Annotated in this window: 57 protein-coding genes and 4 tRNA genes (2 of these 61 cut by a window edge); 20 read left to right on the forward strand and 41 right to left on the reverse strand. The window is 67.5% G+C overall.

The annotated features are described in order from the left end of the window. The 17 genes from rplA to trpE form a co-directional block, all read right to left on the reverse strand. On the reverse strand, nucleotides 1–120 hold the beginning of the coding sequence (gene rplA / locus F3K02_RS01395) for a 50S ribosomal protein L1 (RefSeq protein ID WP_177132498.1). Its footprint begins 576 nt before the window's first position; 120 of the gene's 696 nt are visible here — the first part of the coding sequence; the start codon lies at nucleotides 118–120; the stop codon falls past the left edge of the window. After that, a complete protein-coding gene (gene rplK / locus F3K02_RS01400; protein WP_077333067.1) occupies nucleotides 121–552 on the reverse strand; it encodes a 50S ribosomal protein L11 in 432 nt (143 codons plus the stop codon). 115 nt (nucleotides 553–667) lie between these two features. After that, the gene (gene nusG / locus F3K02_RS01405) at nucleotides 668–1,243 is read right to left on the reverse strand and encodes a transcription termination/antitermination protein NusG (protein WP_177132500.1); all 576 of its coding nucleotides are present in this window, start codon (nucleotides 1,241–1,243) and stop codon (nucleotides 668–670) included. Then, nucleotides 1,243–1,626, reverse strand: a complete 384-nt coding sequence (gene secE, locus F3K02_RS01410) for a preprotein translocase subunit SecE (protein WP_177132502.1) — start codon at nucleotides 1,624–1,626, stop codon at nucleotides 1,243–1,245. Before secE ends, nusG begins: the two co-directional genes overlap by 1 nt. Before the next feature lie 147 nt (nucleotides 1,627–1,773). Beyond that, nucleotides 1,774–1,849 (reverse strand) — tRNA-Trp (locus F3K02_RS01415). Nucleotides 1,850–1,877: 28 nt separating this feature from the next. Next, on the reverse strand, nucleotides 1,878–3,068 hold the full coding sequence (gene tuf / locus F3K02_RS01420; protein ID WP_177132504.1) for an elongation factor Tu: 1,191 nt from the start codon (nucleotides 3,066–3,068) through the stop codon (nucleotides 1,878–1,880). Between the two features lie 44 nt (nucleotides 3,069–3,112). Beyond that, nucleotides 3,113–3,187, reverse strand: a tRNA-Thr gene (locus F3K02_RS01425). Between the two features lie 62 nt (nucleotides 3,188–3,249). Beyond that, nucleotides 3,250–3,323, reverse strand: a tRNA-Gly gene (locus F3K02_RS01430). Nucleotides 3,324–3,405: 82 nt separating this feature from the next. Further along, nucleotides 3,406–3,491, reverse strand: a tRNA-Tyr gene (locus F3K02_RS01435). A 58-nt stretch (nucleotides 3,492–3,549) separates the two neighbouring features. Next, nucleotides 3,550–4,266 (reverse strand): uracil-DNA glycosylase, encoded by a 717-nt coding sequence (locus tag F3K02_RS01440; RefSeq protein ID WP_343066939.1) that lies wholly within the window; start codon nucleotides 4,264–4,266, stop codon nucleotides 3,550–3,552. A gap of 37 nt (nucleotides 4,267–4,303) precedes the next feature. After that, nucleotides 4,304–5,104 carry an indole-3-glycerol phosphate synthase TrpC gene (gene trpC / locus F3K02_RS01445; protein ID WP_177132508.1) on the reverse strand — a complete coding sequence of 267 codons (801 nt, stop codon included), beginning with the start codon at nucleotides 5,102–5,104 and terminating at the stop codon, nucleotides 4,304–4,306. Next, nucleotides 5,097–5,246: a hypothetical protein gene (locus tag F3K02_RS01450; protein WP_177132510.1), complete on the reverse strand. Its 150-nt coding sequence runs from the start codon at nucleotides 5,244–5,246 to the stop codon at nucleotides 5,097–5,099. Before F3K02_RS01450 ends, trpC begins: the two co-directional genes overlap by 8 nt. An 8-nt stretch (nucleotides 5,247–5,254) precedes the next feature. Next, nucleotides 5,255–6,322 (reverse strand): anthranilate phosphoribosyltransferase, encoded by a 1,068-nt coding sequence (gene trpD / locus F3K02_RS01455; RefSeq protein ID WP_177132513.1) that lies wholly within the window; start codon nucleotides 6,320–6,322, stop codon nucleotides 5,255–5,257. A 15-nt stretch (nucleotides 6,323–6,337) separates the two neighbouring features. After that, on the reverse strand, nucleotides 6,338–6,991 hold the full coding sequence (locus tag F3K02_RS01460) for a LysE family translocator (protein ID WP_177132515.1): 654 nt from the start codon (nucleotides 6,989–6,991) through the stop codon (nucleotides 6,338–6,340). Between the two features lie 20 nt (nucleotides 6,992–7,011). Further along, complete coding sequence (ltaE, locus tag F3K02_RS01465; RefSeq protein WP_177132517.1) at nucleotides 7,012–8,085, reverse strand: low-specificity L-threonine aldolase; 1,074 nt, start codon at nucleotides 8,083–8,085, stop codon at nucleotides 7,012–7,014. Then, nucleotides 8,082–8,684, reverse strand: coding sequence for an anthranilate synthase component II (locus F3K02_RS01470; RefSeq protein ID WP_177132519.1), 603 nt, complete (start codon nucleotides 8,682–8,684; stop codon nucleotides 8,082–8,084). The genes ltaE and F3K02_RS01470 overlap by 4 nt, the downstream gene beginning before the upstream one ends. Before the next feature lie 5 nt (nucleotides 8,685–8,689). Beyond that, nucleotides 8,690–10,189, reverse strand: a complete 1,500-nt coding sequence (trpE, locus tag F3K02_RS01475) for an anthranilate synthase component I (RefSeq protein ID WP_177132521.1) — start codon at nucleotides 10,187–10,189, stop codon at nucleotides 8,690–8,692. A gap of 424 nt (nucleotides 10,190–10,613) precedes the next feature. Here trpE and F3K02_RS01480 point away from each other — a divergent pair, with 424 nt between their 5' ends. Continuing rightward, nucleotides 10,614–11,222, forward strand: coding sequence for a chalcone isomerase family protein (locus F3K02_RS01480; RefSeq protein ID WP_177132781.1), 609 nt, complete (start codon nucleotides 10,614–10,616; stop codon nucleotides 11,220–11,222). Between the two features lie 95 nt (nucleotides 11,223–11,317). Here F3K02_RS01480 and gph read toward each other — a convergent pair whose 3' ends face one another. Together gph and rpe are read right to left on the reverse strand one after the other, a co-directional pair. Continuing rightward, complete coding sequence (gene gph / locus F3K02_RS01485) at nucleotides 11,318–12,013, reverse strand: phosphoglycolate phosphatase (RefSeq protein WP_177132523.1); 696 nt, start codon at nucleotides 12,011–12,013, stop codon at nucleotides 11,318–11,320. Then, complete coding sequence (rpe, locus tag F3K02_RS01490) at nucleotides 12,013–12,690, reverse strand: ribulose-phosphate 3-epimerase (protein WP_177132525.1); 678 nt, start codon at nucleotides 12,688–12,690, stop codon at nucleotides 12,013–12,015. Before rpe ends, gph begins: the two co-directional genes overlap by 1 nt. An 85-nt stretch (nucleotides 12,691–12,775) precedes the next feature. On the opposite strand from rpe, the gene apaG reads away from it, so the two are divergent. The 5 genes from apaG (at nucleotide 12,776) to F3K02_RS01515 (ending at nucleotide 17,597) form a co-directional block, all read left to right on the forward strand. Beyond that, nucleotides 12,776–13,177 (forward strand): Co2+/Mg2+ efflux protein ApaG, encoded by a 402-nt coding sequence (apaG, locus tag F3K02_RS01495; protein ID WP_177132530.1) that lies wholly within the window; start codon nucleotides 12,776–12,778, stop codon nucleotides 13,175–13,177. 49 nt (nucleotides 13,178–13,226) lie between these two features. Beyond that, entirely contained in the window at nucleotides 13,227–15,452 is a 2,226-nt protein-coding gene (locus F3K02_RS01500) for a site-specific recombinase (RefSeq protein ID WP_177132532.1), read from the forward strand. Then, nucleotides 15,449–16,459, forward strand: coding sequence for a thiamine-phosphate kinase (thiL, locus tag F3K02_RS01505; RefSeq protein ID WP_177132534.1), 1,011 nt, complete (start codon nucleotides 15,449–15,451; stop codon nucleotides 16,457–16,459). The genes F3K02_RS01500 and thiL overlap by 4 nt, the downstream gene beginning before the upstream one ends. 112 nt (nucleotides 16,460–16,571) lie before the next feature. Next, nucleotides 16,572–17,063, forward strand: a complete 492-nt coding sequence (locus F3K02_RS01510; protein WP_177132783.1) for a phosphatidylglycerophosphatase A family protein — start codon at nucleotides 16,572–16,574, stop codon at nucleotides 17,061–17,063. Between the two features lie 48 nt (nucleotides 17,064–17,111). After that, nucleotides 17,112–17,597, forward strand: a complete 486-nt coding sequence (locus F3K02_RS01515; RefSeq protein WP_177132536.1) for a CinA family protein — start codon at nucleotides 17,112–17,114, stop codon at nucleotides 17,595–17,597. A gap of 5 nt (nucleotides 17,598–17,602) precedes the next feature. On the opposite strand, the gene F3K02_RS01520 is transcribed toward F3K02_RS01515, so the two are convergent. Beyond that, nucleotides 17,603–18,766, reverse strand: coding sequence for an Acg family FMN-binding oxidoreductase (locus tag F3K02_RS01520; RefSeq protein ID WP_177132538.1), 1,164 nt, complete (start codon nucleotides 18,764–18,766; stop codon nucleotides 17,603–17,605). Between the two features lie 118 nt (nucleotides 18,767–18,884). Here F3K02_RS01520 and F3K02_RS01525 point away from each other — a divergent pair, with 118 nt between their 5' ends. From F3K02_RS01525 to F3K02_RS01535, 3 genes are all read left to right on the forward strand, one after another. Next, entirely contained in the window at nucleotides 18,885–19,775 is an 891-nt protein-coding gene (locus F3K02_RS01525) for a LysR family transcriptional regulator (protein WP_177132540.1), read from the forward strand. 11 nt (nucleotides 19,776–19,786) lie between these two features. Next, the gene (locus F3K02_RS01530; RefSeq protein ID WP_177132542.1) at nucleotides 19,787–20,932 is read left to right on the forward strand and encodes a DNA alkylation repair protein; all 1,146 of its coding nucleotides are present in this window, start codon (nucleotides 19,787–19,789) and stop codon (nucleotides 20,930–20,932) included. 207 nt (nucleotides 20,933–21,139) lie between these two features. Continuing rightward, nucleotides 21,140–21,607: a CZB domain-containing protein gene (locus F3K02_RS01535; RefSeq protein WP_177132544.1), complete on the forward strand. Its 468-nt coding sequence runs from the start codon at nucleotides 21,140–21,142 to the stop codon at nucleotides 21,605–21,607. Between the two features lie 151 nt (nucleotides 21,608–21,758). Here F3K02_RS01535 and F3K02_RS01540 read toward each other — a convergent pair whose 3' ends face one another. Continuing rightward, on the reverse strand, nucleotides 21,759–22,565 hold the full coding sequence (locus tag F3K02_RS01540) for a YecA/YgfB family protein (RefSeq protein WP_177132785.1): 807 nt from the start codon (nucleotides 22,563–22,565) through the stop codon (nucleotides 21,759–21,761). 391 nt (nucleotides 22,566–22,956) lie between these two features. Beyond that, nucleotides 22,957–23,811, reverse strand: coding sequence for an SDR family oxidoreductase (locus tag F3K02_RS01545; protein ID WP_177132546.1), 855 nt, complete (start codon nucleotides 23,809–23,811; stop codon nucleotides 22,957–22,959). A gap of 88 nt (nucleotides 23,812–23,899) precedes the next feature. Between F3K02_RS01545 and F3K02_RS01550 the strand changes: the two genes are divergently transcribed. Beyond that, nucleotides 23,900–24,361: a winged helix-turn-helix transcriptional regulator gene (locus tag F3K02_RS01550; RefSeq protein ID WP_177132548.1), complete on the forward strand. Its 462-nt coding sequence runs from the start codon at nucleotides 23,900–23,902 to the stop codon at nucleotides 24,359–24,361. Further along, nucleotides 24,358–24,603, forward strand: coding sequence for a hypothetical protein (locus F3K02_RS01555; protein WP_177132549.1), 246 nt, complete (start codon nucleotides 24,358–24,360; stop codon nucleotides 24,601–24,603). The genes F3K02_RS01550 and F3K02_RS01555 overlap by 4 nt, the downstream gene beginning before the upstream one ends. 9 nt (nucleotides 24,604–24,612) lie before the next feature. Here the strand turns inward: F3K02_RS01555 and F3K02_RS01560 are convergent, their stop codons facing one another. From F3K02_RS01560 to F3K02_RS01605, 10 genes are all read right to left on the reverse strand, one after another. Beyond that, on the reverse strand, nucleotides 24,613–25,005 hold the full coding sequence (locus tag F3K02_RS01560) for a glutaredoxin family protein (RefSeq protein ID WP_177132551.1): 393 nt from the start codon (nucleotides 25,003–25,005) through the stop codon (nucleotides 24,613–24,615). After that, on the reverse strand, nucleotides 25,002–25,457 hold the full coding sequence (locus F3K02_RS01565) for a putative toxin-antitoxin system toxin component, PIN family (protein WP_177132553.1): 456 nt from the start codon (nucleotides 25,455–25,457) through the stop codon (nucleotides 25,002–25,004). Before F3K02_RS01565 ends, F3K02_RS01560 begins: the two co-directional genes overlap by 4 nt. Next, nucleotides 25,454–26,785 carry a THUMP domain-containing protein gene (locus tag F3K02_RS01570; RefSeq protein ID WP_177132555.1) on the reverse strand — a complete coding sequence of 444 codons (1,332 nt, stop codon included), beginning with the start codon at nucleotides 26,783–26,785 and terminating at the stop codon, nucleotides 25,454–25,456. Before F3K02_RS01570 ends, F3K02_RS01565 begins: the two co-directional genes overlap by 4 nt. A gap of 147 nt (nucleotides 26,786–26,932) precedes the next feature. Further along, nucleotides 26,933–28,585 (reverse strand): RNA polymerase factor sigma-54, encoded by a 1,653-nt coding sequence (rpoN, locus tag F3K02_RS01575; RefSeq protein WP_177132558.1) that lies wholly within the window; start codon nucleotides 28,583–28,585, stop codon nucleotides 26,933–26,935. Nucleotides 28,586–28,631: 46 nt separating this feature from the next. Further along, nucleotides 28,632–29,408 (reverse strand): LPS export ABC transporter ATP-binding protein, encoded by a 777-nt coding sequence (gene lptB / locus F3K02_RS01580; protein ID WP_177132789.1) that lies wholly within the window; start codon nucleotides 29,406–29,408, stop codon nucleotides 28,632–28,634. Between the two features lie 5 nt (nucleotides 29,409–29,413). After that, entirely contained in the window at nucleotides 29,414–30,049 is a 636-nt protein-coding gene (lptA, locus tag F3K02_RS01585) for a lipopolysaccharide transport periplasmic protein LptA (protein ID WP_246309056.1), read from the reverse strand. 139 nt (nucleotides 30,050–30,188) lie between these two features. Continuing rightward, nucleotides 30,189–30,827 (reverse strand): thiol:disulfide interchange protein DsbA/DsbL, encoded by a 639-nt coding sequence (locus F3K02_RS01590; RefSeq protein ID WP_177132560.1) that lies wholly within the window; start codon nucleotides 30,825–30,827, stop codon nucleotides 30,189–30,191. 72 nt (nucleotides 30,828–30,899) lie between these two features. After that, nucleotides 30,900–31,571: an SPOR domain-containing protein gene (locus F3K02_RS01595; protein ID WP_177132562.1), complete on the reverse strand. Its 672-nt coding sequence runs from the start codon at nucleotides 31,569–31,571 to the stop codon at nucleotides 30,900–30,902. A gap of 14 nt (nucleotides 31,572–31,585) precedes the next feature. After that, the gene (argS, locus tag F3K02_RS01600) at nucleotides 31,586–33,259 is read right to left on the reverse strand and encodes an arginine--tRNA ligase (RefSeq protein WP_177132564.1); all 1,674 of its coding nucleotides are present in this window, start codon (nucleotides 33,257–33,259) and stop codon (nucleotides 31,586–31,588) included. 38 nt (nucleotides 33,260–33,297) lie between these two features. Beyond that, a complete protein-coding gene (locus F3K02_RS01605; protein ID WP_246309058.1) occupies nucleotides 33,298–34,224 on the reverse strand; it encodes a LysR family transcriptional regulator in 927 nt (308 codons plus the stop codon). A 115-nt stretch (nucleotides 34,225–34,339) separates the two neighbouring features. Here F3K02_RS01605 and F3K02_RS01610 point away from each other — a divergent pair, with 115 nt between their 5' ends. Further along, nucleotides 34,340–34,549, forward strand: a complete 210-nt coding sequence (locus tag F3K02_RS01610) for a hypothetical protein (RefSeq protein ID WP_177132568.1) — start codon at nucleotides 34,340–34,342, stop codon at nucleotides 34,547–34,549. A gap of 132 nt (nucleotides 34,550–34,681) precedes the next feature. Continuing rightward, the gene (locus F3K02_RS27935) at nucleotides 34,682–35,143 is read left to right on the forward strand and encodes a PsiF family protein (protein WP_177132570.1); all 462 of its coding nucleotides are present in this window, start codon (nucleotides 34,682–34,684) and stop codon (nucleotides 35,141–35,143) included. Nucleotides 35,144–35,274: 131 nt separating this feature from the next. Here the strand turns inward: F3K02_RS27935 and F3K02_RS01620 are convergent, their stop codons facing one another. The 4 genes from F3K02_RS01620 to eat are packed head-to-tail and all read right to left on the reverse strand — an operon-like array spanning nucleotide 35,275 to nucleotide 39,899. Next, nucleotides 35,275–36,186, reverse strand: a complete 912-nt coding sequence (locus F3K02_RS01620) for an HTH-type transcriptional regulator ArgP (RefSeq protein WP_177132572.1) — start codon at nucleotides 36,184–36,186, stop codon at nucleotides 35,275–35,277. 43 nt (nucleotides 36,187–36,229) lie between these two features. Next, nucleotides 36,230–37,072, reverse strand: a complete 843-nt coding sequence (eutC, locus tag F3K02_RS01625; protein WP_177132574.1) for an ethanolamine ammonia-lyase subunit EutC — start codon at nucleotides 37,070–37,072, stop codon at nucleotides 36,230–36,232. Next, nucleotides 37,069–38,463, reverse strand: coding sequence for an ethanolamine ammonia-lyase subunit EutB (locus tag F3K02_RS01630; RefSeq protein ID WP_177132576.1), 1,395 nt, complete (start codon nucleotides 38,461–38,463; stop codon nucleotides 37,069–37,071). Before F3K02_RS01630 ends, eutC begins: the two co-directional genes overlap by 4 nt. A gap of 41 nt (nucleotides 38,464–38,504) precedes the next feature. Then, nucleotides 38,505–39,899 (reverse strand): ethanolamine permease, encoded by a 1,395-nt coding sequence (gene eat / locus F3K02_RS01635; RefSeq protein ID WP_177132578.1) that lies wholly within the window; start codon nucleotides 39,897–39,899, stop codon nucleotides 38,505–38,507. 235 nt (nucleotides 39,900–40,134) lie between these two features. Between eat and F3K02_RS01640 the strand changes: the two genes are divergently transcribed. From F3K02_RS01640 to F3K02_RS01655, 4 genes are all read left to right on the forward strand, one after another. Continuing rightward, nucleotides 40,135–41,109 (forward strand): helix-turn-helix domain-containing protein, encoded by a 975-nt coding sequence (locus F3K02_RS01640; RefSeq protein ID WP_177132580.1) that lies wholly within the window; start codon nucleotides 40,135–40,137, stop codon nucleotides 41,107–41,109. A 147-nt stretch (nucleotides 41,110–41,256) separates the two neighbouring features. Further along, on the forward strand, nucleotides 41,257–41,898 hold the full coding sequence (locus F3K02_RS01645; protein ID WP_177132582.1) for a LysE/ArgO family amino acid transporter: 642 nt from the start codon (nucleotides 41,257–41,259) through the stop codon (nucleotides 41,896–41,898). 10 nt (nucleotides 41,899–41,908) lie between these two features. Then, nucleotides 41,909–43,582 (forward strand): flavin monoamine oxidase family protein, encoded by a 1,674-nt coding sequence (locus F3K02_RS01650; protein WP_177132584.1) that lies wholly within the window; start codon nucleotides 41,909–41,911, stop codon nucleotides 43,580–43,582. A 20-nt stretch (nucleotides 43,583–43,602) separates the two neighbouring features. Then, on the forward strand, nucleotides 43,603–44,409 hold the full coding sequence (locus F3K02_RS01655) for a carbon-nitrogen hydrolase family protein (protein ID WP_177132586.1): 807 nt from the start codon (nucleotides 43,603–43,605) through the stop codon (nucleotides 44,407–44,409). Nucleotides 44,410–44,443: 34 nt separating this feature from the next. Here F3K02_RS01655 and F3K02_RS01660 read toward each other — a convergent pair whose 3' ends face one another. The 5 genes from F3K02_RS01660 to F3K02_RS01680 form a co-directional block, all read right to left on the reverse strand. Further along, complete coding sequence (locus F3K02_RS01660; protein WP_177132588.1) at nucleotides 44,444–45,226, reverse strand: S1 family peptidase; 783 nt, start codon at nucleotides 45,224–45,226, stop codon at nucleotides 44,444–44,446. Between the two features lie 63 nt (nucleotides 45,227–45,289). Next, nucleotides 45,290–46,222: a LysR family transcriptional regulator gene (locus tag F3K02_RS01665; RefSeq protein ID WP_177132590.1), complete on the reverse strand. Its 933-nt coding sequence runs from the start codon at nucleotides 46,220–46,222 to the stop codon at nucleotides 45,290–45,292. A 144-nt stretch (nucleotides 46,223–46,366) separates the two neighbouring features. Further along, entirely contained in the window at nucleotides 46,367–46,750 is a 384-nt protein-coding gene (locus F3K02_RS01670) for a DUF4189 domain-containing protein (protein WP_177132592.1), read from the reverse strand. A gap of 136 nt (nucleotides 46,751–46,886) precedes the next feature. Beyond that, nucleotides 46,887–47,819 carry a hydroxymethylglutaryl-CoA lyase gene (locus F3K02_RS01675; RefSeq protein WP_177132594.1) on the reverse strand — a complete coding sequence of 311 codons (933 nt, stop codon included), beginning with the start codon at nucleotides 47,817–47,819 and terminating at the stop codon, nucleotides 46,887–46,889. 17 nt (nucleotides 47,820–47,836) lie between these two features. Then, nucleotides 47,837–49,072, reverse strand: a complete 1,236-nt coding sequence (locus tag F3K02_RS01680; protein WP_246309060.1) for a CaiB/BaiF CoA transferase family protein — start codon at nucleotides 49,070–49,072, stop codon at nucleotides 47,837–47,839. Between the two features lie 366 nt (nucleotides 49,073–49,438). Here F3K02_RS01680 and F3K02_RS01685 point away from each other — a divergent pair, with 366 nt between their 5' ends. From F3K02_RS01685 to F3K02_RS01695, 3 genes are all read left to right on the forward strand, one after another. After that, nucleotides 49,439–50,836, forward strand: a complete 1,398-nt coding sequence (locus F3K02_RS01685; protein WP_177132597.1) for a sensor histidine kinase — start codon at nucleotides 49,439–49,441, stop codon at nucleotides 50,834–50,836. A 24-nt stretch (nucleotides 50,837–50,860) separates the two neighbouring features. Beyond that, nucleotides 50,861–52,237, forward strand: a complete 1,377-nt coding sequence (locus tag F3K02_RS01690; protein ID WP_177132599.1) for a sigma-54-dependent transcriptional regulator — start codon at nucleotides 50,861–50,863, stop codon at nucleotides 52,235–52,237. 226 nt (nucleotides 52,238–52,463) lie between these two features. Beyond that, nucleotides 52,464–54,036, forward strand: partial view of a malate synthase G gene (locus F3K02_RS01695; protein WP_177132601.1) — the 5' portion only. Its footprint extends 647 nt past the window's final position; the window shows 1,573 of its 2,220 coding nt (coding positions 1–1,573); its start codon is at nucleotides 52,464–52,466; its stop codon lies beyond the right edge, outside the window.

A 54,036-nucleotide genomic window follows, 5' to 3' on the forward strand; every position in this document is an offset into this window, starting at 1 on the left:
TTCGTCAAACTTGGCGTTGGCACATTCTTTGATGATGGCCAGGGCGTCGGTCAGCGCGTAGAGCTTGTTAGCATCCACTTTGCCGGCGAAAGCTTTTTGCTTTTTGGTCAGCTTGGACATTTACACGCCCTCCACAATCACGCCCATCGAGCGGGCCGAACCGGCGATGGTGCGCACAGCGGCGTCCACATCAGCGGCGGTCATGTCTTTCATCTTGGTCTTCACGATCTCTTCGAGCTGAGCGCGCGTGATCTTGCCGACCTTTTGCTTGTTGGGCACCGGAGAACCCTTGTCGAGCTTGATGGCCTTCTTGATCATGTAGGTCGCCGGGGGCGTACCCATCTTGAAGGTGAAGCTCTTGTCCGCAAACGCGGTGATGGTCACCGGGATCGGCATGCCGGGCTCAAGACCCTGGGTCTGGGCGTTGAACGCCTTGCAGAACTCCATGATGTTGAGGCCGCGCTGGCCCAAGGCCGGGCCGATCGGTGGGGAGGGGTTGGCTTTACCAGCTGGCACTTGCAGCTTGATGAAGCCGACGATTTTTTTCGCCATTTTTTAGCTCCTGCGAGTGCAGACGGCTGCCATCAAGACAACCTCCTCGCGGTGGGGGACCCGGAAAAGACAAATGGCGCTGGCGTCGGGCCGACCCACCAGCGTCACGGAAACTTCAGGTCTTTTCGACCTGGCTGAATTCGAGTTCGACCGGCGTGGCGCGACCGAAAATGGTCACCGACACGCGCATCTTGTTCTTCTCGTAGTTGACTTCTTCGACCGTGCCGTTGAAGTCCGTGAACGGGCCCTCCTTGACGCGCACGTATTCGCCCACGACAAATTCCACCTTGTGGCGCGGCTTGTCGGTGCCTTCCTGCATCTGGTTGACGATCTTCTGGACGTCTTCCTCGGAAATCGGTGCCGGGCGGTTTTTGGCACCACCCACGAAACCCGTGACCTTGTTGGTGTGCTTCACCAGGTGCCAGGTTTCGTCGTCCATCACCATTTCCACCAGCACGTAGCCGGGGAAAAACTTGCGCTCGGTGGTGCGCTTCTGACCGTTCTTGACCTCCACCACTTCTTCGGTGGGCACCAGGATCCGGCCGAACTTGTCCTGCATGCCTTCGCGGTTGATGCGCTCGATGATGTTGCGCTCGGCCGCCTTTTCCATGCCGGAATAGGCGTGCACCACATACCAGCGCATGCCCTCAGCGGCCACGCCATCCGTCACAGGACTGTGTTGATCGGTCATTATTTTCTCCAGCCCAGGATCAGGTCGTAGAACAACCATTCCAGGGTCTTGTCGGTCAGCCACAGAAAGAGCGCCATCACAAACACGAAGGCAAACACATAAGCCGTCATCTGGATCGCTTCCTTGCGCGCCGGCCAGACCACCTTTTTGGCTTCTCGCCACGAATCACGCCCAAAGGCCACGAGCCGCTTGCCGGACTCGGACACACCAAACACCACCACGGCAGCCACCAGGCACGCGATCAACGCACCCCATTGCGCGAGTGCGCCCCGGCCCGACAGCAGATAAAACGCAACGAACGCCCCCAGCAGCAGCACAACAGCGACCGCCAGCTTGGCCTTGTCGGCGCTGGTGTTGACGGTTTGAACTTCGGAAGAGGCCATGGGGTTCCAGACGATTCGTAACAAAAACGCGCGACTTCGAAGCCCGAGGCTTGAGACACGCAAGCCCACCAGAGGTCTTGACGACTTCGGCGGGCTTGTAAACCACGAAAACAGAGCGGATTCAGGTTCCGATGCTTGCCTGTTTTGTGGCAGGGGCAGTAGGAATCGAACCTACAACCTTCGGTTTTGGAGACCGACGCTCTGCCAATTGAGCTATACCCCTACTGGCTGTGCCCTAGCGGGCGTTGAACTTACGCGATGATCTTGGCAACCACACCGGCGCCGACGGTACGGCCACCTTCGCGGATGGCGAAACGCAGACCTTCTTCCATGGCGATCGGGGCAATCAGCTTGACCGTGATCGACACGTTGTCACCCGGCATGACCATTTCCTTGCCTTCGGGCAGCTCAATGGAGCCGGTCACGTCGGTGGTGCGGAAGTAGAACTGCGGACGGTAGTTGTTGAAGAACGGCGTGTGACGGCCACCTTCGTCCTTGGACAGCACGTACACCTCACCCGTGAAGTGGGTGTGGGGCTTGATGGAGCCGGGCTTGCACAGCACCTGGCCGCGCTGCACGTCTTCGCGCTTGGTGCCGCGCAGCAGGATACCGACGTTGTCGCCAGCCTGACCCTGGTCCAGCAGCTTGCGGAACATTTCCACGCCGGTGCAGGTGGTTTTCTGGGTGTCGCTGATGCCGACGATTTCGATTTCTTCGCCGACCTTGACGATGCCGCGCTCGATACGACCGGTCACGACGGTGCCGCGGCCGGAGATGGAGAACACGTCTTCCACGGGCATCAGGAAGGCACCGTCCACAGCACGCTCGGGCGTGGGGATGTAGGTGTCCAGCGCATCGGCCAGCTTCATGATGGCCTCTTCACCCAGGGGACCCTTGTCGCCTTCGAGGGCGAGCTTGGCCGAGCCGTGGATGATGGGGGTGGCATCGCCAGGGAAGTCGTACTTGTCGAGCAGCTCGCGCACTTCCATTTCAACGAGTTCGAGCAGTTCGGCGTCGTCGACCATGTCGCACTTGTTCAGGAACACGATGATGTAAGGCACGCCGACCTGGCGGGCCAGCAGGATGTGCTCGCGGGTCTGGGGCATGGGGCCGTCAGCGGCGGAGCACACCAGCACGGCGCCGTCCATCTGGGCGGCACCGGTGATCATGTTCTTGACGTAGTCGGCGTGGCCGGGGCAGTCAACGTGGGCGTAGTGGCGGTTGGCCGTTTCGTATTCCACGTGGGCGGTGTTGATGGTGATGCCGCGGGCTTTTTCTTCGGGAGCCGCGTCGATCTGGTCGTAGGCCTTGGCCGAACCGCCGAACTTGGCCGCCAGCACGGTGGTGATGGCCGCGGTCAGGGTGGTCTTGCCGTGGTCAACGTGACCGATCGTGCCGACGTTGACGTGCGGCTTGGTCCGCTCAAATTTCTCTTTTGCCATTTTTCAGCTCCAAAATCAAAATTGCCGAAACACCAGAACAAATATGGTGCCCTTGGCGGGAATCGGACCCGCGACCTCTCCCTTACCAAGGGAGTGCTCTACCACTGAGCCACAAGGGCCAAGACACCCGGACAACCCGGACATCTCAGAAAACTTCAAACACCCAGCCATCAAAAGGACATGGAGCGGGAGACGGGAATCGAACCCGCGTGATCAGCTTGGAAGGCTGGAGTTCTACCATTGAACTACTCCCGCCCGAACCGTTTTCACACCCACAAGGGCTTCCAACATTCAGAGCGCTTCGATCCCAATCGCTCGCACATCGCCTATCAATCACTGGTGGAGGGGGCTGGATTCGAACCAGCGTACGCGTAAGCGGGCAGATTTACAGTCTGCTGCCTTTAACCACTCGGCCACCCCTCCATAGCGCAGCCCAGCATTATGCCATGGTTTTTGACCGTGTTGCATCCCACCCCCGTGATCACCATGCCACAGGTGATTGTCCGGACGCTTTCAGCCAGCGGTTGACGGCGCCGAAATGGCCGCAACCGAGGAACGGCGCTGGACCCCGGCTCGCCGACAGGGGCGATGGGTGGTTGGCACACAGCACCTGATGGCGGGCACCATCGATCAGCGCGGCCTTTTTCTGGGCGTGGGCGCCCCACAGCAGAAACAGTTTGGGGCCGCCTGTTTCGCTGCAACGCCGGATCAGGGCGTCGGTCAGCACTTCCCAGCCACGACCGGCATGGCTGGCGGGCAGGCCGTCTTCCACGGTCAGGCAGGTGTTGAGCAGGAGCACGCCCTGCCCGGCCCAACGCACCAGCGAGCCGCTGGACGGCGGCGCCATACCCAGATCGCGCTGCAGCTCCTTGAACATGTTGCGCAGGCTGGGCGGAATCCTGACACCGGGTACAACAGAAAATGCCAGCCCCTCGGCCTGGCCAGGTCCGTGGTACGGGTCCTGGCCCAGGATCACCACCCGCACATCGGCCAGCGGCGTCAGCGTCAGGGCCCGCAGCGGCTGCGGCGGATAGATGACGGCACCGCTGTCCAGCCGCTGCTGCAAGAAGGCTTTCAGTGACTGCCCGGCGGAAGACGCCCAAAAGCCGTTGACCAGCGCCGCCCAGTCGGCCTGGACCGGCCACTGTGCGGGATCGGCCGCCTGCAGCCGCGGGGTCAGAACCTCTGGACCTGCCACACCACCCCAATCCAATGCGCCTTGCATCGATCCGTGCTCAGGCAAACAGCTCGGCCAGTGCCAGACCCGGCTCGGGCGCGCGCATGAAGGCTTCGCCCACCAGGAAGGCGTGCACACCCGCAGCGCGCATCTTGGTGACGTCGTCGCGGCCGAGAATGCCGGACTCGGTGACCAGCAGGCGGTCGGCCGGCACATCGGGCAGCATGTCCAGCGTGGTCTGCAGCGTGACGTCGAAGGTGCGCAGGTTGCGGTTGTTGATGCCCACCAGCGGTGTTTTGAGCTTGAGCGCACGCTGCAGTTCGGCGCGGTCGTGCACCTCCACCAGCACCGCCATGTTCATGCTGAGGGCAATCGCTTCCAGATCGGCCATCTGCGCGTCGTCCAGACAGGCGGCGATCAGCAGGATGGCGTCGGCCCCCATGGCGCGGGCCTCGTAGACCTGGTACGGGTCCACCATGAAGTCCTTGCGCAGCACCGGGAGGTCGCAGCTGGCACGGGCCTGTTTCAGGTAGTCGGAACTGCCCTGGAAAAACTGTTTGTCGGTCAACACCGACAGGCAGGCGGCGCTGACCTGGCCATTGCCTTCGGCGTAGCTCTGGGCGATGTCGGCCGGAATGAAGTCTTCGCGCAGCACGCCCTTGCTCGGGCTGGCCTTCTTGATCTCGGCGATCACCGCGGCCTGGCCGGCGGCGATCTTGGCCCTCAAGGCACCCTCGAAGTCGCGCGTGAGCAAACGGCTTTCGGCGTCGAAGCGCACCACGTCCAGCGGTTTCTTCTTGCGCGCGGCGGCGATTTCTTCGTGCTTGACGGCCACGATCTTGTTGAGGATGTCACTCATGGGTATTGTTTTCCTGAGGTGGAGGCGACTGGAGCACCTTCTTGATAACCCGGTGCATCACCACACCGGCCACGATGAACAGCAACGAAATGCCGATGGCGATCCATGCGCCTTCGTTTTGCAGCCAGACAGGCAGATTCATGGCATCGATCAGGGGCCGACCGGCGCCGTGGCGGCTTGGGTGAAATCGGTCAGATCACGCAGCTTCTGCGCAGCCGCACCGGACTCGATGGCGCGCCGCGCCAGCGCGATGCCCTGCGGCATGCCGTCACACACATTGGCGGCATAGAGCGCCACCCCGGCATTGAGCGACACGATGTCTTTGGCGGCCTTGATGGTCGGTTCGTCGCTGTTGTTCAACACGCCCATCAGCATGGCCTTGGAATCTTCGGGCGTTTCCACGCGCAGCGTGCGGTTGCTCGCCATCGTGAGGCCGAAATCTTCGGGGTGGATCTCGTATTCGGTGATCTCGCCGTTTTTCAGTTCACCCACCATGGTGGCCGCGCCGAGCGAGACCTCGTCCATGCCGTCGCGGCCGTAGACCACCACCGCGTGCTCTGCGCCCAGGCGCTGCAGGGCGCGCACCTGGATGCCGACCAGATCGGGGTGGAACACGCCCATCAGGATGTTGGGCGCCGAGGCCGGGTTGGTCAGCGGGCCGAGGATGTTGAAGATGGTCTTCATGCCCAGCTCGCGGCGCACCGGCGCCACGTTTTTCATGGCCGGGTGGTGGTTCGGCGCGAACATGAAGCCCACGCCCACTTTTTCAATGCAACGCGCGATGGCATCGGGAGCGAGGTTGATGTTGATGCCCAGGCTCTCAAGCACGTCGGCGCTGCCGCTCTTGCTGGAAACGCTGCGCCCACCGTGCTTGCTGACCTTGGCGCCCGCGGCCGCGGCCACGAACATGGAGCAGGTGGAGATGTTGAAGGTGTGCGAACCGTCACCGCCGGTGCCCACGATGTCCACCAAGTGCGTCTTGTCGGCCACGTGCACCTTGGTGGAGAACTCGCGCATCACCTGCGCGGCGGCGGTGATCTCGCCGATGGTCTCCTTCTTCACGCGCAGGCCGGTGATGAAGGCCGCCATCATGACCGGTGACATCTCGCCACTCATGATCAGACGCATGAGATGCAGCATCTCGTCGTGGAAGATCTCGCGGTGTTCGATGGTGCGCTGCAGGGCTTCCTGCGGGGTGATCTTGTGGCTGTGGGGCATGTGTGTCTCCTGAACTTAGCGAGAAGGATTGTCCGACATGGCCAGCTTGAGGCCAAAGCCGACGAACATGGCGCCGGCGGCGCGGTCCATCCAGTGCATGGTGCGCTGCACGGCGCTCACGCGACCCGCGGCCCAGCCGGCGAGCCAGGCGTAGCCGAAGTTGATCGGCAGCGAGTTGAGGTTGAACAGCAGGCCCAGCAGCAGGAAGGCGGTCACCTTGTCGGGCGTGCCGGGCGCAATGAACTGCGGCACGAAGGCCAGGAAGAACAGCGCGACCTTGGGGTTGAGCACGTTGGTGAGGAAACCGCGCCGGTAGATGCGGCGCAGGTCGGCAGGTTGGTGGACTCTCGCGGCATCCGCCGGCACGATGGACGACCCCCCGCCCTGGGCGAAGAGCAGCTTGACGCCCATCCACATCAGGTACGCGGCACCGATCCACTTGAGCACCGTGAAGGCCGTGGCCGAAGTAGCGAGCAGCGCGCTCACACCGAGCGCTGCCGCAAACACATGCACGAAGCACCCGCTGACGATGCCCAGCGCCGCCACGATGCCGGCGCGCACGCCGCTCTTGAGGGCGTTGCTCACGATATAGAGCACATCGGGGCCGGGCGTGAGGTTGAGCAGCCAGCCCGCCGCGATGAACATGAGCAGTTGCGGGGTGTCGGGCATGGTGCTCTCCGGGCGGATGCTCAGTAGGGGCCGGTACGCGCGGCGCTGGCCGGAACAGCAGGTGCTTCGGCAAAGAAGCGGCGCACGGTGTCGATGGCGCGATCGATGCCCGCCGCGTCCACGTCGAGGTGGGTGACGAAACGCAGGCCGATCAGGCCGGTGGCCAGCACGCCGTGTGCTTTCAGGAAGTCCAGCAGCGTCGGCCCCCGGCCCTCGGCCACATCGACGAAGACGATGTTTGTCTGAGCCGATTTCACGGTCAGTCCCTCGATGCCGCTCAGGCCTTCAGCCAGGCGGCGCGCGTTGACGTGGTCGTCTGCCAGACGGTCCACATGGTGGTCGAGTGCGTGCAGCGCACAGGCCGCCAGCAGGCCGGCCTGGCGCAGCCCGCCGCCCGCCATCTTGCGGATGCGGCGGGCGCTCCGGATCAGCTCCTGCGAACCGCACAGCGCCGAGCCCACCGGCGCGCCGAGCCCCTTGCTGAAGCAGACCGAGAGGCTGTCGAAGTGGTCAGCGATTTCGCGCACACGTGCGTGCACACCCTGCCCGGTGGCGGCCGAGGCCACCGCCGCGTTGAACACCCGCGCGCCGTCCAGGTGCGTGGCCAGCCCGTGTTCGCGCGCCAACGCCGTAGCGTCCCGCAGGTAGTGATCGGGCATCACATGGCCATTCCAGGTGTTCTCCAGGCACAGCAGGCGGGTGCGCGCGAAATGGGGGTCGTCCGGTTTGATGGCGGCACCAATGTCGGCGAGTGCCATGCGGCCCGCGGCGTCCTGCAGCAGCGGCTGCGGCTGCACGCTGCCGAACACGGCTGCGCCACCACCTTCGTAGCGGTAGGTGTGGGCCAGCTGGCCCACGATGTACTCGTCGCCCCGGCCACAGTGCGCCAGGATGCCGCAGAGGTTGCTCTGCGTGCCCGAGGGCATGAAGAGCGCGGCGGCCTTGCCGGTGATGGCGGCAATGCGTTCCTGCAGCGCGTTGACCGTGGGGTCGTCGCCGAACACGTCGTCGCCCAGGGGCGCGGCCATCATGGCAGCGCGCATGGCCTCGGTCGGCTGCGTGACCGTGTCGCTTCTGAGATCAACAGTCTTCATGCAGCCTGCTCCAGGAAGTTCTTGAGCATCGCGTGCCCGTGCTCGGTGAGGATGCTTTCCGGGTGGAACTGCACGCCTTCGATGGCCAGTGTCTTGTGCTTCACGCCCATGATCTCACCGTCGGGTGTCCAGGCCGTGACCTTCAGGCAGTCGGGGCAAGTCTCGCGTTGAATGGCCAGCGAGTGGTAGCGGTTGACGGTGAACTGCTCCGGCAGATCGGCGAACACGCCTTCCTGTGTGGTCGTGATGACGCTGGTCTTGCCGTGCATCAGCTCCTGCGCACGGATGATCTTGCCGCCGAAGGCCGCGCCGATGCTCTGGTGGCCCAGGCACACGCCCAGGATGGGCAGCTTGCCGGCGAAGTGCTGGATCGCCGGCACCGAGATGCCGGCTTCTGCCGGCGAGCAAGGGCCGGGAGAAATGACCAGGCGATCGATCTGGCCGGCATCGAGCCGACGCTGGATCTCGTCGACCGTGATTTCGTCGTTGCGCACCACGGTCACGTCCGCACCGAGTTCACCGAAGTACTGCACGATGTTGTAAGTGAACGAGTCGTAGTTGTCGACCATCAGGAGCTGGATCTTTTTGTTCGTGTTCATGGTGTTCACTCCAGGCCTTCTTCCACCAGCTCCGCCGCACGCAACAGCGCGCGGGCCTTGTGTTCGGTTTCCCTCCACTCCATCTCGGGAATGGAATCAGCCACGACCCCCGCGGCCGCCTGCACGTAGAGCATCTGGTCCTTGATGATGCCGGTGCGGATGGCGATGGCCACGTCCATGTCACCGGCGTAGCTGAGGTAGCCGCAGGCCCCTCCGTAGAGACCGCGCTTGGTGGGCTCCAGCTGGTCGATCAGCTCCATCGCGTGCACCTTGGGCGCGCCGGTCAACGTGCCGGCGGGAAAGGTGGCTTTCAGCACGTCCATGTTCGTCATACCGTCCACCAGCGTGCCTTCGACGTTGCTCACGATGTGCATCACATGGCTGTAGCGCTCCACCGCAAAGGCCTCGGTCACCTTGACGCTGCCGATCTTGGCGATGCGGCCGATGTCGTTGCGCGCCAGGTCGATCAGCATCACGTGTTCGGCGCGCTCTTTCGGGTCGTTCACCAGTTCGATTTCGGTCGCCTTGTCTTTCTCGGGCGTGGCGCCGCGCGGTCGGGTGCCGGCGAGCGGCCGGATGATGACCTTCTGACCCTCATCGACCTGCTCCTGCCGCACCAGGATCTCGGGCGAGGCACCCACCACGTGGAAGTCCCCAAAGTGGTAGTAATACATGTAGGGGCTGGGGTTCAGCGAACGCAGGGCGCGGTACAACGAGAGCGGCGACTCGGTGTAGCGCTTCTTGATGCGTTGTCCCACCTGCACCTGCATGAAGTCGCCGCCGGCGATCAGCTCCTTGGCGCGCTCCACCGCAGCGATGTAGTCGGCTTTGGCAAAGTCGCGTTCGGCCGGGAAACTCTGGCTGGGTTTGACCACCGGCGCGCTCACCGAATACTTCAGCGCTTCCTTCAGTTCGCGCACGCGCTTCTTGGCGTTGGCGTAGGCCTCGGGCTGGGCCGGGTCGGCGTAGACGATCAGGTAGAGCTTGCCCGAGAGGTTGTCGATGACCGCCAGCTCTTCGCACTGCAGCAGCAGGATGTCGGGGCAGCCCAGGGTGTCGGGCGGGCAACTGGCTTCGAGCTTCTTCTCGATGTAGCGCACCGCGTCGTAGCCGAAGTAACCGGCCAGACCGCCGCAAAAACGCGGCAGCCCAGGCCGCAGCGCCACCTTGAAGCGCTGCTGGTAGGCGGCGATGAAGTCCAGCGGATTGCCGTAGTTGATTTCCACCACCACGCCGTCGCGCACCACCTCGGTTTTGGCCTCGGCGCCGAAGCCGCTGGCCCGCAGCAGCGTGCGCGCGGGCAGGCCGATGAAGCTGTAGCGGCCGAAGCGCTCGCCGCCGACGACGGATTCGAGCAGGAAGCTGTATTTGCCGTCGCCACGCCCGTGGGCGAGCTTGAGGTACAGCGAGAGCGGGGTTTCGAGGTCAGCGAAGGCCTCGGCCATCAGCGGGATGCGGTTGTAGCCCTGGCTGGCCAGGCTCTTGAATTCGAGTTCGGTGATCATGTTCAGACGCTCCATCGGCTTCTGGCTGCGCCGCAGCGGGGGAAACCGTTTTTCTGGGGGTCCCGGTCAGACCGGCTGCCGGGTTCGGGGAGTGGGGTGGCGCGGGCGGGTCAACAGGGGCGGACCGGAACCAGCGCACCTCCGGGGGGAGTGCACGTTTACGCTGGCTTGCGCCAGGGCCAGGCTCCCCGGCCATTGCGGCTCGGCAGAATGCCCGTCAGGGATGTGCGTGGGTTGAACATGGGGCCAAAGTGTAGCAAAGCCGCCGCGAAAAACCCGCGTACCCTGACTGCACGCTTTGGTTCTACGGTTGAACCCTGTTGCCGGAGTCCGGGCGGACCGTCAGAATCCGGTTTTTACGAACGGCCGTTCTTTTTTTAACCGTCCGACAGCCCGGACCGCCCAAAGGCACACCGCCATGAACATGCCCCATCGGGTTTTGCGTACCCTGCCCACCGCACTCCTGGCGCTTGCAGCGATCCTGAGCCTCGCACCCGGGCTCTCGCGCGCGGCCACCGTCGACGTGGCCGGCGTCCAGCTGGAAGACCGCATCACCGTCAACGGCAGCCCGTTGCAGCTCAACGGCGCGGGCGTGCGCTACAAGGCGGTGTTCAAGGTCTACACCGCCGGCCTGTACCTGGGCCAGAAAGCCACCACCACCGAACAGGTGCTGGCCGCGCCCGGCCCCAGGCGCATGACCATCACCATGCTGCGCGACATCGATTCGGCTGAGCTGGGCAAGCTGTTTTCGCGCGGCATGGAAGACAACATGGAGCGCAGTGCGTTTTCCAAGCTGATCCCCGGCGTGATCCGCATGAGCCAGGTGTTCACCGACCACAAGAAGCTGCTCGCGGGCGAAACCTTCGTGCTCGACTGGGTGCCGGGCACCGGCACCGTGCTCACGGTCAAGGGCAAGGTCGAGGGTGAACCGTTCAAGGAGCCCGAGTTCTTCAACGCGCTGATGCGCATCTGGCTCGGCCCCAAGCCGGCGGACTGGCAGCTCAAGGATGCACTGCTGGGCAAGAAAAAGTAAATCACTTCGGCCCCCAGCGTCCGCCGCTGCGCGGGTCGCTGCCTCCCGAGGGGGTGCGGCCTTGCCTGGGGCGGCCCGGCGCTGCGGGGGTCGGGTCAGTCCAGCAGCTCGACCAGCGAGCCGATCAACCGGTCGTGCGGCGCTTCGGCGATCGGGTCGCCGTGGTTGTAGCCGTAGTTGACCAGCGCCACCGGGCAGCCGGCCGCGCGCGCGGCGATGCCGTCGTTCTGCGAGTCACCCACCATCAGGGTCTGCGCCGGCAAGGTGCCCAGCGCTTCGCAGGTTTTCAGCAGCGGCAACGGGTCGGGCTTCTTGCGCTCGAAGCTGTCGCCGCCGAACACCTGGGAAAAGAACCCGTCCAGGCCCTTGATCTCCAGCAGCGCCTGCGCAAACGCCAGCGGCTTGTTGGTCAGGCAGGCCATCGGCAGGCCCGTGGCCTGCAGGCGCTGCAGACCTTCCAGCACCCCCGGGTACACCTCCGAATGTTGGCCGTTGATGAACAGGTAGTGGTGCTGGTAACGCTCCAGCGCCAGTTCACCCACCTGTTCGCGCGGCCAGCTCAGCGCCACACCGGCGGCGGCCACCACCTCGGGCAGGGCCAGCTGGTGGTCCAGAACGGTGCGCACCAGGTGCTCGGAGCCCTTGCCCACCGAGCGCTCGACCATCAAACGATCCACCGGTGGCAGACCGATGTCCTCCAGCGTGTGGTTGAGCGCGACGACGAAGTCGCCCAGCGTGTCGACCATCGTGCCGTCGAGGTCGACGATCACGGCCTTGATGCCCGCCAGCATCAAGCGAGCGCCTTGCGCATCTCGTCGATGACACTTTTGTAGTCCGGCTTGCCAAAGATCGCGCTGCCGGCCACAAAGGTGTCGGCACCCGCGTCGGCCACGCGGCGGATGTTGTCGGCCTTGATGCCGCCGTCCACCTCCAGGCGGATGTCCTTGCCGCTGGCTTCGATGCGCTTGCGGGCCGCTTCGATCTTGCGCAGCGCGGAGTCGATGAAGCTCTGACCGCCGAAGCCGGGGTTCACGCTCATGATCAGGATCAGGTCGATGTCGTCGATCAGGTAGTCCAGCACGTCCAGCGGCTCGGCCGGGTTGAAGGTGAGGCCGGCCTTGCAGCCTTTGGCCTTGATCGCCTGCACGCTGCGGTGCACATGGGCCGAAGCGTCGGGGTGGAAGCTCACCAGGTCGGCACCGGCATCGATGAAGGCGCCCGCGAGTGCGTCCACCGGCTGGATCATCAGGTGCACGTCGATCGGCACCGGGGTGCCGTCGGGCTTCCTGGCGTGCGGTTTCAGGGCCTGGCAGACCATGGGCCCGAAGGTCAGGTTGGGCACGTAGTGGTTGTCCATCACGTCGAAATGGATCCAGTCGGCGCCGGCAGCGATGACGTTTTTCACCTCTTCGCCCAGGCGGGCGAAGTCGGCGGAGAGGATGGACGGGGCGATGCGGTAGGTGGTCATGGCGCGTGGAGGGGTTGGAAACGGAACTGGCGCCGATTTTCGCAGGCCCGGCAAGGATTTGCCGCGCCGCGTTAACATGCCGCTCATGTCGAAATACCAGTTGACCTGCGAGGTCGAACCCCAGTACCTGAGCGAGCAGTCCACGCCCGACGAGGACCTCTACGCCTTCGCGTACACCATCACCATCACCAACACCGGGGATGTGACGGCGCAGCTGATCTCGCGCCACTGGATCATCGACGATGCCCGGGGCCACACCGAAGAGGTCAAAGGCCTGGGCGTGGTGGGCAACCAGCCGCTGCTGCGCCCCGGCGAATCGTTCCAGTACACCAGCGGCACGCGCCTGCACACACCCAACGGCACCATGCGGGGCAGTTTTTTCTGCGTCGCCGAAGACGGCGAGCGGTTTGAGGCCCCGGTGCCCGAATTTGCGCTCAGCGCCAGCGCTTCCGACACGGGTCCGGGCACGGCCCGCGTGCTCCACTGAGCACCGCCGGCCGCGGCGCCGGCCAGCGGGCGCCCTCCTCGACGCTTTCATGACGCTCACCGAACTGCTCGACACGCTGGACCCCGCGGCGCCCCTGGCCCGGCGCCATCTCTGGCTGATGGACGCCCTGCGCTGGGTGCGCGGCGAAGCCGAAGACCCTCAGGCCAGCGTGGGGCGCGTGCGCCAGCTGCTGGCCACGGTCCGTGAAGACCCTGCCTGGCTGAACCGCTGGCACCGCTGGTGGGCCCGTTTCCTGCAGACGGTGGACCTCACGCCGCTGCTGGCCGACTTCGGCTTTGCCCCGCGCACGGCCTTCCTGAGCGAGCTCGGTCACCGCCTGCGCCGCAAGCTGCTGCCCGGCACCCCCGAAACCAGCGACATCACCGACCTGTTCGGGCTCCTGCTGCCGAGCCGCTTTGACGTGCGCTGGCTGCAGGCACTGGACACCCGGACACTGGAAGAGCTCCGCCAGGTGCTGCTCAGCGACACCCCCGCGGCGCCCGATGCGCAGGTCCCGACGCACTGGCAGGCGACCCTGCTGGATGCGCTCGTCTTTTGCGTCGGCCAGGTCAGCGCCACCGGTTTCGCCAGCGAAGTCCGTGGCCGCATGAGCCACGAGGAGCGGGCCCGGCGCGCCTTTCACGCCCTGCCGGTGCAGGTCGAGGCCGTGCGCCGCAGCGCCCTGCGCCACGGTGCGCGCAGCGGACAGGTGCGCCACGAGGTGGACAAGCTGCGCCGGCAGCTCGATGTGTGCCGCGTCGCGGCCCAGTCGGTCTATGCGCACCTGGACGAACACGGCGTGTCGGTCGGCATCGTGTTCCGGCTGCGGCAGCTGGCCGAACGCATCTTGCGCATCCAGCAGCTGCTTGACTGCATGCTCGCCGACCAGCCCGACCGGGCCACAGCCGCACTGCTGGCCGATCTGGCCCTGCTCGGACAGGACAACCGCAGCATCCGGGCGCTGATCGCCCACAGTTCCGGTCTCACGGCGGCCAAGGTGGCCGAACGCAGCGCCGAAACCGGCGAGCAGTACATCACGCGCAACGCCGCCGAGTACCGCCAGATGCTGGGCATGGCCGCGGGCGGCGGCGCCGTGCTGGGCCTGACCACCTGGGCCAAGTTCGGCGTCATCGCGCTGTCGCTCTCGGCCTTCTGGGCCGGCTTCGCGGCCGGTCTGAACTACGCACTGTCCTTCGTGCTGATCCAGTTGCTGCATTTCACCGTGGCCACCAAACAGCCCGCCGTGACCGCCCCGGCCATGGTCGCCAAACTGCGCAACATCCACGAAACGGGCGCGGTGCGGCGCTTTGTGGACGAAGTGGCCCACCTGCTGCGCTCGCAGGTTGCGGCCATCCTGGGCAACGTCGGCCTGGTGGTGCCGGTGGTGGTGCTGATCAGCATCGCTCTGTTGCAGGCCACGGGCGCGCCGATGATCGGTGCGGACCAGGCCGCCCACGTGGTGGACTCGCTGCACCTGCTCGGGCCGAGCGCACTGTTCGCGGCGTTCACCGGCGTGCTGCTGTTCGCCTCCAGCATCATCGCCGGCTGGGTCGAGAACTGGTTTGTCTACTACCGCCTCGACTCCGCCATCCGCTACAACCCGCGTTTCACGCGCGCGCTGGGCGCCGAGCGGGCTGCGCGATGGGCGAAGTTTTTCCGCGACAACATCTCCGGCCTGGCCGCCAACATCTCGCTGGGCTTCATGCTCGGCCTGGTGCCGGCGTTTGCCCAGTTCTTCGGCCTCGGGCTCGACATCCGCCACGTGACCCTGGCAGCGGGTCAGCTCGCAGCGGCCGCGGTCACGCTGGGATCGGCGGCGCTGGTCGACCCCGGCTTCTGGTGGGCGGTCGCCGGCGTGGTCGCCATCGGACCGCTGAACCTGGTGGTCAGCTTCTACCTCGCGTTCCGCCTGGCCCTGAAGGCGCAGAACATCAACGACGTCAACCGCAGCCTGATCCACCTCGCCCTGCGCCGCCGCCTGCGCAGCCATCCGCTGGGGTTCTTCCTGCCCCCGCGCACCGAGGTCGCGCCGCCGGCCGAAGACGTCAGCGACATCGAAGCCGCCTGGACCGCCGACTCCCGGCGCGATGCCATGGACGAAGCCAGCCGGCGCTGGGCCGAGGCCTACCTGGCGCGCACGGCCGACGGCAGCGCTCTTGCCGACGACCCCTGGGAACGCGGCATCGCCGGCCCGAGCGCTGGGGTGCCCGACACAACCGGGGTGCCCGCCACGGGTGGCGCATCGGCGCGCCAGACCGACCCGAGCACCCCATGACACCCCGGGAAAATCCACCGGTCACCGCCGGTGGCGAATTCGACCTCATCCGGCGGCACTTCCAACGCACTGCGCCGCCCTCGGTCGCCGCCGTTGCGCTGGGCATCGGTGACGACTGCGCCTTGCTGCAGCCCAGCCCCGGTGGCCTGCTCGCCGTCTCCAGCGACATGCTGGTCGAGGGCGTGCACTTCTTTCCTGACGCAGCGCCCGAGGCGCTCGGCCACAAGGCCCTGGCCGTCAACCTCAGCGACCTCGCGGCCATGGGCGCGCACCCGCTGGGCTTCACGCTCGCGCTGGCCCTGCCCCGGGTGGACGACGCCTGGCTCACGGCGTTCTCGCGCGGTCTCTTCGCGCTGGCCGACGCCCACGCCTGCCCACTGGTCGGCGGCGACACCACACGCGGACCGCTCAATCTCTGCATCACCATCTTCGGCGAGCTGCGGCCGGGCCAGGCACTGCGGCGCGACGCGGCGCAGGCGGGCGACGACCTCTACCTCAGCGGCGCGGTCGGTGAGGCCCGGCTGGCGCTGGAACTGCTGCGGGGCACCCCTTGGGCCACCGCCCACAGCGGACCCGGTGCCCTGTCCCGGCTGCGCGAACGGCTGGAGCGTCCGGCGCCCCGCGTGGCGCTCGGCCAGGCGCTGGCGGGCCTGGCCCACGCGGCCATCGACGTGAGCGATGGTCTCGCGGGCGATCTCGGCCACATCCTGCGTGCCAGCCGTGTCGGTGCGCACCTGGAACTGGCGGCCCTGCCCCTGCCACCCGACCTGGCGGGCCTGCCCGAGGACCGGCGGTTCGAATGCCTGCTGCATGGGGGCGACGACTACGAACTGCTCTTCACGGCAGCGCCCGGTGATCGGGAGCGGGTGCAAGCCGCGGCCCGCGCCAGCCAGACGCCGGTGCACCGCATCGGCTGCATCACGCCCAACGCCGGTCAACTGCGCCTGATCGGCACGCAGGGCCAGACCGTGGCCGTGCCCACCCGCGGGTTCGACCACTTCGCCTGACCGGCCCCCTGCGGCCTGCCCCGCACCCGCGTTCCATAATCGGTCCATGATGGTTGACACCGATCTCCCTCCGCGCGAGACCCCCGCGCGGCCCGCCGCAGACCCTGCCCCGATGGCACGGCCGACCCTGCGTTTTCTGTTCGCCCACCCGGCGCATTTCATCGCCCTCGGCGCGGGTTCGGGGCTGGCCCGCTGGGCCCCCGGCACCGTGGGCACGCTCTGGGCCTGGGCCGTGTTCGCGTTGCTGCAGCCCTCGATGTCCCACGCCGGCTGGGCCACCCTGATCGGGCTGGGCACGCTGATCGGCTGGTGGGCCTGCACCGTGACCGCGGTGCACATGCGCATCGCCGATTCAGGCCACATCGTCTGGGACGAAGTGGTCGCCTTCTGGCTGGTGCTCTGGCTGGTGTCGCCCACCAGCTTCTGGGGGCAGCTCTATGCGTTTGTCTTGTTCCGCGTGTTCGACGCCGTGAAGATCGGTCCCATGGCCTGGGCCGACCGGACCTTCAAGGGCTTCGGCCCACGCGGCGGCTTCGGTATCCTGCTCGACGATTTTGCGGCGGCGCTCTGCACGCTGCTGGTGATCGCGATCTGGAAGTATTAGGACCACCCCCATCGCTTGCTCGCTGCGCGTAGCCGCACCCTTGCTTTCATGAACACACCGTCCATTTCCCCATTGGTCGAACAACTGGCCACCACACTCAAGGCGCGTGGCCAGATGATGGCCACGGCCGAGAGCTGCACCGGTGGTCTCATCGCGGGCGCCTGCACCGAAATCAGCGGGTCGAGCGACTGGTTTGAACGCGGCTTCGTGACCTATTCCAACGCCGCCAAGACCGAGCTGTTGGGCGTGCCGGCGGTGTTGATCGAGGCGCACGGCGCGGTGAGCGAACCGGTGGCGCGTGCCATGGCGGCGGGGGCTTTGGCCCATGCCCATGTGCACTGGGCGGTGGCCGTGACCGGTGTCGCCGGCCCCACCGGCGGCAGCCCCGAAAAACCCGTCGGCACCGTGTGGTTCGGCTGGGCCACGCCGACCGGCGTCTCGACCGAACACCGCCACTTCGACGGCGACCGCGCCGCCGTGCGCCAGGCCACCGTCGCTCACGCCCTCGCCGGGTTGTTGCAGCGCCTGGCCTGAGCCCCTCAGGCCTTGGGCGGCAGGATGTGTGCTTCAACCCCTCGCCGAGGCGCCGGCCCCACCGGCGGCGCGTAACCGAGTCGTGCCCACATCTGCACCGTGTGGCTTGCCGGGGGTGCGGCCAGCAGCCCGTGGATCGCGGCGTAGGGGCCCGCCTGCTCCGGATACTCCTCCAGCGCCTGCTGCAAGGGGTGCATGGACAGGCCCTGGGCCGTCGCCGCCAGTTGCGCCCGCACGTAGGCCCGGCCCGCGTTGATCTGGGTGCGGCGGTCGTTGCCCTCGGTCACCATCCAGAAAAACGCCGGTGTGCTGGCCAGTTTGGCGTTGAAGTCGTCGATCTGACCGCTCACGGCCATGCTGTCCGGCGCCGACGGTTGGCTGCGGTCAAACAAGCCCAATGCGGTGATGGCGCGGAGCAGCGGATCGTTGATGGCGATGCCGTCGCGGTGCTGCGTGATCTCCCGGGGACCGATGCGCAGCACCTGGTAAGACTCCAGCAGCGTGCGTGGCGTGCTCATCTCGATGCGCCAGGCTTCCATGGCGATGGCCCGGTGGCGCTGCAGCAGTTCGGGTTGTGCGCCGTCGATGAACCCCACGCGCACCCCGTGGGGCGCCACGCTCGACGCCACGGCCTGCACCGCGGCGGCCTCTGGCGCCCGCTGCCCGTAGGCTTCGCGGTTGGTGTGGCGGTGGAAGATCTGGGCAAACAGCGGATCGGGCCGCACCGCGGCATCGGGCACCAGGCGCAGCCGCGCCGTCGGCCGACCATCCACCGAGCGCGCATCGAAAACACTTTCAGGGAACAGCTCGACCTCGGCGCGCAAGCCCCGCTGCCGCGCGGCCAGATCGAGCAGCTCCAGAAACGTGCCCTGGCTCATCATCATCTGGCGGGCGTACGGGTCGGTCTCGGGCAACAGGCGGGTTCGGTCCAGGAACAGCGTGATCTGGTCGGCCACACCCAGATCCACCAGCCAGGACTGCAGGTTGTGCGAATGCGGCGCCAGCACCGCGTGCGCCAGCAGCCAGCGCCGCACGTCACCGGTTTCCTGCGGGGGCGTCCAGGCCTGCAGGGCCTCGGACGGCAGCTCGGCGCTGCAGCCCGCCACGCCGGCGGTGGCGGCCAGCACCACACCGCCCCCGGCGATCCGGACAAACTGTCTGCGTTGCATGAAGAACCTCCTGTCAGACCAGAGCCCGTATCGGTGGCATCGCGCCGATGCCGTGGTCCATTGTGGAACCCGGAGAGCGCCCGCACAATACAGAAACAGGCGTACCAGCTATTCAGTCATGAATACCCACCATTTCAACTGGAACCTTGTGCCGGCCTTTCTGGCGGCCCACGAACACGGCAGCCTGCTGGCCGCCGCCCGGGCACTGGGCAGCAGCCAGCCCACCGTGGGCCGACACATCAGCGAGCTGGAGACGCAGCTGGGCACGGTGCTGTTCGAGCGCACAGGCCGCGGCCTGGCGCCCACACCCGCCGGCCTGCGTCTGGCCGAAGCGGCGCGCGCCATGGAATCGGGCGCGCTGGCGCTGCTGAGCAGCGTGGGCGCGTCGCGGTCCACGCTCGAAGGCACGGTGCGGATTTCGGCCAGCCAGCCTGTTGCCTGCGTGCTGCTGCCTCCGCTGCTGGCCCAGATGCGCCAGACCCTGCCCGGCATCCAGGTGGAACTCGTCGCCAGCAACGCGGTGAGCAACCTGCTGCGCCGCGAGGCCGACATCGCGCTGCGCATGGTGCGCCCCGTTCAGGCCTCGCTGGTGGCGCGGCGCATTGGCCAGGTGGGTCTGAGCGCCTGCGCGCACCGCGACTACCTCGCCCGCCGCGGCACACCGGCCGAACCCGCCGACCTGTTGCAGCACGACCTCGTGGGCAACGATCAGGTGATGGACATTCCGCGCGGTTTTGCCGCCCTCGGGCACGACGTGCCACGCGAACGCCTCGTGCTGCGCACCGACGACCTGATGGCCTACTGGAGTGCGGTGCGCGCGGGAATGGGCATTGGCTTCGTGGCCGACTACCTGCTGCGCACCGACCCGGCGGTGCAGCGGGTGCTGCCGCAATTGCGCATCCCGCCACTGCCGATCTGGCTCACGGTGCACCGCGAGATCCGCAGCAGCGCGCGCATCCGCGCCGTGTACGATTTCCTTGCACAGGCCGTGCCACAGACCCTCCTCTGAACCACCACCCCATGGCCGAACCCTTCAAGAACCTCATCAACGCCGGCACGGTCGCCCGCGCCGGGCAACACCTGCAGCGCGTCTGGCCCGGTTTCGACCGCCCGCGCTTCGAACAATCTGCCGGCCACGGGCTGGAAGCCCTCGAATTCAAGGCCCGCGCCATGCAGCTCGCCGATGCGCTGGAGGCCACGCTGCCGCCCGACTTCGAGGCCGCGGCCGACCTGCTCGAAGCCAGTCTGGCACCCCCGATCCCGCTCGACGCCCAGGGCGAACCTTCGGCGCTGAGCGCTGCGCAGAGCGAAGCCGGTCTCTCGGGCTGGGTGGTCTGGTCCATGGGCGACTACGTGGCGCGCCGCGGCATGACCGATGTACCGCGCGCCCTGCGCTGCCTGCACGCGCTCACGCAGCGTTTCTCGGCCGAGTTCGCGATCCGCCCCTTCATCCAGCGGCATCCCGACGCCACCCTGACCACGATCAGCACCTGGGTGAACGACCCCAGCGCCCACGTGCGCCGGCTCGTGAGCGAGGGCAGCCGCCCGCGCCTGCCCTGGGGTCTGCGGCTGCAGGCGCTGGTGGCCGACCCGGCCCCCACGCTGCCGCTGCTGCGCGCCCTGCAGGACGACCCCAGCGCCTACGTGCGACGCAGCGTGGCCAACCACCTGAACGACATCGCCAAGGACCACCCCGAGCTGGTCGCCGACTGGGTGCACCAACACCTGCTTACCGCCAGCCCGGCGCGCACGGCCCTGTTGCGCCACGCCAGCCGCAGCCTGATCAAACGGGGCCACGCGCCCACCCTGTCCGCCTGGGGTCTGGGCCAGGGCCTGCGGGGCACGGTCTCGCTCAGCCTCTCGGCCACCCGCGCCGCCGTGGGCGGCGAGATCGCGCTGGCGGTCTCGCTGGCGTCCAGCAGCCCAGAGCCACAGGACCTGTTGGTGGACTACGTGGTGCACCACGTGCGCGCCAACGGGTCCACCTCGCCCAAGGTGTTCAAGGGCTGGAAGCTCACGCTGGGCCCCGGCGAGCAGCGCACACTGGGCAAACGCCACAGCCTGCGCCCGGTCACCACGCGCGTGCTCTACCCCGGCCCGCACCGCATCGAACTGCAGGTGAACGGCCAGACGCTGGCCCAGGCGGACTTTGAGCTGCTGAACTGATGCCGCCGTCCGTCCCTCGGATCGGCCCACTCAGTGTGCAATGCGTCACACCACTGATGCATCCACACCAAAAAATGGCACCCCCAAGGCCGGTGTTGTCACTTCTGACAGGCTGCCCGCGTCCCGTTTGGCCCGCGCCACTAAGGTGACGGGTTGCACCCGCTGGCCCACGGAGCGATGGCGGGGCCTTGTCACACACCCCAAGCCATGAGATTCCAGCAACTGCTTCAACGCCTGCCCTGGCTGCTCTCGTTCATGCCCAACCGTTCCGCGCCGGGGGCATCGCGTCTGTCCACGCCGGGCCCGACCACCGCGCTGCGGCCCGAGCGCCTCGACACCCAGGCAGCGGTCATTCACCACCTGGAATGGTGCGTGCTCTTCAACGAACATCTGGCGGTGGATTCGACCCAGACCCACGACATCAGGCCGCTGCCCGATGCGCACCACTGCGATCTCGGCCAGTGGCTGGCCCGGATGCACCCGCGCATGGCCGACCGGGACCCACGCTTTCTCGACCTGCAGCAGGAGCACCTCCGGCTTCACACCATGGCGTCTCAGGCGCTGGCGCTGGCCCGCAACAACCGCATGGCCCGCGCGAGCACCCTGCTCAACACCGAGTTCGAGCGCAGCCGCGCGCGGGTGCTGACCCTGTTGCGCGAGATGCAGAAGAGTTGACACCCCCTGCGCCGCTGCGCGGCTTCCCCCCAGGGGGACCACGCCCTTGAACCGGCGAAGCCGGATCCTCGGCGTGTGCTGGAAGCGCGCCCGCGTGAACGCTGGGTTGAGACCCCGTCTCACGCGCCAAGAGCCAACACCACTGCCGGGCTCAGGCGCCGTGGCACTTTTTGTATTTCTTCCCGCTGCCGCAGGGGCAGGGATCGTTGCGGCCGGGTTCGTCCGCCTTGCGTGCCGGCTCCACGCGCGGCCCCAGGCTCTGCCAGATCTGGCGCAGGTCGTACACCGCCCAGATCGCCGCACCAAACGCATTCAGGCGCTCGTCGCTCACGCTCGGCGGGCCATCTTCGCTGTGCATGCACACCGTGGGTTCGTCGGTGTCGTCTTCGGTCAGGACCACGATCGCTTCCAGCGCATCGTTGAGCATGGCCACGACTTCCTTGTCGCGCGGCTCGGCCCATTCTTCGGCCCAGTTTTCCACCACGAACATGAAGCCCAACGCCCAGACCTGCGCAAACGCTGGCAGCTCCTGATCGCCGATTTCGGCGCGTTCCGCCTCGGGCAAACCCGCGACGGCGCCGCGCACGTCCATCACCTCGGGGTGGTAGCTGCGTTCGTCCTCCAGCGTTTCCACATTCGCACCCAGCGCGCTGGCCACCTCGTTCCAGCGGCGTGTCCAGAGGGTCATGAACTGCGCGTATTGCGCCTCATCGGCGAACCAGGTGTCACCCTCTTCGCCGCTGGCCACACCGGGCTGGCTGTCGCCCGTGCCCAGCAACAGGGGCAGGAACTCGTCGGGCAACACCAGGCGGCGCGTGCACAGCAGCGCGGCCATGGCGCCTTCGCAGAACTCCCACTGCGGCACGTCTTCGCCGCGCGTGCGCAGGTCGTCCAGGATGGCGTCCAGCGCATCAAAGTCTTCGTTGTCCATCGGCTGGATCGGGGTGTCAGAGGTCATGTTGAAACGGGGTCGGGTTTTACGGTGCGGGCAGTGTAGTCCCTTGCCCCACAGGCCGTGCACCTTGCCGAACTCACCCCAGAGGGTCAGCACCGGGCAGCGCAACCGGCGCGCGTGATCGCGCTCGTCGTCCTCAAATTCGCGGCTCGCCGCCGCCCGGTGGTTCTCCAGACCGGCGCGGATGGTGTCGGGAAGGCTGAAGGCGCGCAGGTTGATGCATGCCATTGGCCAGGACCGTGCGGTGGTCCATCCCGGTCATGAAGTGCATGGGGCTTGCCTCCATCCCGGTGTTCGACGCATCAAAGCAGGTGCCCGGCATTGTGCGAGCAGGCGCCTGAAAGACCAGGACCCGGGCGGGCCACACCCGGGCGGAACTTCGACCGCTGGCCCGTCAAGCCGCCAGAGCGGCCTTCACCACATCGGCCAGCGGCGTGGTCGGGCGGCCGATGAGCTGGCTGAGCTGGTGGCCGTCGTCGAACAGGCCGCCTTTGGAGGCACCCACGTCGGAGTCGGCCAGCAGCGCGGCGAAGCCTTCGGGCAGGCCCACCTGCATGAGCGCCGCCTTGTACTCGGCCTCGGGCATGTCCTTGTAGACCACCGGCTTGCCGGACTGTCGGGCGATCTCGGCGGCGAGATCGGCCAGGGTGTAGGCGGTATCGCCGGCCAGTTCGTACACCTTGCCGGCCTGACCTTCTTTCGTGAGCACAGCGGCCGCAGCGGCGGCGTAATCAGCGCGCGCGGCGGAGGCGATGCGGCCGTCTTTCGCACTGCCCATGACCGCACCGTATTGCACGGCGGCGCCGACGCTGCCGGTGTAGTTTTCGGTGTACCAGCTGTTGCGCAGCAGCACGAAGGGAATGCCCGAATCGCGCAGCATGGTTTCGGTCGCCTTGTGTTCTGCGGCCAGGCCGAGCGGCGAGCTGTCGGCGCGCAGGATGCTGGTGTAGGCGAGCAGCTTCACGCCAGCATTCTTTGCGGCGGCGATGACGGCGGCGTGTTGCGGGGCGCGCTGGCCGACTTCACTGGACGAGATCAGCAGCAGCTTGTCCACGCCCTGGAAGGCGGCTTCGAGCGTGGCGGGCTGGGCGTAGTCGGCCTGGCGCACCTGCAGGCCGAGCGCGGCGAGGTCGGCGGCTTTTTCAGGGCTGCGCACGGCGGCCACGATCTGGCCGGCGGGCACGGACTTGAGCAGGTTCTGGATGACGAGGCGGCCGAGCTGGCCGGTGGCGCCGGTGATGGCAATCATGGAAAAACTCCTTGTGTGGAAACGATGAGGAGCGGAGAATACCGACCTAACAAACTTTTTGTAAGTACGTACATAAAGGTAAGTACCCATGCGCGCCACCGATTCGTCCGCCCCTGACCAGGCCCCCGCCATTGCCACCTTGATGGAGCGCGGCGAGCTGTTTGCGGCCGAGTGCCCCTCGCGCGCCGTGCTGCAGCACGTGACCAGCCGCTGGGGCGTGCTGGTGCTGGTGGCGCTGCTGGCGGGCACGCACCGCTTCAGCGACCTGCGCCGCAAGATCGGCGGCGTGAGCGAGAAGATGCTGGCGCAGACGCTGCAGTGGCTGGAGGGCGATGGCTTCGTGCTGCGCACGCAGTACCCGGTGGTGCCGCCGCATGTGGAATACAGCCTCACGCCGATGGGCGTGGAGGTGGCGCGTCAGGTGGAAGGCCTGGCGGACTGGATCGAGGGCAACCTCGGCCGCATCCTGAGCGGGCGGCGCGAGCGGGCCGATGCGCGGGCGGTCACGCCTCTGCCCGGCGTGCGCGCCGGTGTGCGGACCCCTGCATGAGTGCCGCGCCGGGACCTTTGAGTCTGCACCCGGTGAACGATGGCGTGTTTGCCGTGCTGGACGCCGCCGGCCAGCCCGTGGGCAACCTGAAGCGCATCGGCGCGGTGTGGAAATTCAAGGCCGTGGGCACCACCGCGCTGGGTGAGGTGGTGCCCGGCGGCGGACCGCTGACGGAGCGGCACAACATGGTGTTTGAGCGGCCGGATGCGGCCGAGGTGAGCGCTGGCTTGCTGGCCGGCTGAGCCTGCGGCTCAGGTCGTGGCGAAACGCCCGCGCAGGTAGCCGATGATCGCGGCCGAATCGACCAGCCACTGGCTCTTGCCAGACGCATCGGTGATCTTCAGGCAAGGCACCTTGGTCGCTCCGCTGCCTTGTTGCAGTTCGGCGCGGTGGGTGGCGTTGTGCTGGGCGTCGCGCTGCTCGATGGGCAGCGAGAGGCGGCGCATTTCCTGCCGCACCTTGATGCAGAACGGGCAGGTGCTGAACTGGTACAGCGCGAGGTTCTGGCACTGCAGATTCACGGTGGTCTGGGCGGCGGGCTCGCGCACCACGCCTTTCGGCTGGGTGAGCCGCTCTTTCAGCAGCATGAACGGGCCGAGCACGGCGCGCACGGTTTTGAAGAAGGCGCGGACGATGGTTTTCATGGGGTGATGGGTTGGGGTTGAATGGCGGCGGGCGCCCATTGGCGGTTCACGCTCACACCGAGTGTGGCCAGCCGTTTGGCCATGCACAGCACGGCCTTGTCTTTGCTCAGCAGCACGGCCGTGTGGGCAACGGCCAGGTCGATGAACTGCTGGTCGTCGGCGTCCTTGCAGGTGAAGGGCGCCTTGGGGGCGATGTCGGCGAGCTGGACGCGGGCGTCGAAGGCGGCGAGCACGGCCTCGGCGGTCAGGGACCGGGCCTCCAGGCGTTTGACCACCTGCGGGTAGGCCAGCACGCGGCGCAATTCTTCGCGCATGACGGGCGTGGCCAGCCAGCGGCTCTGCGGCTTGGCCAGGGTCGCGCGCAGCGGCAGCGTGGCCGGGTCTTCGTAGACGAAGAGGTCGAGCACGACGTTGGTGTCGAGCACCAGCGTCACCGGATCCGTTCTGCTCATGCCGCCGGCGGAGTGTCTGGGGCACGCCTTGCGGTGAGATCAAACCGGAACAGCCGGCACTCGATCGGGCCGTTCCACAGCGGTACGCGGCGCGATTCCTTGAAGCGCATCTTGCCGGGCAGCTTGAGGTCGGGCGTGAGCAGCCAGGCGCTCCAGCCGGCGTAGTGGCTTTTCCAGTGGGCAGCGAGTTGCTGGAAGAACTCGCTGCCGTCGCCGCCGTCGGTCATCTGCGCGCTCTCACGGCCCAGGCCGGGCGCGGGGGGCGCGGCCTTGCCGGCGGTGAAGGTGCGGGGGGCGCGCGGCTCCATGCGCTGGGCGCGGGCACTGGCGTTTTCTCCAGCCACACCGGCCGCGGCGATGCGCTCGCCGTAGGGCGGGTTGAGCAGCATCACACCGGGCTTCTGGGTGGGGGGCAAACGCTGCAGCGCGTCGCCGCCGCGCAGCTCGATGGCGTGCGCCACACCCGCGCGCTCGGCGTTGCGCTGCGCGAAATCGACCATGCGGAACGAGACGTCGCTGCCAAAGACCATGGGAGCGTGGCCCTCGGGCCAGTCGCGCATGTCGCGCTCGGCTTCGTCCTGGATCGCGGTCCACACGTGTTGCTGGAACGGCAGCATCTTTTCAAACGCAAAGCGGCGCAGCATCCCGGGCGGGATGTTGAGCGCGATCTGAGCCGCCTCGATCACCACCGTGCCGCTGCCACAGCAGGGGTCGTACAGCGGGGTGATGTCGTCCAGCGTTTGTGCCTCGCCGCCGTTCCAGCCGGTGGCGGCGATCATCGCCGCGGCCAGCGTTTCCTTCAGCGGCGCGTCGCCCTTGTCTTCGCGCCAGCCGCGCTTGAACAGCGGCTCGCCGGAGGTGTCGATGTAGAGCGTGAGTTCGTCGGTGGTGAGGTGGGCGTAGATGCGCACGTCGGGCCAGGTGGTGTCCACGCTGGGGCGCTCGCCGCGTTTGTCGCGGAAGCGGTCGCAGATGGCGTCCTTGATCTTCAGTGCCGCGAAGTTGAGGCTGGTCAGCGGGCTGTGCTGCGCCGTGATCTCGACCTTGATGGTCTGCTGCGGCGTGAACCAGATTTCCCAGGCGATCTCGCCCGCGGCGTTGTACAGGTCCTGCTCGCCGCGGTAGCCGCCGTGCCACAGCTGCACCAATACCCGTTGAGAGAGTCGGCTGTGCAGGTTCAGGCGCATGGCGTCGCGCCACGAGGCCTTGATGCCCACACCGCCGCGTGCCTTGAAGGCCAGCGGTTCGTTGGTGATGCGCTGCACCTCGTCGGCGAGCATGTCCTCCACGCCAGCGGCGCAGGGGAGAAAGAGTTTGAGCTGGTTCACGGCAGGTACTGAAGGTGTTGAGCGCGGGTGCGTCCGCAGGTGGCGATTACGCGCGCCAGTTTCCAGCCCGCACCACGGAACTGGCTTTGCCAGGCCGCGGGTGCGGCTCCCCTTGATGGGAGAGACGCGAAGCGGCGCAGGGGGTGTTCACAGCGCTTTGCGCAGGTTCGCCGGCGCAATGCGCAGCGCCTCGCGGTACTTGGCCACGGTGCGGCGCGCGCATTCGATGCCCTGCTCCTTGAGCAGGTCGGAGAGTTGGTTGTCGGACAGCGGCTTCTTCGGCTCTTCGGAGGCGATGAACTGCTTGAGCAGGGCGCGCACCGCGGTGCTGGACGCGTTGCCCCCGGTTTCGGTACCGAGCGAGGAGCCGAAGAAGTACTTGAGTTCGTAGGTGCCGAACGGCGTGGCCATGTACTTGGCGGTGGTCACGCGGCTGATGGTGGACTCGTGCAGGCCGAGTTCGTCGGCGATCTCGCGCAGCACCAGCGGTCGCATGGCGAGTTCGCCGTGCATGAAGAAATTGCGCTGGCGCTCGACGATGGCCGAGGACACACGCAGGATGGTGTCGAAGCGCTGCTGGATGTTCTTGATGAACCAGCGCGCTTCCTGCAGCCGCTGCTGCATGGCGGCGTGGCCGGCTTCGCCGCCGTTGTCGCGACCGCCGCGGTTTTGCCGCATGGCGTTGGCGTAGACATCGTGCACGCGCAGGCGCGGCATCACGTCGGGATTCAGGATGACCTTGAAACCCCGGCCGGCGCGCGTGACGATGACGTCGGGCACGACCACGTTGCGCTCGACATCGATGAAGCGGCGCCCGGGTTTGGGTTCCAGCCGGGCGATGATGGCCAGCGCGGCGCGGGCGGTTTCATCGTCAATGCCGCACAGGGCACACAGGCGCTTGATGTCGCGTTTGGCCACCAGTTCCATCGACTGGTTGCAGATGGCCAGCGCCGCGCGCGCTTCGGGGGAGTTGCGCAGCTCTTCGATCTGCAGCCGCAGGCATTCGCCGAGGTTGCGCGCGCCCACACCGGTGGGCTCCATGTGCTGCAGCCAGCCCAGGGCCATGCGCAACTGGGCTTCAGCAGCCTCCAGCTCTTCGATCCCGGGAGCGGCCGCCTCGCGGCCGTGCATGAGCCGCCAGAAACCCAGGGCGAGCTCGGCCAGGTCGTCTTCCAGGTAGGCGTCGTCGTTGAGCGACTCGATCAGGAAATACAGCGCCGCCTGGTCTTCGTCACTCAGCCGCAGACAACGGGCCTGCTCGTGCAAGTGGTCCTGCAGACTGACGGGACTGCGGGCCAGGTCGGCGGCGCTGGCGGTTTCGTCGTCGTCACCGCCCGAGCCGCTGTTGCGCGCGGGTGCGTCACCACCCCATTCGCTGTCGTCGGGCGCCATCTCGACCGTGCCGTCGCCTTCCCAGCTTTCTTCCACCGGGGTGGCGCCGTCGAGTCGGCTCTCGATCTCGTCGCCGGAGCCGCTGTCGGCAGGCGCGTCGGACGTGCTGCTGACGCGGTCGGGCAGCGGGCCGTCGTATTCGGCCGGCGCGGCCACCGCGTCGGCCACCGGCAGCGCGGCTTCAGCGATCTGTTCGCCCGCGCTCACGGGCGCATCAACCTGCTCCAGACCGAAGGCTTCGCGCTCGGCGATGTCTTCGGTGCGCTCCAGAAACGGGTTTTCGTCGAGCATCTGCTCGACCTCCTGCGCCATTTCCAGCGTGGAGAGTTGCAGCAGCCGGATCGACTGCTGCAACTGGGGCGTGAGCGCCAGGTGCTGCGAAACACGCAGGGACAGGCCTTGCTTCATGCTTCAGGCCTGTGCAGGATGGGGAAACCGGCGGCGCATTGCACCATCACATGCGGAAGTTCTCGCCGAGGTACACACGGCGTACTTCGGCGTTTTCGATGATCTCGGCCGTCGTGCCGCTGGCCAGGACGTGACCGTCGCTGATGATGTAGGCGTGGTCGCAGATGCCCAGGGTTTCGCGCACGTTGTGGTCGGTGATCAGCACACCGATGCCGCGGGACTTCAGGAAACCGATGATGTGCTGGATCTCCAGCACGGCAATCGGGTCGATGCCGGCAAAGGGTTCGTCCAGCAGGATGAAACGCGGGCGCGTGGCCAGGGCGCGGGCAATCTCCACCCGGCGCCGCTCGCCGCCGGACAGGGCGGGCGCGGGCGAATCGCGCAGATGGTCCACCCGCAGGTCCTTGAGCAGTTCATCAAGCCGGCTGGCGATTTCAGGTTCGCTCAGGGCATGGCCGTCCACATCGTGCTGCAACTCCAGCACGGCGCGCACATTTTGCGCCACCGTGAGCTTGCGGAAGATCGAGGCTTCCTGGGGCAGGTAACCCAGGCCCATGCGGGCACGGCGGTGGATCGGCAGGGCTTCGATGCGCTGGCCGTCGAGCAGGATCTGCCCACCATCGGCGCGCAGCAGGCCCACGATCATGTAGAACGAGGTGGTCTTGCCCGCGCCGTTGGGGCCCAGCAAGCCGACCACTTCACCTTTGTCGACCTTGAGGGAGACATCCTTGACCACCTTGCGGCTGCCATAGGCCTTCATCAGACCCTGAACTTCCAGACTGCTGCGCACCGCCATCGCCGGTGGCGTGCTGGCCATGGGCATGGTCGTCACTTCTTCTTCTCGTTGAGATTGGTGCTGGGGCGCAGTTGGGCAGGATCGGTCGCGGGAGCGGGTGCCGTCTCTGCCTCCGGAATGGGTGTCAGCATCGCCCGCACCCGCCCGGAGGGGTTGGCGGCGGTGCGGTTGGCGGGGCCACCCTTGACAGTGAACACCTCGGTCAGGCTGTTGTAGGTGATCTGGTTGCCCACGCTTTCGTCGTTGAGCTGGGTGCCACGGTAGCGGCGCAGCACGGCGCTGCCGGTGAACACCACGGTCTGGGCCTTGCCGTCGTATTCGATGCGCTCGCCCTCGCCTTCGATCCACTCGTCCAGGCCCTCGCGCTTCTGGCGGAAAAAGCCAGGCGCCGCCGCCGTGCCGGTCACCACGCCGAACTGGTTGCCCTGCGGGTCCTGGCGCACGTCCATCTTGCTGCCCCGCATGACGATGGTGCCCTTGGTGATCAGGACGTTGCCGGTGAAGACGCTGGTCTGCCGCGTGTCTTCGTAGCGCAGCGAGTCCGCTTCGATGTTCATGGGCTTGTCTTTGTCGGCCAGCTCCGCCTGGGCCGCGCCTGCCAGCACCAGACCGGCCATCAAGGCCAGGAAGCGAAGGGTCCATCGGGGGGAAAAGTGGTGTGTGGGCATGGCTTTAGTGGGGCACAAATCTTGCATTCATTGTAACGGCGCAAAGCCGACTTGTTGGCGATCGGCGCTCAATCGACAGCCCCTGAAAACACAAGACCCGCCAGATGCGGGTCTTGTCTCGAGCTGGGGAAAGCGAAGATCAGGTTTTGCGCGCTTCGACGATGAGCGAATCGGCAATCAGCATGGTGCGCGGCCCCTGTCCGCCGATGTAGAAACGGCCCGCCACACCCAGTGCCGGCGTGCCCTCCACGTCGTACGCGTTCTGCAGCGCAGTGGCGGCCTCGGCCATCTTCACGGCGCTGCCGTTGTAGAAGCCGATGAACTTTTCACGGTCGACACCCTGCTTTTCCACCCACGCGGTGATGGCCGGCGCCGTGGTCAGCGGCAAGCGCTCTTCGTGAAAGGCCTTGAACACCTTTTCGTGCAAGGTGCCGACCAGGCCCATGGCCTCCAGCGCGAAATACAGGCGCTGCATGGGCACGAACGCCTGGGTGAACGCCACCGGCACACGACGCATCTTCACGTCGGCGGGCAGCTTCTGGATCCAGGCGTTGAGCAGCGGTTCGAAATTGAAACAATGGATGCAGGAGTAGGCAAAAAACTCCACCACCTCCACCTGTCCGGGCGGCGTGCTGACCGGCACCGGCTGGCTCAGGCGGACATAGTCCTTGCCTTCCTTGAACCCGACGCGCTGGGCCCATGCGGGGCTGATGCCAAGGCCACTGGCGGCGAGGGCACCGGCAGCCAGCAGGGAACGGGAAATATCGCGGCGTTGCATCGAATCAAACTCCTTGTGTTGGCCTGCTTGGTCTCAAGGGCCCGGGCAAAAGTTCCGGAACACGCACCGGTCTCAGCGCTGAACGCGCACCAGGGCGGCTTCCACCCCGTTGATTTCGAGCTGCTCCAGTGTCGCGTCGGCCATGGCTTTCTGGTTGAAAGGTCCGATACGCACCCGGAAAACGGCGCGCCCGGACTGTTCCCGCTCGCTGATGTCGGCCGCCATGCCCAGCATGGCGAGACGCGCGCGCTGGGCTTCGGCTTCTTCGGGTGCGCGGAAAGCGCCCGCCTGCACGAAGTACGTGAAAGGATCGGCCGCCGGCGCGCCGGCCGGCGGGGCTGCCCCATTGGCGGCACCGGTGCGCGAGCGCATCAGTTCACCGAGGGGATCGGCCTGCGTGGGCGGCGTTGCCGGCTGCGGGGCGACGGGCTTGCCAGCGGCCGGGCTTCCCGCCGGTGCGGCCACGACCGGCGCGGGCGCCGGGTCCGGGATCACCACCGGTGGCGGCACGGTCGCCGGGCTGGTGGCCAGGCCGGCGTTCGGGTTCCAGCCCTTGTTGCGCTCGGCTTCCTCCACATCCTGCGCCGGCTTGCGCGACACGCCCCGGTCGACAAAAGGCACCGGGACGCGCGTGACGTACACCGCCACCGACAGCGCAATGCCCAGCCCCACGAGCAGGCCGATCACGAAGCCCGTGAGCGTGCCGCCAAAGTGTTTCCGGGCCAGCAGGGTAGGTTTTTTCATGGGGAACATCAGCTTCACATCTTTTGCGGGGCGCTCACGCCCAGCACCGCCAGACCATTGTGCAACACCTGCGCGGTGGCCTTGACCAGCGCCAGGCGGGCCAGCTTCACCGCCTCGTCGTCCACCAGGATGCGCTCGGCGTCGTAGTAGCTGTGGTAACTCGCGGCGAGCTCGCGCAGGTAGAAAGTGACGTCGTGCGGCGCGAAGTCGCGCGCGGCGTCGCTCAGCATGGCGGGGTATTTGGCCAGCAGCAGCATCAGCGCCTGGGCGGCCGGGCTGTCCAGCACAGAGAGATCCACACCGCTCAACGTCGCCGGGTCGCCGCCCCAGGAAGCCAGCACCGAGCAGATGCGCGCGTGCGCGTACTGCACGTAATAGACCGGGTTGTCGTTGTTCTTCTGCACGGCCAGGTCGACGTCGAAGGTGTATTCGGTGTCGGGCTTGCGGCTGAGCAGGAAGAAACGCACCGCGTCCTTACTGGTCCATTCGATCAGGTCGCGCAGCGTCACGTAGCTGCCGGCGCGTTTGCTGATCTTCACCTCTTCGCCGCCCTTGACCACGCGCACCATGGTGTGCAGCACGTAGTCGGGGTAGCCCTCTGGAATGCCCACGCCCGCGGCCTGCAGGCCGGCGCGCACGCGAGCAATCGTGCCGTGGTGGTCGGTGCCCTGGATGTTGATCACCTTGGTGAAGCCGCGCTCCCACTTGCTGATGTGGTACGCCACGTCGGGCACGAAGTAGGTGTACGAACCGTCGCCCTTGCGCATGACGCGGTCCTTGTCGTCGCCGTAGTCGGTGGACCTGAGCCAGAGCGCGCCGTCGAGTTCGTAGGTCTTGCCGGCGTCGCGCAGCTTCTGCACCGTGGCGTCGACCTTGCCGCTGGTGTAGAGGCTGGATTCGAGGTAGTAGTGGTCGAACTTGACGGCGAAGGCCTGCAGGTCGAGGTCCTGCTCATGGCGCAGGTAGGCCACGGCGAAGAGGCGGATGTCGTCCAGCGCGTCCACGTCGCCGCTGGCGGTGAACTCGCGGTCGTCGGAGTGCACCGTCTTCTTCGCCAGGTAGTCGTTGGCGATGTCCTGGATGTAGTCGCCGTTGTAGGCGGCTTCGGGCCACTCCGCGTCGCCGGGCTTGAAGCCTTTGGCGCGCAGCTGTGTGCTGTTGGCGAGCGTCCCGATCTGCACGCCCGCGTCGTTGTAATAGAACTCGCGGTACACGTCCCAGCCCTGCGTCTGGTACAGGCTGCAGATGGCGTCGCCCAGCGCGGCCTGGCGGCCGTGGCCCACGTGCAGCGGGCCGGTCGGGTTGGCCGAAACGAACTCGACCATCAGGCGCTGGCCGTTGCTGGGCGCCATGCCGAAGCGCTCGCCGCCTTCCAGCACTTCTTTCACGATCTGCTGCTTGGCAGCGGGCTTCAGGCGGATGTTGATGAAGCCGGGGCCGGCGATGTCGATGTCGCTCACCCACTGCTGGTACACCGGCATCGCCAGCAGCGCCGTGCGCAGCGATTCGCCGACCTGGCGCGGGTTGAGCTTGAGCGGCTTGGCCAGCTGCATGGCCGCGGTGACAGCGAAATCGCCGTGCGCCGCCACCTTGGGCGATTCGAAGGCGGCCTTGGCGCCCGCGCCGGGCGAGAGCGCGTCCAGCGCGGTGGCCAGACCGGCCAGCAGTTCCTGTTTGATCTTGAGCATAGGGATGGGATTTTAGGCGGCGGGCCTCTGCGCTTGTTTCAGGCGGGCACAAGGCCAGCCGGGACCTCGCCCGAGAGCCAGCGCGCCCAGTGGTCGGTGCAGGCCCGCACCTTGGGCAGGCGGTGGCGCTCGGGCAGCATCACCGCGTAGATCGGCACCCGGCTGCGGTCGAACCAGGTGTCGAGCACCGGCACCAGCGCCCCGCTGGCGAAGTGCGCGCGGGTGAGCAGGTCGTTGAGCCGGGCGATGCCCACGCCCTGCAGCGCCAGCGCCATCGTGAGCGCCGAGTTGTCGCTGCGTGTGTGCCCCTTCGCCAGGTAGAAGGCGCCCGCGGGCTGCTGCGCTCGCGGATCCCAGGGCCAGCGGTTGAGCCCCGGGCTGGCGCTGCTGGTGATGAGGCGGTGCGCCGCCAGCTCGTCCGGGTGCTGCGGGGTGCCGAAACGCCGCAGGTAGGTTGGCGAGGCGCAGAGCTGGCGTCCGTGCTCGGCGATCTGGCGCGCCACCAGGTTGTCGCCCTGGGGCGATCCGGTGCGGATCGCGATGTCCACCCCTTCGCGCGCCATGTCGCTCATGCGGTCGTCGGCCAGCACCTCCACCTGCAGCTGCGGAAAGGCCTCGTACAGCGAAGGCAGGCTCGGGGCGATCACGGTTTCCGCCAGCACCGGGCTCACCGCCAGCCGCACCCAGCCACTGGGCCCGCTGCGGCTGTGGCGCAAAGCGGCGGCCAGCTCGTCGCGCGTGTCCACCAGCCGGCGCGCGTGGGCGGCGAAGGTGTCGCCCTCGTCGGTGAGCGACAGGCCGTGGGTGCTGCGGTGCATCAGGCGCGCGCCGCAACGCGCTTCCAGCCGCACCAGGGTGCGCGACACCTGGCTCACCGGCAGGTCGCGCTCGCGCGCCACCGCCGAGAGCGAGCCCAGCTCGGCCACGCGCAGGAACAGGGCGGCATCGTCCAGATCGAGTTTCATGGCTCGCATCGTAGTGGTTTTGCACAAAATGCAAAACCTATCTGTGATTACTGCGGTTTCCGGCAGGTGGTCAATTCAATACAGTGAAAACACCCCCGATTCACCGGAGACCACCATGCCCCGCCACACCCTGCCCGATCCCCACGACTACCCCAGCGCCCGCCGCAGCGCCGAACACCTGCGGCGCGAGGCCCTGGACGACTTCTGGCGCGGCGCCGACGCAGCCTGGGCGCGCATCCAGCTCGACGCGGGCGCGCGCCTGACCCGCAGCACGCAGCGCCTGCAGGCCCGGCTGCGGCACCGCCACGCGGCGCGCCTTGCCTGAGCCTGAACCGGTGCGGGAAAACCCGGAGATCCATTGACACGGGCCCGCCCCGCGGGTGCGGTATCGTCATCAGGCCCGGCTCCGGGCACCCCGCGCCCACGGTCCAGGGCAGAACCGATTGCCAGTCAAGCCATGAAAAAACTGTTGACCCTGATCGCCCTGGCGGGCATCTTCTCCGTCACCCTGGCCCAGACCGCTGCGGCGCCCACCACGGCCGCCACCCCTGCCCCCGCTGAAGCCGCAGCGGCCGCGCCCACGGCCCAGCAGAACCGCATGGTCAGCTGCAACAAGGAGGCCGGCGCGAAGAACCTGGCCGGCGACCCGCGCAAGGCGTTCATGAAATCGTGCCTGAGCGGCGAAACCGGGCAGACTGCGCAACAGAACCGCATGGTGAGCTGCAACAAGGCCGCGGGCGAAAAAGCCCTCAAGGGCGATCCGCGCAAAGCGTTCATGAAGACCTGCCTGAGCGGCGACACCGCCGCCGCGCCCATCACCCAGCAAAGCAAGATGACCAGCTGCAACGCCGAAGCCACCGCCAAGGCACTGAAGGGTGATGAGCGCAAGGCCTTCATGAGCACTTGCTTGAAAGGCTGATCCCCCTGCGCCGCTGCGCGGCTTCCCCCTTGAAAGGGGGACCACACCAGCGGCCCGGCGAAGCCGGTTCCGCGGTGTGTGCTGGGTGGGGCACGCGCTCCGGGCGTCGCCCTGGCAGTTCTCTTTTGTCGTCAACCGGTTTGCACCGGCGGCAGGCTGGCGTGGGCCGCGGCCTTGACCGCCTGCGTCAGGCGCTGGGCCGACAGCGGCTCGCGCGCCCAGTGCTGCCAGTAGAGCACCACGTCCACCGTGGCGCCGGGCAGCATTTCCTGCAATCCCGGGCGCCGGGCCAGGTGCTGCTCGGGCACCATGCCCCAGCCCAGGCCGAGTTCGATCGCGGTCTCGAACGCGTCCACCGCGGGTGCGAAGTGCCTCGGGTAGTTCGGCTGCTTCAGGCCGAAGTGCTGCGCCAGAAATCCGTCCTGCAACGCGTCCTTGCGGTTGAAGATAATGGCCGGTTGCGCCAGCAGCTGGTGCGGTGACACCGCGCCGCGCGGTGTGCGGCAGCGCTGCACCACGGCCGGCGCGGCCACGCAGCGGTAGCGCATCACGCCCAGCGGCTCGGCCACGCAGCCCCGCATGGCCTGGGCCAGCGTGGTCACACAGCCGATCACGTCGCCGCTCTTGAGCGCGTCGTGGGTGTGGTCCTGGTCGTCGATCATGATCTCCAGCAGCAGCCGGTGGCGCTGCAGCAGTGGCGCCACGCCGGGCAGGAACCAGCTGGCCACCGAGTCGGCGTTGATGGCCACGCTCAGCGACTGCCAGGCCGCGTCGGCACGTGGCTCGCCGCCGCCCTGCAGGCCGGCCAGCAGGTCCGCCTCCATCATCTGCAGCTGCTTCACATGCGCCAGCAGGGCCTGCCCGGCGGCGGTGGCGCGCACCGTCTTGCCACGCACCAGCAGGCGCTGGCCCAGGTGTTCCTCCAGCGACTTGATGCGCAGCGACACCGCCGCCAGCGTGAGGTTCAGCGCCTGCGCGGCCGGGCCAAAACCACCGTGTTCGATCACGGCGGCCAGGGCTTGCAGTTGGCGGGCGTCCAGCATGTCTGATTGAAACTTGAGTGAACCATGATCGGTTCAGCCCAGTTTAACCAGCAACCGGGGCAGCAGGCGCGTGGGCCACCATGGGCAGGCCGCTGTGGTCCTTGAGGCCGACGCCAGTCACGCCCAGGCGCAGGCCTTCGTGCACCAGCCAGGCCAGGCGCCGCGCGGCGGTGAGCGGGTCCTGCCCGGCGGGCCGCACGTTGGAGATGCAGTTGCGCTCGGCGTCGTTGCGGCCGACGCGGGGGGCCTGGGTGAGGTAGATGCCCACGCTGTCGGGTGAACTCAGGCCCGGGCGTTCGCCCACCACCATGGCGACCATGCGCGCGCCGAGCTGTTCGCCCACCTCGTCGGCCACGGCCACGCGGGCCTGGCGCACCAGCACCGGCGGGCTGAGCGTGAGCCGCCCACCCAGCGCGGCACGGATGGCCGCAAGCAAGAGCGCGGCGTGGCGCTGGATGCCCAGGGCCGAGAGGCCGTCGCCCACCACCAGCGCCAGATCGGGCGCGGCGTTTTGCGTGCGCCAGGTCTGCAGCGCGGCCACACTGGCGTCGTCGAGTCGGCGCCCCAGATCGGGGCGCAGCAGGTATTGGTGCCGGTCGTGCGCACGGCTGTGCAGGCTCAGCGGCGCCGGCCAGCCGTCGGCCAGCAATTGATCCACCAGCGTGGCCAGGTCCAGCGGGAGGTGGATGGCGTCGCGCGCCTGCGCATGGGCGAGCGAGAAGCCCAGCACCTCGCGTGTGGGCAGGCTCACGCCGACACGGCCGAGCGCAATGCGCGCCGGCGTGTGCTGGCGCAGGTGGGCCCAGGGGTCGGGACCGGGGTCTCCATCGGACCGCGGCGCTGGCGTCGGAGGGGGCGTTGCTGCGTCTGGAACGAGCGGTTTCATGCGGGCTCCGGCAGGGCCCACAGGCGCTGCGCCAGGGCAGTCTGTGCGGCAGCGGGCAGCAGGCGCCCGTCGGCACCGGTCACGCCCACGCGCTGCAGCCAGACCTCGAACTCCGGCGCCCGTTTCAGGCCCAGCAGGTCGCGCAGCACCAGCGCGTCGTGGAAGGAGGTGCTCTGGTAGTTGAGCATCACGTCGTCGGCGCCGGGCACGCCGATCAGGAAGTTCAGCCCCGCGCTGGCCAGCAGCACCATGAGATTGTCCATGTCGTCCTGGTCGGCTTCGGCGTGGTTGGTGTAGCAGATGTCGCAGCCCATGGGCAGGCCCAGCAGCTTGCCGCAGAAGTGGTCTTCCAGCCCGGCGCGGATGATCTGCTTGCCGTCGTACAGGTACTCGGGTCCGATGAAGCCGACCACGGTGTTCACCAGCATGGGCCGGTAGCGCCGCGCCACCGCGTAGGCGCGGGCCTCGCAGGTCTGCTGGTCCACGCCGTGGTGGGCGTTGGCCGAGAGCGCGCTGCCCTGGCCGGTCTCGAAATACATGACGTTGTCGCCCACCGTGCCGCGCTGGAGGGCCAGCGCCGCGGCGTGGGCCTCGTCCAGCAGGGCGAGGTCGATGCCGAACGAGCGGTTGGCTGCTTCGCTGCCGGCGAGGGACTGGAACACCAGGTCCACCGGCGCGCCCAGGGCGATCGCCTGCAGCGTGTTGGTGACGTGGGTGAGCACACAGCTCTGCGTGGGCACGGCGCCGCGTTCGATCACCTCGGCCAGCACCTGGTTCAGGCGCACCAGGTCGGGCACGCTGTCGGACACCGGGTTGATGCCGATCACCGCGTCGCCCGCACCGTGCAGCAGGCCGTCGATCAGGCTGGCGACGATGCCGGCCGGGTCGTCGGTCGGGTGGTTGGGCTGCAGCCGCACCGAGAGGTGGCCGCGCAGGCCGACCGTGTTGCGAAAGCGCGTGACCACCTCGCACTTGCGCGCCACCAGCATCAGGTCCTGGTTGCGCATGATCTTGCTGACGGCGGCCACCATCTCGGGCGTGAGCCCGGGCGCCAGCCGCGCCAGCGCCTCGGGCGTGGCCCGGTCGGACAGCAGCCAGTCGCGCAGGCCGCCGACCGTCAGTCCGCTGACCGGCGCGAAGGCGGCGCGGTCATGCCCGTCGATGATCAGCCGCGTGACCTCGTCGGTTTCGTAGGGGATCAGCGCGTCGTCCAGGAAGCGCTGCAGCGGCACGTCGGCCAGCACCCAGCGTGCGGCCACCCGCTCCTGCTCGGTGGCGGCGGCCAGGCCCGCCAGCGCGTCGCCCGAGCGCAAAGGTGTGGCCTTGGCCATCACCTCGCGCAGGCTGCCGAAGCGAAAGGTCTGCAGTCCCAGCGTTGCGCTCAGGTTCACGTCAGCGGCTCCTTGGTGCGGATGGGGTCACACCGTGGATTTCATTCTGCCGCAGCGGCCAGCATGGCGTCGTGCGGTGCTGCGTCGCGCTGGGCGGCGGTGAGGCGGAAATAGAGATAGCAGACCGCCATGAAGCCCAGGAAGATCAGCGAGAGCAGCTGGTTGAAGACCACCACCGCCGCCAGGCAGACCACGCCGCAGACGATGGCAATGGCCGGGAACAGCGGGTAGATCGGTGCGCGGAAGGGGCGGTCCAGCTTCGGCTCGCTGGTGCGCAGTTTGAACAGCGACGCCATGGACATGATGTACATGACCAGCGCGCCCAGCACCGCCATGGTGACGATGTTGGCCGTCAGCGGCAGGCCGCCGATGGTGACCCACTGGTCGCTGAACACCGCCGCGATGCCCACGATGCCGCCGCCGACCAGGGCGTTGACCGGGGTGCGGAAGCGCGGGTGGACCTTGGCGAACATCGCCGGCAGGTAGCCGGCGCGGGCCAGGGCGAACATCTGGCGCGAATAGCCCAGCACGATGCCGTGGAACGAGGCCACCAGGCCGAACAGGCCGATCCACACCAGCATGTGCAGCCAGCCGCTGGACTCGCCCACCACCATCTTCATGGCCTGGGGCAGCGGGTCGTTGATGTTGGACAGCTTGGACCAGTCGCCCACGCCGCCGGCCATGACCATGACCAGGAAGGCCAGCGCCACCAGCGTGAGGATGCCGGTGATGTAGGCGATGGGGATGGTGCGCTTGGGGTCCTTGGCCTCTTCGGCGGCCATGGCCGCGCCTTCGATGGCCAGGAAGAACCAGATCGCGAACGGGATGGACGCGAAGATGCCGGCCCAGGTGCCCATGCTGAAGTCGGGCGAGCCGGCCCAGCCGTTGGCGGTGAAGTTGGCCAGCGACCAGCCCGGCGCGACGACACCGGCAAACACCAGCAGCTCGATCACCGCCAGGATGGTGACGAACAGCTCGAACGCCGCCGCGATGCCCACGCCCACCGCGTTGAGGCCGATGAAGATCACGTAGGCACCCACCGCCGCCCACTTCGGGTCCAGCGACGGGTACTGCACGTTCAGGTAGGCACCGATGGCCAGCGAGATCGCCGGTGGTGCGAACACGAACTCCACCAGCGTGGCAAAACCCGCGATGAAGCCGCCGGTCGGCCCGAAGGCGCGGCGCGCGTAGGCGAACGGGCCGCCAGCGTGCGGGATCGAGGTCGACAGCTCGGTGAAGCTGAAGATGAAGGTGGTGTACATCAGCGCCACGAACAGCGTGGCCACCAGGAAGCCCAGCGTGCCGGCGCTGGCCCAGCCGTAGCTCCAGCCGAAATACTCGCCGGAAATGACCAGACCGACGGCGATGCCCCAGAGCGAGAAGGTGCCCAGCACGGGCTTGAGCTCCCGGGCGACCTGTTTGGATGCGGATGACATGGCGTGTCCTCGTGAGATGTGAAAGTGATGCCCGAGACCTGGCTCGGACGACCCGGCGTGCATCGTGCAGGGTTCACCGCCCTCCGCGGTATCCCGGATCGGAAACTCGCCCCCACCCCGGTGCATTTTTCCGAAATGGGATAGCCGGGCGCGGGTTTTCCATCAGTCCGCTCGTGGCACGGAACTTGATACTCCCGCTGCACCCCGGCGCTGCGCGTGCCGAAGGAGCCCTGCCATGCCCACGTCCAGCCCTGCCCAGCCCGCCTGCTTTCGCGTCAAACGCACGCGCGAAGTGGACGTGCACGCCCGCAACCTCGACGCCTGGGACCAGGACTACGTACAGACGTCGCCGGGCGTGTTCCAGGGCCAGGTGCGCGAGCTGTTCGACGGCCCGCTGCAGGCCTTCGAGGAAGTGGCCAACTGCGCCACCAGCCAGCACTGCCGGCCCTGGCGGGGCGGCGTCTGGCTGGGCCTGTCGGTGCCCGAACAGCCCGCCGGCCTGCGCTTCATGGGCCGCCCGGTCGGTGGTCGCGAACTGATGATCTCGGACGGCAGCGAGGCCTTTGACCTGCAGGTGCCGGCCGGCTACGGCCTCTACGGCCTGGTGTTCGACCCCCGCGAACTGCTGGCGCATGTGCGCGCTCGCGACCAGGCCGAGGCCGCCCCGGCACGCAGCCCGGGTGTGCGCCTGCAGACGCTCACCGCCACCCAGCGCTTTCGGCTGGTGGGTCTGCTGCGCGAGGTGCTGCGTGGCCTGGAGGCCGACCCCGGCGCGCTGGCCCACGAAGCCAGCCGCCGCAGCCTGCGCGAAGCCCTGATGACCGTGCTGGCCGACACCCTGATGCCCGCCGACCAGGCCGACGCCGTCACCCCGCGCCAGCAGCGCCGGCAGGACGTGGTGCGCCGGGTGCGCGAACTCGTCACCGAACGACCCCTGGAATACCTGGGCGTGGAGCGCCTGTGCTCGGAACTGCACATCACCCGCCGCACGCTGCAGAACTGCTTCCAGGACAGCCTGGGCATCAGCCCCGCCAGCTACCTGCGTCTGGTGCGGCTGAACGCGGTGCGGCGCGAACTGCGCAGCGCCCCCGGCGAACGGACCATCGGCGACCTGGCGGCGCGCTGGGGTTTCTGGCACATGGGCCACTTCAGCCAGGACTACAAGGCCCTGTTCGGTGAGACGCCCTCGCACACCCGGCTGGAGACCTGAACGCCCAGCGGATCATCGGTCAAGTATTTTTGAACCAACTCGATTTTTGATTGAAACGGTTTAACTTTTTCGACCCCGGCGGCAGACTCTGGCCCATGACCGATGCGCCCCTGTGACGGGTGCCGGCGACCGACCCGGAAAACCGCCATGACCCTGACCTTCCCCACCTTCACCGCCGGCATGGTGCTGAGCATGTCGCTGATCATGGCGATCGGTCCCCAGAACGCGCACGTGCTGCGCATGGGCCTGCAGCGCCAGCACCTCTGGCTCACGGTGGCCGTATGCGCCGGGGCCGACATCGTGCTCATCTCGCTCGGGGTGATCGGTCTGGCGCAGCTCGGCGGCCTCTCTGACAAGCTGCTGGGCGCGCTGGTGGGCGCCGGGGTGCTGTTCCTCGGCGTCTACGGCTGGCAGGCGTTCCAGCGTTTCCTGAAACCCCGGGCCACGGTCTCGCTGGGCGATGAACCCGGCACGCAACGCCTTGCACCAGCGCCCGTGACACGGCGCCAGGCGGTGCTCTCGGCGCTGGCCTTCTCGGTGCTCAACCCGCACGCCTGGCTCGACACCGCCGTGCTCATCGGCAGCGCCTCGCTGGCTTACGGGCAGGGCAGCACCACCTTTGGCCTGGGTGCGGCCGCCGGCTCGGTGGTGTGGTTCGTTGTGCTCGGCACTGCGGCGTTCTGGCTCGGCCAGCGCCTCAATTCGCTGCACATCTGGCGCTTGCTGGACGGCGCCGTGGCGCTGATGATGTGGGGCACGGCCGCGTGGCTTCTGACCAGCCTGTTTTGAAAGCCCCACCATGACCGCCACCCGCACCGCCGACGCCCCCGTCACCATCTTCGGCCCGGACTTTCCGTTTGCCTTCGACGACTGGATCACCCACCCGCAGGGGCTGGGCGAGCTGCCGCCCGAGCGCCTGGGCAGCGAGGTCGCCATCGTGGGCGCGGGCATGGCCGGCATGGTGGCGGCCTACGAGCTGATGAAGCTGGGCCTCAAGCCCGTGGTCTACGAGGCTTCGCGTATGGGCGGGCGGCTGCGCTCGCAGCCGTTCGAAGGCGGCCAGGGTGTAGTGGCCGAACTCGGCGGCATGCGCTTTCCGGCGTCGAGCACCGCGTTTTTTCACTACGTGAACCGGCTCGGCCTGCAGACCCGGCCCTTCCCCAACCCGCTCACCCCCGCCGCGGGCTGCACCGTGATCGATCTCGAAGGCCAGACACACTGGGCGCGCCACCTGGCCGACCTGCCGCCGCTGTTTGCCGAGGTGGCCGAGGCCTGGGCCAGCGCGCTCGAAGACGGCGCCGGTTTCAGCGGCCTGCAGCAGGCGCTGCGCGCGCGTGACGTGCCGCGCCTCAAAGCCCTGTGGGACCGCCTGGTGCCGCTGTGGGACGACCGCACCTTCTACGACTTCGTGGCGCAATCGCCGGCGTTTGCCGCTCTCTCGTTCCGCCACCGCGAGGTGTTTGGCCAGGTGGGTTTCGGCACCGGTGGCTGGGACTCGGACTTCCCCAACTCCATGCTGGAGATCCTGCGCGTGGTGCTGACCGGTTGCGACGAAAACCAGCACCTGATCGTGGGCGGCGCGCAGCAGGTTCCCGTGGGCCTGTGGCACCACGCACCCGGGGCACATGAACTGCGCCACTGGCCCGCCGGCACCACGCTGGCCCGCCTGCACCACGGTGCGCCGCGCCCGGGCGTGACGGCCATCGCGCGAGCACCCGACGGCCAGCTCGCGCTGACCGACACCTGGGGCAATACACGCCACTACCCGGCCGTGCTCACCACCTGCCAGAGCTGGCTGCTGACCACGCAGATCGCGGTGGAAGAGTCGCTGTTTTCGCAGAAGCACTGGATGGCGCTGGACCGAACACGCTACATGCAGTCGAGCAAGACCTTCGTCATGGTCGACCGCCCGTTCTGGAACGACCTGAAGGCCGACGGCTGGCCCACGCTGGGCATGACGCTCACCGATCGCCTCACGCGCGGCACCTACCTGTTCGACAACGGGCCGGACAAGCCGGGCGTGATCTGCCTGAGCTACGCCTGGATGGGCGACGCGCTCAAGATGCTGCCGCACGACACACAGAAGCGTGTGCAACTCGCGCTGTCGGCGTTGCAGAAAATCTACCCCGACGTGGACATCGCCAGTCACATCATCGGCGACCCGATCAGCGTGTCGTGGGAAGCCGACCCGCATTTCCTCGGCGCCTTCAAGGGTGCCCTGCCGGGCCACTACCGCTACAACCACCGCATGTACAGCCACTTCATGCAGGACGCCTTTCCCGACGCCGAGCGCGGCATCTTCATCGCCGGCGACGATGTGTCGTGGACGCCGGCCTGGGTCGAAGGCGCGGTGCAGACCTCGCTGAACGCGGTCTGGGGCATCGTGCACCACCTGGGCGGGCGGTGTCACGCGGCCAACCCGGGGCCAGGCGACGTGTTCACGCAGATCGGCCCCATGGCCTTGCCCGACTGACGGCCACCGCCGCTGCCCCCATGAACACCGAACCGCTCACCCTCGCCCTCTGGCAAACCCCCTACGCAGCCACCCCGGCCGAGGCGCTGCAAGGGCTTGATGACGAGGCCGCCCAGGCCCGTGCACAGGGCGCACAGTTGCTGGTGTGCCCCGAGATGGGCCTCACCGGCTACGCCATCGGCGCCGAGCGTGTGCAGGCCCTGGCCGAGCCGGCCGATGGCGCGCTGGCGCAGGCGGTGGCGGGCACCGCGCAGCGCCACGGCATCGCCGTCGTCTATGGCTACCCCGAGCACCACCCGCAAGGAAAGCCTTTCAACGCCGTGCAGGTGATCGGCCCCGACGGCGCGCGGCTGATGAACTACCGCAAGACCCATCTGTATGGCGGGCTGGACCACGCGCAGTTCAGCGCCGGCGACACCGCGCCACAGGTCTTCGAGTGGCGTGGCTGGCGCCTGGGCCTGCTGATCTGCTACGACGTGGAGTTTCCAGAGACCGTGCGCCTGTTGGCGCTGCAGGGGGTGGACGCGGTGCTGGTGCCCACGGCCAACATGGCGGCGTTCGACGAGGTGCAGAACCTGCTGGTGCCCGCGCGCGCCTGCGAAAACCGGGTGTTCGTGGCCTACGCCAACGCCTGCGGCCACGAACCGGGCATGCACTACGGCGGACTGAGCACCGTGGCCGGCCCCGAGGGCGGCGTGTTGAGCCGCGCCGGCCGCGACGGGGAACTGCTGTTCGCCACGCTGACACGGGAAGCCCTCGACGGTGCGCGCCGGTCGTCGCCGTGGTCCGCGCGGCGACCGGATCTCTACGGTCCGCTGGCGGTTTGACGCTCGCAGGGCCGAAAGGGTCAGCGACCGGGCTTCAGATTTCCGCCGCGCCCGGCGCCTGCGAACGGATGAAGCCCAGCACCGACGCACCCTGCGTGTTGGTGAACAGCGAACGGTCGCCCACCTCACAATTGGCCGCCGTGCCGGACGACGTGAGTCCGACCACGCCCTGGCGCCCGCCCGCGGCCCGGTACACCGGCCCCCCCGAATCCCCGGCGCAGGCGTTGCTGAGGGCGCCGGTGTAGGTGAAGCCCACGTGGTTTTCATTGACCGAGGTCAGGCTCGCATAACCCACAGCGAACTCGAAACCCGGGCCACCCCATCCCGACAGGAACACCCCGTCTCCCACACTGGACGGCTGGCTGACCAGCAGGGGCATGGTGGGATTGGGCATGGCGGCTGGCAGAGTCACCACGGCCGCATCGTTCACATAGCCGGAACTATTTTGTGCGAAGCCGGGATGGGCCACCCAGCCACTGGCATTCAACGCCTTGACACTGCCGTCGGCGCGCCACACCGCCGCCGCCACCCGGCTGGTGCCGGCGGGCACACAGTGCGCCGCCGTCAACACCTTGACCGGCGTGAGCAGCACGCCCGAACAGATGCTGGAGTTGCCCCCGGCACCCACCACCACCAGAAGGATCACCGGCGTTTTTTCGGGTGAAGCGCAGTTGCTGCCGTTCGCGATCTTGGGCTGCACACCCACGCTGCCGCACAGCTCAGCCGCGCTGGGCAGCGACACGTCGTCGCCACCACCCCCGCAACCCGCCAGCAGCAAGGCCATCACCACGCCCAGGTATTTGAATCCGTGTTTCATGTCTTCCCCCATCAACTCGATCACCCGCCAACGGCGGCACGAAGCCCAGACTGTAGCGCGAGATCAGACACGACCGACCGACCAGAAATCGGGCTGCCCGTAGTGGTGCTTGAGAAAGTCGATCCACAGCCGCACGCGCAGCGCCAGGTGTTTGCGCTGCGGGAACAGCGCGAAGATGCCGTTGGGCGGCGCAGCGTAGTCCTCCAGCACGGCCTCCAGCCGACCGGCCGCGATGTCGGCTTCCACCTCCCAGATGCTGCGCCAGGCGATGCCATAACCGGCCAGACACCATTCGTGCAGCACCTGCCCGTCCGAGCAGTCCAGCGGCCCCCCCGGGCGCAGGTGCACGAGGTCGGTGCCGCCCCCTTCGGCCGCCGGCACCGCAAAGGCCCAGCCGCGCGTCTGCGAGGCATCGCTGGACAGGGTGAGGCAGTCAAAGCGCGCCAGATCGGCCGGCGTGGCGGGTCGGCCGTGTTGCTGCAGGTACTTCGGCGTGGCCACACACAGCCGGCGGTTGTCGGCCAGGCGCACGCTCACCAGCGAGGAGTCGGGCAGATCCCCCACCCGCACCGCGCAGTCGTAGGCCTCGCCGGCCACGTCGACCACGCGGTCGCTCAGGTTGAGCGAGATCGTCACCTCGGGGTGCAGTTCGCGAAAGCGCGGCACCAGCGGCGCCACGTGGCGGCGGCCAAAGCCGGCCGGTGCGGTGAGGCGCAGGTGCCCGCTGGCCTTGACGCCGCCGGCGCTGACGCTGGCTTCGGCGTTGGCCAGGTCGGTCAGCAGGCGCTGGCAATCCTCCAGGAAGGCGCTGCCTTCGTGCGTGAGGGTGATGCGGCGCGTGGTGCGCACCATGAGCTTGACGCCCAGGCGCGACTCCAGCCCGTCGAGCCGGCGCCCGATGATCGCCGGGGCCACGCCTTCGGCTTTGGCGGCGGCGGTGAGGCTGCCACGGGTCGCCACGGAGGCGAACGTTTCGAGCTGCTTGAGCTTGTCCATGGAACCGCAGATTACCTCAACAAAAGAGGGTAATCAACGGAAATCATGCATCAATTTATAACCAAATTCGCCACACTGAGGCGACGTGGCCGGCAACGCCAGCGCGCTCCGGCCGACCGGAGCGCTTCCGTGCTCAAGCGCAGCTCAGTTGCACTGCGCTTCGAGGTTGGGGATCGGGCCGCAACCCTCCCCGCCCTGGGCGGTACAGGCGTTGTTGGCCGCTGTTTGCGCATCGAAGGCCGTACCCGCCCCTTTCGCGACCACCACAAAACCACCACCGGCCTTGGTGCCCGCGGAGACCGCACCGCACTGCTCGAACTGGAGCACCACCCGGCAATCGCTGGCATCACATTCGTCGCGCGCTTCGTCGTTGGCGACCGACTGCGTCAGCGCGCCGGTAGAGATGGCCACGCGCCGCGTCGAATCACTCACGGCCACCGATCCATAACCATCGTCATTGCCGCCGCAGGCGGTCAACAGCAGGGAAGCCACGCACACAGCACACAGGCCCCACAGAGATCTTTTCATATCCAACCTCCTCTGAAAAACACAACAGGCACGAACGCGAACCCCGCGTTCCGCAAAGAGTTTATTCCAGCCGAGGGCTTGCATCCACCACGGAAGGCCGCCCCTGCCCCGGCTGACCGGGAGGCCTTCCTGAACCTCAGGCGCGCCAGCCCCTGGGCAGGCCGGCTTCGGGCGTCATGCCGTAAACCGGCTCGCCGGGCAGGCCGGCTTTGAGCGGTTCGCGCGCGGCAAAGAGTTGCTGAAGATCGATCCCGGTGGACACGCCCATGGCCTCGAACATGAAGACCAGGTCTTCGGTGACCACGTTGCCGCTGGCGCCCGGCGCGTAGGGGCAGCCGCCCAGGCCGCCGAGCGAGCTGTCGAAACTGCGCACGCCGGCGTCGAACGCTGCCAGGCAGTTGGCCAGACCGAGGCCACGCGTGTTGTGCATGTGGGCCGCGCCTGCGTGCGAGCCCAGCTCGGCGCGCAACCGGGTGAACAGGCGGCGCACCTGCGCCGGGTGGGCCATGCCGGTGGTGTCGGACAGGCCGACTTCGTCCACCCCCGCCTCCACACAGGCGAGTGCGAGGCGGATCACGTCGTCTTCGGCCACCGCGCCCTGCAAGGTGCAACCGAAGGCGGTGGACAGGCCCACCTCCACCGGCACGCCGGGCGCGACCTCGTTGCGCAGCGCGACCACGCTGCGCAGTTCTTCGACCATCTGCGCGCTCGTCTTGCGCACGTTGGCCAGCGAATGCGCTTCACTCGCCGACACCGGCAGGGTGAGCTTGTGCACGCCAGCCGTCAGCGCGGCCCAGGCGCCGCGCCGGTTGGGCACCAGCGCCATCACGCGCAGACCGGGGTGCGAGACGGTGAGGGTGAGCGCGTGCCGCACCACAGCGGCCACGTCGGCCATCTGCGGCAGCAGCTTCGCGGGCACGAAGGAACCCACTTCGATCTCGCGCAGGCCGGCCGCGGCGAGTGCGTCGATCCAGCGGCACTTGTCGGCTGTCGGCATGGTGGCCTTGACGGACTGCAGTCCGTCGCGTGGACCGACTTCGCTGATGTGGACGTCGAGAGCGGTGCGCATGGTTGAGGGCCCCCGGTTCAGGCCACGGCCGCGAGCGCACGAAGGCGTTCGATGTCCGACGCTGCGTAGCCCAGGCCTTGCAGCAGCTCGCTGGTGTGTTGCCCCGTCGTGGGGGGCTGCAGGCGAACGCCCAGGCGGTGGCCGTCCATGGTGAAGGGGAACAGCGTGGTCTTGGCGGTCTGGCCGGCGCGCGCGCCGTCGGGCAGGGTGATGTCGGCCAGGCCGCCGGTGGCCAGCAGGTGTTCGTCGTCGTACAGCTCTTCGGGCTTGCGGATCGGCGCGAAGGGTAGGCCCACTTTTTCGAACAGCGTGGCCAGTTCGGCGGCGCTGCGCTGGGCCAGCCGCTCGCGCAAGATCGGCAGCAACTGGGGGCGCAACGTCACGCGGGCGTTGTTGTCGGGATAGCGCGGGTCGGCCTTGAGGTCGGCGAAACCGAGCGCATCGCAAAACGTGGCCCATTGCGCGTCGCTCACAGCGGCCAGGAAAATCTGTTCGCCATTTTTCACGGTGAACACGTCGTACACCGCCCAGGCCGAAATGCGCTCGGGCATGGGCGCCGCGGCCTGGCCGGTGATGGCGTACTGCAGCATGTGCTGGCCGACCAGGAGGACGTTGTTCTCGAACAGCGCGCTCTGCACCTCCTGCCCTTTGCCGGTGATGCCACGCTGGATCAGCGCGCCCAGCGCGCCGATGGCGCCGAACATGCCGCCCATGATGTCGTTCACGCTGGTGCCCGCGCGCAGCGGGTCGCCGGGGCGTCCGGTCATGTAGGCCAGGCCGCCCATCATCTGCACCACTTCGTCGAGAGCGGTGCGGTGGTCGTAGGGGCCGGGCAGAAAGCCCTTGTGGCTGACGTAGATGCAGCGCGGATTCACCTGCGACAGGGCCTGGTAGTCGAGCCCGTACTTCTTCATGGTGCCGGGCTTGAAGTTCTCGGCCACGATGTCGGCACTCGCCGCCAGGCGGCGAGCAGCGTCGGCGCCATCCGGGTGGTGCAGGTTGATCGCGATGCTCTTCTTGTTGCGGTTGAAGAGCGGGAAAAACCCGGCGCCCGAGCCCAGCAGGTGGCGCGTGCGGTCGCCGTCGATGGGTTCGACCTTGATGACCTCGGCCCCCATGTCGGCGAGCACCATGCCGCAGGTGGGGCCCATGACCATGTGGGTGAACTCGACCACGCGCAGGCCCTTGAGCGGCTGCGGGATGGTGGAGGCTGGGGCGTTGGGCTCGGCGTTCATGGCTTCGGATTCGTTCATCAAGGTGCACATCATGCCCGCACCCCCTGCGCCGGATCGAACCCTCGCAGGGCCCATGGACAAAAGATGGACGGCTTTTTCCGGCGTCCAAGCAGCAGATCATGTGGGAATACCCGAGTGGATCGACTGTAGCGCCCCGACCCTGTCGTTACAAAGAGTCGCAGCGGTGTTACCCCGGCCGGTGCGCCGCGCGATCCCCTGCCAGCCAAGCACCGGTGGCCACTTTCGGCGCTGCGGCCATGGGTGTCCATGGCGCCGCAAGATACCCAGTTCTCGGTATTGACAGCCCCTGGGGCCACTGGCAATGTAACCAACCGTACACGCCGAATTCCTTGCGCGCCGGAACTGGACACCAGGTTACACAAAATGACCGTTTCCGAGATCCTGAGGCCCCCACAGCCGTTGAACCTGCGCAAACGGTTCGCGCTGGCGAGTCTGCTTGTGATCTCGGCGATCGCCATCGTGCTCGGTCTGGTGCTGTCCAACGTGCTGACCGAGCGCATGTTGCAGCGCGAGGGCGAAGTCTCCCGGGCCTTCATGCAGAACCTGCTGACGACCGACCAGTCGGCCGAGTTCCTCGCCAACCCCACCGACCCTGAGCTCCGTCAACGCTTCCTGCGCTCCATGGAGCACATCGTCGCCATGCGCGACACCGTGCGCTCAAACGCCTACGGGCTCGACAAGTCCGTGCTGTGGTCCACCAACAAGAGCCTGGTCGGCCGCAAGTTCGAGGACAACCCCGAACTCGACACCGCGCTCATGGGCCGCCTCGAAGTGCATGCGGAGAGCATCAACATCGAGGAAGCGTTCAAGGACAGCAAAGCGGAACATGTCGGCATGTCGGGGCACGACGGTTTTTTTGTCGAAACCTACATGCCGATCCTGGCCCAGGACAGCAACCGGGTGCTGGGCGTCATGGAACTCTACAAGTACCCCACCCAGCTCAACGCCGCGATCCACCGCGGCCTCCAGCAGCTCTGGATCGCCTGCTTTCTTTGTGCCATCGGCCTCTTTGTCACCCTGTACTGGATCGTCGCGCATGCCGACAAGACCTTGCGTGACCAGCAGTTGCGCCTGACCGAAGCGCAAAGCCTGGCCTCGGCGGTCGAACTGGCCAGCGCCGTGGCCCACAACCTGCGCAACCCGCTGGCCTCCATCCGCTCGGCGGCCGAGCTCATGAACGGCGGCCACCTCGACGAAGACGAGATCAGCGAAGTGAGTGAGGAAGTGATCGACGCCGTGGACCGGGCCGACCGCTGGATCACGGAACTGGTGCACGTGTCCCAGGCGCCCCAGCTGCAGCCCGAAGCCGTGGACCTGGGGCCGCTGGTCGACACCTGCCTGCTGGAGATGGCCCCCGAGATGAACCGCCGCCACATCGTCTGGAACGTGGACAGCACCACGGCCCTGCAGGTCGATGCCCACCCGGCCACCCTGCGGCAGATCCTGTTGAGCATCATGGCCAACGCCATCGAAGCCATGCCCGGCGGGGGGCATCTGGACATCAGCTGGTGCAGCACGCCCACGCTGGCCGGCATCCGGCTCTCGGACAGTGGCACAGGCATCTCGGACGAGGTGCAGCAGCGCCTGTTCCGCCCGTTCTTCACCACCAAAGGCGGCGGCCTGGGCATCGGTCTGGCCCTCGTCAAGCGCATGGTCGAGCAATGGCAGGGCCACCTCACGCTGGCGCCGGCGGGTGCGAAGGGCACCGTCGTCGAGATCCTGCTGCCCCGTTCCGCACCCTGCCTGACCCAACCGGCCTGAAAGCCCCAACCCGAGAGCTGCACCATGGCAACCCTACTGGTCATCGAAGACGAGCCGATGCTGGCGAAGAACATCGCACGCTTCTTCCAGCAACACCACCACACGGTGGAGATCGCCGGCGATGGCGTCGCGGGCCTGGAGGCGGCCCGCCGTCTCATGCCCGATGTGGCGATCGTGGACTACCAGCTGCCCGGGATCAACGGGCTCGAAGTGATCCGCGAACTGCACCGCAACGACGACCAGGTGCGCACCGTGATGGTGTCGGGCCACGCGAACGTGGCGGTCGCGGTCGACGCCATGAAGGCGGGCTCCTTCGACCTGCTCACCAAGCCGGTCCCGCTCAAGACCCTGAAGGACGTGATCGACCGGGCCCTGGTGGAGGCCAATGCCCGCCGTGCGCTCGACTACTACAAGCGCCGCGATGCCGAACACGGTGGCATCGAATGCATCCTGGGCGAGTCGCGCCCGATCCAGGCCCTGCGCGAACTGATCCAGGTGCTGATACAGAACGAACCCGCCGACGCCTCCCCCGTCGCCCCCATCCTGATCTGTGGCGAGACCGGTTCGGGCAAGGAACTGGTGGCCCGCGCCTGCCATTTTTCGGGCCCGCGGGCCAAGGGCGCCTTTGTGGAAGTCAGCTGTGCCTCGCTGCCCGCGCACCTCATGGAGGGTGAACTCTTCGGTTACGAAAAGGGCGGCGACCACGCCGAACGGCGCATCGGGCTGTTTGAAGCGGCGGACGGCGGCACCCTGTTCCTCGACGAAATCGGCGAGCTCGATCTGGGTCTGCAGGCCAAGCTGCTGCGCGTGCTGGAAAACCTCCGCGTGCGCCGGCTGGGCGCCGTGACCGACCGGCAGATCAATGTGCGCGTCGTGGCCGCGACCAACCGCGATCTGGAGGCGATGATGCGCGCCGGGCAGTTCCGCGCCGACCTGCTGTACCGGCTGCGGGTGTTCGCGGTCCGCGTGCCGCCGCTGCGTGCCCGTGGCAGCGATCTCTGGCTGCTCGCGCAGCACTTCACCACCGTGTTCACCAAGCGCTACAACAAGCCGCCCACCACGCTCGACCCCTCCGCCGAGGCCGCCCTGCTGCAACACACCTGGCCAGGCAACGTGCGTGAACTCAGCAACGTCATCGAGCGCGCCGTGCTGCTGAGCACCGATGGCCGCATTTCCTCCACCGACCTGCTGCTCACGCCCAGCGCACCCGTGGACTTCGCTGAAAAGCCATCGGAACAGCCGGTCTTCGCCCGCAACGACGAACTGGAGCGCTCGCACCTCGTGCGCGCCCTGGAAGAAACCCACTGGGACCTGCCGGCGGCGGCCACGATGCTGGACGTGAGCGTCGACACGCTGCAGCAGCGCATGGACCGCCACGGTCTGTATGCGCCCGCCAAATGAGTGATGCTTTGCCGCTCCAACGCGGCAAATTACCCGCATAAAAGTCACTTATCAATCGGTCCTCTGTTATTTAATACCGATCCAGGTATGGAATAACATCGTCCCTCGTGTGTCCCGGCGTGGGGGATTTCCTTCTCCCGTGCATGGCGCGGCCGCCCCCTGGTCCGCGCAGTCCGGGACACCTGACACCCCTGCCCAGTTCGTTTCACCTGTTCGAGGTATTGCCATGTCCGCCACCACCGCACGCACTTCCGTTCACGGCCTGCAGGTCGCCACCGCGCTCTACGACTTCATCAACCAGCGCGTGCTGCCCGGCACCGGCGTGAGCGCCGAAACCTTCTGGAAAGGCTTCGACGCCATCGTCGCCGACCTCGCCCCGAAGAACGCTGCCCTGCTGGCCGAGCGCGACCGCCTGCAGACCGAGCTGGACACCTGGCACAAAGCCAACCCCGGCCCGATCCGGGACATGGTGGCCTACCGCAAGTTCCTGGAAACCATCGGCTACCTCGTGCCCGTGCCCAAGAAGGTCAAGGCCACCACCAAGAACGTGGACGACGAGCTCGCCACGCAGGCCGGCCCGCAGCTGGTGGTGCCGATCCTGAACGCGCGCTACGCGCTCAACGCCGCCAACGCGCGCTGGGGCAGCCTGTACGACGCGCTCTACGGCACCGACGTGCTGAGCGAAGACAAGGGCTGTGAAAAGGTCGGGAAAAAAGGCGGCTACAACCCCAAGCGCGGCGCCAAGGTCATTGAATACGCACGTTACGTGCTCGACCGTTGCGCCCCGCTGAAGAAGGGTTCGCACCTCGGCTCCACCGGCTACAAGGTCAACAAGGACGGTGAACTCGTCGTCGGCCTGGCCGAAGGCGGCACCAGCAAGCTGGCCGACAAGAGCCAGTTCATCGGCTTCCAGGGCGAGGCCAAAGCGCCCAGCGCCGTGCTGCTCAAGCACAACGGCCTGCACCTGGACATCCAGATCAACCGCAGCACGCCCATCGGCAAAACCGACGCCGCTGGCGTGAGCGACCTCGTGGTCGAAGCCGCGCTGTCCACCATCCTGGACCTGGAAGACTCCGTGGCCGCGGTGGACGCCGAAGACAAGCTGCTGGCCTACCAGAACTGGCTCGGCATCCTGCAGGGCACGCTGGTCGAATCGTTCGAAAAGGGCGGCAAGACGCTCACGCGCGGCCTGAACGCCGACCGCGAATACACGGCCCCCAACGGCAAGAAGGGCGTGCGCCTGCACGGCCGCTCGCTGATGTTCGTGCGCAACGTCGGCCACCTCATGACCAACCCCGCCGTGCTGTGGGGCGCTGAGGGCAAAGAGATTCCCGAAGGCATCCTGGACGCGATGGTCACCACCACCATCGCCATGCACGACTTGAAGCGCACGAAAAAGGACGCCATCCGCAACTCGCGCAAGGGTTCGGTCTACATCGTCAAGCCCAAGATGCACGGCCCGCGCGAAGTGGCGTTTGCCGGCGAGCTGTTTGGCCGCGTCGAACAGGTCCTGGGCCTGCCCGAGAGCACCGTTAAGCTCGGCATCATGGACGAAGAGCGCCGCACGTCCGTCAACCTCAAGGCCTGTATCGAAGCCGCCGCCAGCCGCGTGGCCTTCATCAACACCGGCTTCCTGGACCGCACCGGCGACGAGATGCACAGCGCCATGCTGGCCGGCCCCATGGTGCGCAAGGGCGACATGAAGACCAGCGCCTGGATCCAGAGCTACGAGCGCAACAACGTGCTGGTGGGCCTCTCCTGCGGCCTGCGCGGCAAGGCACAGATCGGCAAGGGCATGT

This window comes from Hydrogenophaga aromaticivorans, from assembly GCF_013387465.1.
GTDB lineage: Bacteria > Pseudomonadota > Gammaproteobacteria > Burkholderiales > Burkholderiaceae_C > Hydrogenophaga > Hydrogenophaga aromaticivorans.

Bases quoted from the DNA above. Each gene is read 5' to 3' on its own strand.
- rplK (WP_077333067.1), bottom strand. From the start codon at position 552: ATGGCGAAAAAAATCGTCGGCTTCATCAAGCTGCAAGTGCCAGCTGGT.
- nusG (WP_177132500.1), bottom strand. From the start codon at position 1,243: ATGACCGATCAACACAGTCCTGTGACGGATGGCGTGGCCGCTGAGGGC.
- secE (WP_177132502.1), bottom strand. From the start codon at position 1,626: ATGGCCTCTTCCGAAGTTCAAACCGTCAACACCAGCGCCGACAAGGCC.
- tuf (WP_177132504.1), bottom strand. From the start codon at position 3,068: ATGGCAAAAGAGAAATTTGAGCGGACCAAGCCGCACGTCAACGTCGGC.
- trpC (WP_177132508.1), bottom strand. From the start codon at position 5,104: ATGAGTGACATCCTCAACAAGATCGTGGCCGTCAAGCACGAAGAAATC.
- F3K02_RS01450 (WP_177132510.1), bottom strand. From the start codon at position 5,246: ATGAATCTGCCTGTCTGGCTGCAAAACGAAGGCGCATGGATCGCCATC.
- trpD (WP_177132513.1), bottom strand. From the start codon at position 6,322: ATGCCCCACAGCCACAAGATCACCCCGCAGGAAGCCCTGCAGCGCACC.
- F3K02_RS01460 (WP_177132515.1), bottom strand. From the start codon at position 6,991: ATGCCCGACACCCCGCAACTGCTCATGTTCATCGCGGCGGGCTGGCTG.
- ltaE (WP_177132517.1), bottom strand. From the start codon at position 8,085: ATGAAGACTGTTGATCTCAGAAGCGACACGGTCACGCAGCCGACCGAG.
- F3K02_RS01470 (WP_177132519.1), bottom strand. From the start codon at position 8,684: ATGAACACGAACAAAAAGATCCAGCTCCTGATGGTCGACAACTACGAC.
- trpE (WP_177132521.1), bottom strand. From the start codon at position 10,189: ATGATCACCGAACTCGAATTCAAGAGCCTGGCCAGCCAGGGCTACAAC.
- F3K02_RS01480 (WP_177132781.1), top strand. From the start codon at position 10,614: ATGCCCCATCGGGTTTTGCGTACCCTGCCCACCGCACTCCTGGCGCTT.
- gph (WP_177132523.1), bottom strand. From the start codon at position 12,013: ATGCTGGCGGGCATCAAGGCCGTGATCGTCGACCTCGACGGCACGATG.
- rpe (WP_177132525.1), bottom strand. From the start codon at position 12,690: ATGACCACCTACCGCATCGCCCCGTCCATCCTCTCCGCCGACTTCGCC.
- apaG (WP_177132530.1), top strand. From the start codon at position 12,776: ATGTCGAAATACCAGTTGACCTGCGAGGTCGAACCCCAGTACCTGAGC.
- F3K02_RS01500 (WP_177132532.1), top strand. From the start codon at position 13,227: ATGACGCTCACCGAACTGCTCGACACGCTGGACCCCGCGGCGCCCCTG.
- thiL (WP_177132534.1), top strand. From the start codon at position 15,449: ATGACACCCCGGGAAAATCCACCGGTCACCGCCGGTGGCGAATTCGAC.
- F3K02_RS01510 (WP_177132783.1), top strand. From the start codon at position 16,572: ATGGCACGGCCGACCCTGCGTTTTCTGTTCGCCCACCCGGCGCATTTC.
- F3K02_RS01515 (WP_177132536.1), top strand. From the start codon at position 17,112: ATGAACACACCGTCCATTTCCCCATTGGTCGAACAACTGGCCACCACA.
- F3K02_RS01520 (WP_177132538.1), bottom strand. From the start codon at position 18,766: ATGCAACGCAGACAGTTTGTCCGGATCGCCGGGGGCGGTGTGGTGCTG.
- F3K02_RS01525 (WP_177132540.1), top strand. From the start codon at position 18,885: ATGAATACCCACCATTTCAACTGGAACCTTGTGCCGGCCTTTCTGGCG.
- F3K02_RS01530 (WP_177132542.1), top strand. From the start codon at position 19,787: ATGGCCGAACCCTTCAAGAACCTCATCAACGCCGGCACGGTCGCCCGC.
- F3K02_RS01535 (WP_177132544.1), top strand. From the start codon at position 21,140: ATGAGATTCCAGCAACTGCTTCAACGCCTGCCCTGGCTGCTCTCGTTC.
- F3K02_RS01540 (WP_177132785.1), bottom strand. From the start codon at position 22,565: ATGACCTCTGACACCCCGATCCAGCCGATGGACAACGAAGACTTTGAT.
- F3K02_RS01545 (WP_177132546.1), bottom strand. From the start codon at position 23,811: ATGATTGCCATCACCGGCGCCACCGGCCAGCTCGGCCGCCTCGTCATC.
- F3K02_RS01550 (WP_177132548.1), top strand. From the start codon at position 23,900: ATGCGCGCCACCGATTCGTCCGCCCCTGACCAGGCCCCCGCCATTGCC.
- F3K02_RS01555 (WP_177132549.1), top strand. From the start codon at position 24,358: ATGAGTGCCGCGCCGGGACCTTTGAGTCTGCACCCGGTGAACGATGGC.
- F3K02_RS01560 (WP_177132551.1), bottom strand. From the start codon at position 25,005: ATGAAAACCATCGTCCGCGCCTTCTTCAAAACCGTGCGCGCCGTGCTC.
- F3K02_RS01565 (WP_177132553.1), bottom strand. From the start codon at position 25,457: ATGAGCAGAACGGATCCGGTGACGCTGGTGCTCGACACCAACGTCGTG.
- rpoN (WP_177132558.1), bottom strand. From the start codon at position 28,585: ATGAAGCAAGGCCTGTCCCTGCGTGTTTCGCAGCACCTGGCGCTCACG.
- lptB (WP_177132789.1), bottom strand. From the start codon at position 29,408: ATGCCCATGGCCAGCACGCCACCGGCGATGGCGGTGCGCAGCAGTCTG.
- lptA (WP_246309056.1), bottom strand. From the start codon at position 30,049: ATGCCCACACACCACTTTTCCCCCCGATGGACCCTTCGCTTCCTGGCC.
- F3K02_RS01590 (WP_177132560.1), bottom strand. From the start codon at position 30,827: ATGCAACGCCGCGATATTTCCCGTTCCCTGCTGGCTGCCGGTGCCCTC.
- F3K02_RS01595 (WP_177132562.1), bottom strand. From the start codon at position 31,571: ATGAAAAAACCTACCCTGCTGGCCCGGAAACACTTTGGCGGCACGCTC.
- argS (WP_177132564.1), bottom strand. From the start codon at position 33,259: ATGCTCAAGATCAAACAGGAACTGCTGGCCGGTCTGGCCACCGCGCTG.
- F3K02_RS01605 (WP_246309058.1), bottom strand. From the start codon at position 34,224: ATGAAACTCGATCTGGACGATGCCGCCCTGTTCCTGCGCGTGGCCGAG.
- F3K02_RS01610 (WP_177132568.1), top strand. From the start codon at position 34,340: ATGCCCCGCCACACCCTGCCCGATCCCCACGACTACCCCAGCGCCCGC.
- F3K02_RS27935 (WP_177132570.1), top strand. From the start codon at position 34,682: ATGAAAAAACTGTTGACCCTGATCGCCCTGGCGGGCATCTTCTCCGTC.
- F3K02_RS01620 (WP_177132572.1), bottom strand. From the start codon at position 36,186: ATGCTGGACGCCCGCCAACTGCAAGCCCTGGCCGCCGTGATCGAACAC.
- eutC (WP_177132574.1), bottom strand. From the start codon at position 37,072: ATGAAACCGCTCGTTCCAGACGCAGCAACGCCCCCTCCGACGCCAGCG.
- eat (WP_177132578.1), bottom strand. From the start codon at position 39,899: ATGTCATCCGCATCCAAACAGGTCGCCCGGGAGCTCAAGCCCGTGCTG.
- F3K02_RS01640 (WP_177132580.1), top strand. From the start codon at position 40,135: ATGCCCACGTCCAGCCCTGCCCAGCCCGCCTGCTTTCGCGTCAAACGC.
- F3K02_RS01645 (WP_177132582.1), top strand. From the start codon at position 41,257: ATGACCCTGACCTTCCCCACCTTCACCGCCGGCATGGTGCTGAGCATG.
- F3K02_RS01650 (WP_177132584.1), top strand. From the start codon at position 41,909: ATGACCGCCACCCGCACCGCCGACGCCCCCGTCACCATCTTCGGCCCG.
- F3K02_RS01655 (WP_177132586.1), top strand. From the start codon at position 43,603: ATGAACACCGAACCGCTCACCCTCGCCCTCTGGCAAACCCCCTACGCA.
- F3K02_RS01660 (WP_177132588.1), bottom strand. From the start codon at position 45,226: ATGAAACACGGATTCAAATACCTGGGCGTGGTGATGGCCTTGCTGCTG.
- F3K02_RS01665 (WP_177132590.1), bottom strand. From the start codon at position 46,222: ATGGACAAGCTCAAGCAGCTCGAAACGTTCGCCTCCGTGGCGACCCGT.
- F3K02_RS01670 (WP_177132592.1), bottom strand. From the start codon at position 46,750: ATGAAAAGATCTCTGTGGGGCCTGTGTGCTGTGTGCGTGGCTTCCCTG.
- F3K02_RS01675 (WP_177132594.1), bottom strand. From the start codon at position 47,819: ATGCGCACCGCTCTCGACGTCCACATCAGCGAAGTCGGTCCACGCGAC.
- F3K02_RS01680 (WP_246309060.1), bottom strand. From the start codon at position 49,072: ATGAACGAATCCGAAGCCATGAACGCCGAGCCCAACGCCCCAGCCTCC.
- F3K02_RS01685 (WP_177132597.1), top strand. From the start codon at position 49,439: ATGACCGTTTCCGAGATCCTGAGGCCCCCACAGCCGTTGAACCTGCGC.
- F3K02_RS01690 (WP_177132599.1), top strand. From the start codon at position 50,861: ATGGCAACCCTACTGGTCATCGAAGACGAGCCGATGCTGGCGAAGAAC.